57 protein-coding genes and 2 pseudogenes (1 of these 59 running past the window's edge) are annotated in these 57,671 nt (G+C 38.9%); 39 read left to right on the top strand and 20 right to left on the bottom strand.

Annotated elements, in window-relative coordinates; translation table 11 throughout:
- A pseudogene (locus ACFX4I_RS15190) lies at positions 1 to 339 on the top strand (FAD-binding oxidoreductase) (it extends 1,033 nt beyond the left edge of the window).
- 198 nt (positions 340 to 537) lie between these two features.
- On the opposite strand, the gene ald reads toward ACFX4I_RS15190, so the two are convergent.
- The 6 genes from ald to ACFX4I_RS15160 form a co-directional block, all read right to left on the bottom strand.
- On the bottom strand, positions 538 to 1,671 hold the full coding sequence (gene ald / locus ACFX4I_RS15185; protein ID WP_076367639.1) for an alanine dehydrogenase: 1,134 nt from the start codon (positions 1,669 to 1,671) through the stop codon (positions 538 to 540).
- A 172-nt stretch (positions 1,672 to 1,843) separates the two neighbouring features.
- The gene (locus ACFX4I_RS15180) at positions 1,844 to 2,665 is read right to left on the bottom strand and encodes an EcsC family protein (protein WP_377421579.1); all 822 of its coding nucleotides are present in this window, start codon (positions 2,663 to 2,665) and stop codon (positions 1,844 to 1,846) included.
- A 49-nt stretch (positions 2,666 to 2,714) separates the two neighbouring features.
- Positions 2,715 to 3,971: a PucR family transcriptional regulator gene (locus ACFX4I_RS15175; protein ID WP_230301667.1), complete on the bottom strand. Its 1,257-nt coding sequence runs from the start codon at positions 3,969 to 3,971 to the stop codon at positions 2,715 to 2,717.
- Positions 3,972 to 4,101: 130 nt separating this feature from the next.
- Positions 4,102 to 5,100 carry an inorganic phosphate transporter gene (locus ACFX4I_RS15170; RefSeq protein WP_230301666.1) on the bottom strand — a complete coding sequence of 333 codons (999 nt, stop codon included), beginning with the start codon at positions 5,098 to 5,100 and terminating at the stop codon, positions 4,102 to 4,104.
- A 15-nt stretch (positions 5,101 to 5,115) separates the two neighbouring features.
- Positions 5,116 to 5,736, bottom strand: a complete 621-nt coding sequence (locus ACFX4I_RS15165; RefSeq protein ID WP_063235631.1) for a DUF47 domain-containing protein — start codon at positions 5,734 to 5,736, stop codon at positions 5,116 to 5,118.
- 237 nt (positions 5,737 to 5,973) lie between these two features.
- The gene (locus tag ACFX4I_RS15160) at positions 5,974 to 6,972 is read right to left on the bottom strand and encodes an inorganic phosphate transporter (protein ID WP_230301665.1); all 999 of its coding nucleotides are present in this window, start codon (positions 6,970 to 6,972) and stop codon (positions 5,974 to 5,976) included.
- A 394-nt stretch (positions 6,973 to 7,366) separates the two neighbouring features.
- Between ACFX4I_RS15160 and ACFX4I_RS15155 the strand changes: the two genes are divergently transcribed.
- Positions 7,367 to 8,197, top strand: coding sequence for an aldo/keto reductase (locus ACFX4I_RS15155; protein WP_377421576.1), 831 nt, complete (start codon positions 7,367 to 7,369; stop codon positions 8,195 to 8,197).
- Positions 8,198 to 8,666: 469 nt separating this feature from the next.
- The gene (locus tag ACFX4I_RS15150) at positions 8,667 to 8,921 is read left to right on the top strand and encodes a GlsB/YeaQ/YmgE family stress response membrane protein (protein ID WP_214788646.1); all 255 of its coding nucleotides are present in this window, start codon (positions 8,667 to 8,669) and stop codon (positions 8,919 to 8,921) included.
- Between the two features lie 188 nt (positions 8,922 to 9,109).
- On the opposite strand, the gene ACFX4I_RS15145 is transcribed toward ACFX4I_RS15150, so the two are convergent.
- The gene (locus tag ACFX4I_RS15145; protein ID WP_377421574.1) at positions 9,110 to 10,021 is read right to left on the bottom strand and encodes an RluA family pseudouridine synthase; all 912 of its coding nucleotides are present in this window, start codon (positions 10,019 to 10,021) and stop codon (positions 9,110 to 9,112) included.
- A 232-nt stretch (positions 10,022 to 10,253) separates the two neighbouring features.
- Between ACFX4I_RS15145 and ACFX4I_RS15140 the strand changes: the two genes are divergently transcribed.
- A complete protein-coding gene (locus ACFX4I_RS15140; RefSeq protein WP_377421572.1) occupies positions 10,254 to 10,673 on the top strand; it encodes a DUF5365 family protein in 420 nt (139 codons plus the stop codon).
- Between the two features lie 68 nt (positions 10,674 to 10,741).
- Here the strand turns inward: ACFX4I_RS15140 and ACFX4I_RS15135 are convergent, their stop codons facing one another.
- Together ACFX4I_RS15135 and ACFX4I_RS15130 are read right to left on the bottom strand one after the other, a co-directional pair.
- Complete coding sequence (locus ACFX4I_RS15135) at positions 10,742 to 11,212, bottom strand: thioredoxin family protein (RefSeq protein WP_230301661.1); 471 nt, start codon at positions 11,210 to 11,212, stop codon at positions 10,742 to 10,744.
- A gap of 96 nt (positions 11,213 to 11,308) precedes the next feature.
- Positions 11,309 to 11,539 carry a disulfide oxidoreductase gene (locus ACFX4I_RS15130; protein WP_230301660.1) on the bottom strand — a complete coding sequence of 77 codons (231 nt, stop codon included), beginning with the start codon at positions 11,537 to 11,539 and terminating at the stop codon, positions 11,309 to 11,311.
- A 295-nt stretch (positions 11,540 to 11,834) separates the two neighbouring features.
- Here ACFX4I_RS15130 and ACFX4I_RS15125 point away from each other — a divergent pair, with 295 nt between their 5' ends.
- From ACFX4I_RS15125 to ACFX4I_RS15115, 3 genes are all read left to right on the top strand, one after another.
- A complete protein-coding gene (locus ACFX4I_RS15125; protein ID WP_230301659.1) occupies positions 11,835 to 13,382 on the top strand; it encodes a carbon-nitrogen hydrolase family protein in 1,548 nt (515 codons plus the stop codon).
- A gap of 154 nt (positions 13,383 to 13,536) precedes the next feature.
- Positions 13,537 to 15,267, top strand: coding sequence for a phospho-sugar mutase (locus ACFX4I_RS15120; protein WP_377421570.1), 1,731 nt, complete (start codon positions 13,537 to 13,539; stop codon positions 15,265 to 15,267).
- Between the two features lie 168 nt (positions 15,268 to 15,435).
- A complete protein-coding gene (locus ACFX4I_RS15115; RefSeq protein ID WP_076367619.1) occupies positions 15,436 to 15,963 on the top strand; it encodes an NADPH-dependent FMN reductase in 528 nt (175 codons plus the stop codon).
- 131 nt (positions 15,964 to 16,094) lie between these two features.
- Here the strand turns inward: ACFX4I_RS15115 and ACFX4I_RS15110 are convergent, their stop codons facing one another.
- Positions 16,095 to 16,337, bottom strand: a complete 243-nt coding sequence (locus ACFX4I_RS15110) for a YhdB family protein (protein WP_048689737.1) — start codon at positions 16,335 to 16,337, stop codon at positions 16,095 to 16,097.
- A gap of 132 nt (positions 16,338 to 16,469) precedes the next feature.
- Between ACFX4I_RS15110 and ACFX4I_RS15105 the strand changes: the two genes are divergently transcribed.
- The 3 genes from ACFX4I_RS15105 to ACFX4I_RS15095 all read left to right on the top strand — a co-directional run bounded on the left by ACFX4I_RS15105 (position 16,470) and on the right by ACFX4I_RS15095 (position 18,930).
- On the top strand, positions 16,470 to 17,438 hold the full coding sequence (locus tag ACFX4I_RS15105; protein WP_377421568.1) for a M14 family zinc carboxypeptidase: 969 nt from the start codon (positions 16,470 to 16,472) through the stop codon (positions 17,436 to 17,438).
- A 49-nt stretch (positions 17,439 to 17,487) separates the two neighbouring features.
- Positions 17,488 to 17,808, top strand: coding sequence for a DUF3889 domain-containing protein (locus tag ACFX4I_RS15100; protein ID WP_377421566.1), 321 nt, complete (start codon positions 17,488 to 17,490; stop codon positions 17,806 to 17,808).
- Between the two features lie 240 nt (positions 17,809 to 18,048).
- Entirely contained in the window at positions 18,049 to 18,930 is an 882-nt protein-coding gene (locus ACFX4I_RS15095) for a radical SAM/SPASM domain-containing protein (protein ID WP_076367611.1), read from the top strand.
- 96 nt (positions 18,931 to 19,026) lie between these two features.
- Here the strand turns inward: ACFX4I_RS15095 and ACFX4I_RS15090 are convergent, their stop codons facing one another.
- A complete protein-coding gene (locus ACFX4I_RS15090; protein ID WP_230301655.1) occupies positions 19,027 to 19,233 on the bottom strand; it encodes a hypothetical protein in 207 nt (68 codons plus the stop codon).
- A gap of 254 nt (positions 19,234 to 19,487) precedes the next feature.
- Here ACFX4I_RS15090 and ACFX4I_RS15085 point away from each other — a divergent pair, with 254 nt between their 5' ends.
- The 9 genes from ACFX4I_RS15085 (at position 19,488) to arsC (ending at position 28,772) form a co-directional block, all read left to right on the top strand.
- Entirely contained in the window at positions 19,488 to 20,330 is an 843-nt protein-coding gene (locus ACFX4I_RS15085; protein WP_230301654.1) for a MurR/RpiR family transcriptional regulator, read from the top strand.
- A gap of 63 nt (positions 20,331 to 20,393) precedes the next feature.
- Entirely contained in the window at positions 20,394 to 21,548 is a 1,155-nt protein-coding gene (locus ACFX4I_RS15080) for a M20 peptidase aminoacylase family protein (protein WP_377421563.1), read from the top strand.
- Positions 21,541 to 22,335, top strand: coding sequence for a GNAT family N-acetyltransferase (locus ACFX4I_RS15075; RefSeq protein ID WP_309519502.1), 795 nt, complete (start codon positions 21,541 to 21,543; stop codon positions 22,333 to 22,335). The genes ACFX4I_RS15080 and ACFX4I_RS15075 overlap by 8 nt, the downstream gene beginning before the upstream one ends.
- A gap of 13 nt (positions 22,336 to 22,348) precedes the next feature.
- Complete coding sequence (gene menC / locus ACFX4I_RS15070; protein ID WP_098373340.1) at positions 22,349 to 23,458, top strand: o-succinylbenzoate synthase; 1,110 nt, start codon at positions 22,349 to 22,351, stop codon at positions 23,456 to 23,458.
- Positions 23,459 to 23,622: 164 nt separating this feature from the next.
- Positions 23,623 to 24,702 (top strand): YkvI family membrane protein, encoded by a 1,080-nt coding sequence (locus ACFX4I_RS15065; protein ID WP_230301650.1) that lies wholly within the window; start codon positions 23,623 to 23,625, stop codon positions 24,700 to 24,702.
- Positions 24,703 to 24,864: 162 nt separating this feature from the next.
- Positions 24,865 to 26,280 (top strand): SpoVR family protein, encoded by a 1,416-nt coding sequence (locus tag ACFX4I_RS15060; protein ID WP_377421561.1) that lies wholly within the window; start codon positions 24,865 to 24,867, stop codon positions 26,278 to 26,280.
- A gap of 374 nt (positions 26,281 to 26,654) precedes the next feature.
- Complete coding sequence (locus ACFX4I_RS15055; protein ID WP_230303084.1) at positions 26,655 to 27,002, top strand: ArsR/SmtB family transcription factor; 348 nt, start codon at positions 26,655 to 26,657, stop codon at positions 27,000 to 27,002.
- A gap of 18 nt (positions 27,003 to 27,020) precedes the next feature.
- Positions 27,021 to 28,319, top strand: coding sequence for an arsenic transporter (locus tag ACFX4I_RS15050; protein ID WP_230303085.1), 1,299 nt, complete (start codon positions 27,021 to 27,023; stop codon positions 28,317 to 28,319).
- A gap of 33 nt (positions 28,320 to 28,352) precedes the next feature.
- Positions 28,353 to 28,772: an arsenate reductase (thioredoxin) gene (gene arsC, locus ACFX4I_RS15045; protein WP_230303086.1), complete on the top strand. Its 420-nt coding sequence runs from the start codon at positions 28,353 to 28,355 to the stop codon at positions 28,770 to 28,772.
- A 188-nt stretch (positions 28,773 to 28,960) separates the two neighbouring features.
- Here the strand turns inward: arsC and ACFX4I_RS15040 are convergent, their stop codons facing one another.
- A complete protein-coding gene (locus ACFX4I_RS15040) occupies positions 28,961 to 29,737 on the bottom strand; it encodes a SurA N-terminal domain-containing protein (protein ID WP_377421558.1) in 777 nt (258 codons plus the stop codon).
- Between the two features lie 557 nt (positions 29,738 to 30,294).
- Between ACFX4I_RS15040 and ACFX4I_RS15035 the strand changes: the two genes are divergently transcribed.
- The gene (locus tag ACFX4I_RS15035; protein WP_230303088.1) at positions 30,295 to 30,645 is read left to right on the top strand and encodes an HD-GYP domain-containing protein; all 351 of its coding nucleotides are present in this window, start codon (positions 30,295 to 30,297) and stop codon (positions 30,643 to 30,645) included.
- A gap of 346 nt (positions 30,646 to 30,991) precedes the next feature.
- Here ACFX4I_RS15035 and ACFX4I_RS15025 read toward each other — a convergent pair whose 3' ends face one another.
- The 3 genes from ACFX4I_RS15025 to ACFX4I_RS15015 are packed head-to-tail and all read right to left on the bottom strand — an operon-like array spanning position 30,992 to position 33,525.
- Positions 30,992 to 31,543, bottom strand: a complete 552-nt coding sequence (locus ACFX4I_RS15025; protein WP_377421555.1) for a TVP38/TMEM64 family protein — start codon at positions 31,541 to 31,543, stop codon at positions 30,992 to 30,994.
- A 1-nt stretch (position 31,544) separates the two neighbouring features.
- Positions 31,545 to 32,222 (bottom strand): response regulator transcription factor, encoded by a 678-nt coding sequence (locus ACFX4I_RS15020; RefSeq protein ID WP_230303090.1) that lies wholly within the window; start codon positions 32,220 to 32,222, stop codon positions 31,545 to 31,547.
- Positions 32,200 to 33,525, bottom strand: a complete 1,326-nt coding sequence (locus ACFX4I_RS15015; RefSeq protein WP_377421553.1) for a HAMP domain-containing sensor histidine kinase — start codon at positions 33,523 to 33,525, stop codon at positions 32,200 to 32,202. The genes ACFX4I_RS15020 and ACFX4I_RS15015 overlap by 23 nt, the downstream gene beginning before the upstream one ends.
- Positions 33,526 to 34,607: 1,082 nt before the next feature.
- Between ACFX4I_RS15015 and chrS the strand changes: the two genes are divergently transcribed.
- Positions 34,608 to 35,084 (top strand): chromate efflux transcriptional regulator ChrS, encoded by a 477-nt coding sequence (gene chrS / locus ACFX4I_RS15010; RefSeq protein WP_034315019.1) that lies wholly within the window; start codon positions 34,608 to 34,610, stop codon positions 35,082 to 35,084.
- Positions 35,085 to 35,121: 37 nt separating this feature from the next.
- Here chrS and chrA read toward each other — a convergent pair whose 3' ends face one another.
- Together chrA and chrB are read right to left on the bottom strand one after the other, a co-directional pair.
- Positions 35,122 to 35,673: a chromate efflux transporter ChrA gene (gene chrA, locus ACFX4I_RS15005; protein WP_377421551.1), complete on the bottom strand. Its 552-nt coding sequence runs from the start codon at positions 35,671 to 35,673 to the stop codon at positions 35,122 to 35,124.
- Positions 35,673 to 36,260, bottom strand: coding sequence for a chromate efflux transporter ChrB (gene chrB, locus ACFX4I_RS15000; RefSeq protein ID WP_230303093.1), 588 nt, complete (start codon positions 36,258 to 36,260; stop codon positions 35,673 to 35,675). The genes chrA and chrB overlap by 1 nt, the downstream gene beginning before the upstream one ends.
- 274 nt (positions 36,261 to 36,534) lie before the next feature.
- Between chrB and ggt the strand changes: the two genes are divergently transcribed.
- Positions 36,535 to 38,112 (top strand): gamma-glutamyltransferase, encoded by a 1,578-nt coding sequence (ggt, locus tag ACFX4I_RS14995; RefSeq protein WP_230303094.1) that lies wholly within the window; start codon positions 36,535 to 36,537, stop codon positions 38,110 to 38,112.
- A 180-nt stretch (positions 38,113 to 38,292) separates the two neighbouring features.
- Here ggt and ACFX4I_RS14990 read toward each other — a convergent pair whose 3' ends face one another.
- Both ACFX4I_RS14990 and ACFX4I_RS14985 read right to left on the bottom strand, forming a co-directional pair.
- Complete coding sequence (locus ACFX4I_RS14990) at positions 38,293 to 39,165, bottom strand: DMT family transporter (protein ID WP_230303095.1); 873 nt, start codon at positions 39,163 to 39,165, stop codon at positions 38,293 to 38,295.
- Between the two features lie 742 nt (positions 39,166 to 39,907).
- Positions 39,908 to 40,120 (bottom strand): hypothetical protein, encoded by a 213-nt coding sequence (locus ACFX4I_RS14985; protein ID WP_061461893.1) that lies wholly within the window; start codon positions 40,118 to 40,120, stop codon positions 39,908 to 39,910.
- 816 nt (positions 40,121 to 40,936) lie between these two features.
- Here ACFX4I_RS14985 and ACFX4I_RS14980 point away from each other — a divergent pair.
- The 13 genes and pseudogenes from ACFX4I_RS14980 to ACFX4I_RS14920 all read left to right on the top strand — a co-directional run bounded on the left by ACFX4I_RS14980 (position 40,937) and on the right by ACFX4I_RS14920 (position 51,432).
- A complete protein-coding gene (locus tag ACFX4I_RS14980) occupies positions 40,937 to 41,299 on the top strand; it encodes a group I truncated hemoglobin (RefSeq protein WP_377421548.1) in 363 nt (120 codons plus the stop codon).
- 1,205 nt (positions 41,300 to 42,504) lie between these two features.
- Positions 42,505 to 43,101 (top strand): TetR/AcrR family transcriptional regulator, encoded by a 597-nt coding sequence (locus ACFX4I_RS14975; RefSeq protein ID WP_377421546.1) that lies wholly within the window; start codon positions 42,505 to 42,507, stop codon positions 43,099 to 43,101.
- 437 nt (positions 43,102 to 43,538) lie between these two features.
- Positions 43,539 to 44,882, top strand: coding sequence for an SCP2 sterol-binding domain-containing protein (locus tag ACFX4I_RS14970; RefSeq protein ID WP_230303097.1), 1,344 nt, complete (start codon positions 43,539 to 43,541; stop codon positions 44,880 to 44,882).
- Between the two features lie 84 nt (positions 44,883 to 44,966).
- Positions 44,967 to 45,206, top strand: a complete 240-nt coding sequence (locus ACFX4I_RS14965; protein ID WP_230303098.1) for a hypothetical protein — start codon at positions 44,967 to 44,969, stop codon at positions 45,204 to 45,206.
- Between the two features lie 257 nt (positions 45,207 to 45,463).
- A complete protein-coding gene (locus ACFX4I_RS14960; protein WP_283932649.1) occupies positions 45,464 to 45,697 on the top strand; it encodes a hypothetical protein in 234 nt (77 codons plus the stop codon).
- Positions 45,698 to 45,702: 5 nt separating this feature from the next.
- The gene (locus ACFX4I_RS14955) at positions 45,703 to 45,885 is read left to right on the top strand and encodes a TetR family transcriptional regulator C-terminal domain-containing protein (RefSeq protein WP_230303100.1); all 183 of its coding nucleotides are present in this window, start codon (positions 45,703 to 45,705) and stop codon (positions 45,883 to 45,885) included.
- 41 nt (positions 45,886 to 45,926) lie between these two features.
- On the top strand, positions 45,927 to 47,150 hold the full coding sequence (locus tag ACFX4I_RS14950) for an MFS transporter (RefSeq protein WP_377421543.1): 1,224 nt from the start codon (positions 45,927 to 45,929) through the stop codon (positions 47,148 to 47,150).
- Positions 47,151 to 47,529: 379 nt separating this feature from the next.
- Positions 47,530 to 47,796: pseudogene (locus ACFX4I_RS14945) on the top strand (2-oxo acid dehydrogenase subunit E2); the annotation flags it as partial.
- A gap of 4 nt (positions 47,797 to 47,800) precedes the next feature.
- Entirely contained in the window at positions 47,801 to 49,216 is a 1,416-nt protein-coding gene (gene lpdA / locus ACFX4I_RS14940) for a dihydrolipoyl dehydrogenase (protein ID WP_377421541.1), read from the top strand.
- 423 nt (positions 49,217 to 49,639) lie between these two features.
- On the top strand, positions 49,640 to 49,747 hold the full coding sequence (locus tag ACFX4I_RS14935) for an excalibur calcium-binding domain-containing protein (RefSeq protein WP_377421539.1): 108 nt from the start codon (positions 49,640 to 49,642) through the stop codon (positions 49,745 to 49,747).
- Positions 49,748 to 50,172: 425 nt separating this feature from the next.
- Positions 50,173 to 50,385 (top strand): helix-turn-helix transcriptional regulator, encoded by a 213-nt coding sequence (locus ACFX4I_RS14930; protein WP_063575037.1) that lies wholly within the window; start codon positions 50,173 to 50,175, stop codon positions 50,383 to 50,385.
- A gap of 1 nt (position 50,386) precedes the next feature.
- Positions 50,387 to 50,785, top strand: coding sequence for a hypothetical protein (locus ACFX4I_RS14925; protein WP_307273662.1), 399 nt, complete (start codon positions 50,387 to 50,389; stop codon positions 50,783 to 50,785).
- 2 nt (positions 50,786 to 50,787) lie between these two features.
- Positions 50,788 to 51,432: a stage II sporulation protein M gene (locus ACFX4I_RS14920; protein ID WP_328167705.1), complete on the top strand. Its 645-nt coding sequence runs from the start codon at positions 50,788 to 50,790 to the stop codon at positions 51,430 to 51,432.
- 242 nt (positions 51,433 to 51,674) lie between these two features.
- Here ACFX4I_RS14920 and ACFX4I_RS14915 read toward each other — a convergent pair whose 3' ends face one another.
- Positions 51,675 to 51,878 carry an alpha/beta-type small acid-soluble spore protein gene (locus ACFX4I_RS14915; RefSeq protein ID WP_214750194.1) on the bottom strand — a complete coding sequence of 68 codons (204 nt, stop codon included), beginning with the start codon at positions 51,876 to 51,878 and terminating at the stop codon, positions 51,675 to 51,677.
- A gap of 477 nt (positions 51,879 to 52,355) precedes the next feature.
- Between ACFX4I_RS14915 and ACFX4I_RS14910 the strand changes: the two genes are divergently transcribed.
- The 4 genes from ACFX4I_RS14910 (at position 52,356) to ACFX4I_RS14895 (ending at position 56,724) form a co-directional block, all read left to right on the top strand.
- On the top strand, positions 52,356 to 53,165 hold the full coding sequence (locus ACFX4I_RS14910; protein WP_377421536.1) for a methyltransferase domain-containing protein: 810 nt from the start codon (positions 52,356 to 52,358) through the stop codon (positions 53,163 to 53,165).
- A gap of 776 nt (positions 53,166 to 53,941) precedes the next feature.
- On the top strand, positions 53,942 to 54,397 hold the full coding sequence (locus ACFX4I_RS14905) for a hypothetical protein (RefSeq protein ID WP_377421534.1): 456 nt from the start codon (positions 53,942 to 53,944) through the stop codon (positions 54,395 to 54,397).
- Positions 54,398 to 54,967: 570 nt separating this feature from the next.
- Positions 54,968 to 55,477: a MepB family protein gene (locus ACFX4I_RS14900; RefSeq protein ID WP_063595400.1), complete on the top strand. Its 510-nt coding sequence runs from the start codon at positions 54,968 to 54,970 to the stop codon at positions 55,475 to 55,477.
- Between the two features lie 308 nt (positions 55,478 to 55,785).
- A complete protein-coding gene (locus ACFX4I_RS14895) occupies positions 55,786 to 56,724 on the top strand; it encodes a DNA/RNA non-specific endonuclease (RefSeq protein ID WP_377421532.1) in 939 nt (312 codons plus the stop codon).
- Positions 56,725 to 57,671: the final 947 nt, after the last annotated feature.

Raw genomic sequence — 57,671 nt, 5'->3', positions numbered from 1 at the left:
TATCGAATGCCATACTGGATACAAGGAAGAAAGTCGAACAATCCAAAGTGGAGGGTGCGATTGTAGGACATGTAGGTGACGGAAATTATCACGTATTTATTGTTCATGATCGATCTGAAAAATCCTGAAGAAGTAAAAGAAGCGAAGAGGTTAAATGAAGAAATCGTCGAATATGCATTAACAAAAGGCGGTACATGTACGGGTGAACATGGGGTAGGACTTGGAAAATCGAAGTATCAGCGAAGGGAGCATGGAGGAGCTTACGAAGTGATGAAAACGATCAAACAGGCATTGGATCCGAAAGGAATAATGAATCCTGGGAAGATCTTCATAGATTAAGAGGCATATTCTATTTTGTAGATTAGTAATAACATCAAACAAACTTGATCCCTATAATATGTGGTGGAAATCTTGCGTATTATAGGGGCCAAGTCGAAAATGCCAGTTACATATCATGGAATTTAAACATATATTCGGAGATTCTCGTCCAAAAAAATAAGACTCCAGACAAGATTGTGTCTGGAATCTTATTTTTTATTAAGCGTTAATGTTATTTGAGTTTAAGGCATTTTCAACACTTACATAGTTGTAACCAAGGTCTGTGGCAACTGCTTCGAACGTGATTTCACCGTTCGCAACATTGACGCCTTTTGCAAGTGCATCATTTTCAAGGATTGCTTTGATGGCACCTTTGTTTGCAATTTGAAGTGCAAATGGTACTGTTACGTTAGTTAATGCAACTGTAGAAGTTTGAGGCACTGCTCCTGGCATATTCGCCACTGCATAATGCACTACTCCATGTTTAACATAAGTAGGGTTATCATGTGTTGTTATGTGGTCGACCGTTTCAAAGATACCGCCTTGGTCGATTGCAACATCGACAATGACTGAACCAGGAGACATCGATTTAACCATTTCTTCAGTAACGAGCTTAGGAGCTTTAGCACCTGGAATCAATACAGCACCGATCACTAAATCGGCATCTTTAACTGCTTCCGCAATATTGTAAGGGTTGGAGATAAGTGTTGTCAGTTCATTTCCGAAAATATCATCAAGTTGACGAAGGCGGTCAGGGCTTAAGTCAAGAATGGTAACATCTGCGCCTAATCCAATAGCGATTTTAGCAGCATTCGTTCCAACCATACCTCCGCCGACAACAGCGACTTTACCACGTTTAACTCCAGGAACTCCGCTTAAGAGTATTCCTTTGCCGCCGTTATTTTTTTCAAGGAACTGAGCACCGATTTGTGCAGCCATGCGTCCTGCAACTTCACTCATTGGTGTCAATAAAGGAAGTGTGCGGTTTACTGCAACCGTTTCATAAGCAATGGCCAAGACACCGCTTTCTTTTAGGGCCTGAGCTAGTGCCGGTTCAGCCGCAAGGTGTAAATATGTGAAAAGGATTAAATCTTTTCGGAAATATTTATATTCAGATGAGATAGGTTCTTTTACTTTCATGATCATTTCTGTGCTTGACCAAACGCTAGCAGCGTCCTCGACTATAACAGCACCAGCCTCTTGATATGATTCATTTGTAAAACTGCTTCCTAGACCTGCGTTCATTTCGATTAATACTTCGTGACCTGCATTGACTAATGCCACAACCCCAGCTGGAGTGATAGCTACACGGTTTTCATTGTTTTTAATCTCTTTTGGAATTCCTATTCTCATCTTAATCCCTCCAATAATATGTTTTTACTATTTGTATCACAAGTATAGTTGGAAAAAGAAATAGTTAGTATGTGGAAATCAGAAAATTGAAAATGGTGTATTTGTGGAATTCCACAAACGCAGTGTCAAAAAATATGGGCTCGCCAGGAACAAGACCTTATTAAAGCTGAATTCAATTCTTTGCAATAGGTTCTTGAATGCGCTCTAAAATCCTTCTTTTCTTATATAACAGGATTCCCGTATCGGCTATATCCGCAATCATGGAACGATTTGTAAGGGCGCCAAAGATTATTCCGGCAACAGGAACCATTTGCAAAAGCTTTTTCCAGCCAAACTGATCACGGTATGTATAAACGACTTCCCGCCAACCTTGCAGTTCGGATGCTATTTCCCTTTTTGATTGGGAATCGGTCTGGTTCATTTTCGACAATTCATTTAATAGAGCCTTTTTGCCGACAACATCCGATGTTGTGAATTGCAGACATTTGACGATGAAAATTCGTTCTTGGCGGTCTCTAGGATTGAAGCCATATGTGATGGCGATATCCTGAAGCGTTTTGATCGACATGCCGAGAAGAAGGGGGATGTCGATGGCCAAGGTAAAGATTCCGCCAATCCCTGTAGTGGCACCTTGAACCGTTGCCAATTTGCTGCCTGAATTTTTAATATCCTGACTCACGCTATCCATGATATGGAGGGGTATGCTTGAAACATCTTCCAGGGCTTTAATTTCCAACTCGGGAACCTTGGCTTGCAGCTGACTAAGAATATGAGCTTCTTTCGTTAAATATTTTCCGCCATTCTGAATGTAGCTGCCGATTTCATCAAGCATGACACCCAATTTTTTCTGAATGAAATCCGGTGTCAACTTATCCAATAGCTTGAAGGGAATACGCCCGATCCGTTCCCAAAACCATAGTCCTTTCTGATCTTTCTCCCATTTTTCAATGATTGTTAATTCTATTTCAAGCTCTTCTTTTGTTTCAAGTTTCATATGATCAACCTTTCCACACTTCTAGTATTCCATATCAGGGAATATATCATTAATTTTTCTTGTGAAATTCATCATATTGATTAAGTTTAATGTTAAGAAAGAGGGACATTTTTTGAATCGGGTCTTTTAGCCGAATATTTCCCACTTCAGAGATTCTTTTTAATCGGTAATTCAATGTATTCACATGGATATGAAGATTACTTGAAGCTTCATTAGGGTTGCAGTCTTTCTCTAGATAGACAGTGAGTGTTTGCAGCAATTCCGTCTGGTTCTTCATGTCATATGCTTTGAGCTTAAGGATGGAAGGATGAACACGACGCTGTTTGTTGCTTGCGAGTGTTTCAATCATTTGAAACATGCCAAGTTCTTCATAATGTAAAATGAGTTTCATGTCATCCGGGAAAATATTCTTCATTTTAAGGGTGTATTGAGCTTCTTCGTAACTTGATTTAACATCCATTAAGTTTTTATACATATTGCCAGCCGTTCCAAGAATATGCTCGACACCGAAACGCCGTTTCATCTCCAGAATGAAAAAAGGAATGAACTCATCAATCGATGAAGTGAAAGAAGAGCTGTTTTCCTGGTTGCCTCCCGCGAAAAGAATGAGCTTGTTATGGTCAATGGCAAATAAGGAACTGTTTATCTTTTGAGTGGTCGTTAACATGTATGAAATGTAGCGCTCCACTTCGCGATTGATCTCTTTAGGAAATTCGAATACCAATATGGAAAAAACCACTGGAACGTGGATGGAAAATTTCTTGTAATTTTCAATTATTTCCGATTCTTCTTGGTAGTGCCCGGTCAATATGCGCCAAAGGAACTCTTGATGACCTGCTTCTTTCCTTTTCTTTTTCAATTGCAATTGCTGTAACTGGTTCTTCGCCTCCTTGGCAGCGAATTGCAGAAATTTCATATCTTCTTCGGAGAAAGGTTCATTTACTTCCAAAGCCCAAATGAAACCAAGTACTTCATTATTTTTCCGGATGGAAACCGCAACCCTGTTACCGAGACCGACATCATTGATGGCCCCGATTTTAATGGGGGCATCGTCTTTCAATAACGCGGGGATGAAGCCATCTTTCCATAAACTGTTGATGACCTTTTCAGGGACACGTCTTCCGATTATGGTCATGATACGAGCCTGATCCGTAGTATCATCGTGTGTGCTATAAGCAAGTAAGCGATGGTTACCGTCCTCGATTGTAATGGGGCAACCCAAAACAGAACTGATTCTATCGGCAAACTCCATCATATCTCCATAAAGGTCTTTAAAAATATCTCTATTTTTTTCGAATTCCTTCATTTTTATCTTGCCCCTCGCTGAAAAAAATTCCTTCTCCTTGAATTTTAAACGATTTCCTATTAATAAGCATAGATAAATCCTTTGTTAAAACAGAAAATCCCTACCGATGGAAACCGGTAGGGATTTTATTTTAGAATAAGAAGTTAATTAAAAGATAAAGCAAACCAGCTAATGTTGCCGAGATGGGAATGGTAATGAACCAAGTGATGATCATTCTTTTTGCCGTTCCCCATTTTACGCCCTTGACACGATGCGCAGTTCCAACACCAAGGATTGAAGAAGAAATAACATGGGTTGTACTGACTGGCATGTGTATTATTGTCGCGCCGAAAATGATGAAAGCCCCGGTTAAATCCGCTGCAACACCATTGACCGGACGGATTTTCATGATTTTACCGCCAACGGTTTTAATGATTTTCCATCCGCCGACGGAAGTTCCAAGTCCCATTGCTAGCGCACAGGAGAATTGAACCCAGAAGGGGATATCGGTACTTGATGCATAACCATTTGCAATAAGGGCCATCGTGATGATACCCATCGCTTTTTGTGCGTCGTTCGTTCCGTGGGTATACGATTGAAGTGCCGCAGTAGCAATCTGTATAGTACGGAATTTTTGGTTTGTTTTTGTCAGGTTATTGTTTTTAAAGACTACTTTAAAGATGCTGTATACGATAAACCCGATTGCAAAAGCAATTAGCGGGGAGAAAATCAAAGCTTGAAGAATTTTCATGAACCCTTCCCATTTAATGCCGGCGAAGCCTGCTGCAGCAATGGCGGCACCTGCAATCGAACCAATCAATGCGTGGGAGGAACTGCTTGGTATCCCGTAATACCAGGTAAGAAGATTCCATATGATAGCGGCAAGCAGAGCGGCCAAGATTACATATGAACCATTAGGAAGCGTGAACGGATCCACGATATCCTTCGTTATGGTCTTCGCTACTCCAGTAAATGTCATAGCTCCGACGAAGTTCATGATGGCTGCCATGATGATGGCATGCCTAGGCTTCATGGCCTTTGTTGAAACAGCAGTCGCTATTGCATTGGCTGTATCATGAAAACCATTGATGAAGTCAAATGCTAAAGCGAAGAAAACGATTAATATTGTTAAAATTAATAAAGTATCCATTTATTGGGGTACTCCTTAGGCGTTTTTCATTATGATTGTTTCAAGTGTATTGGCCACTGCTTGACAGTGATCGGCAATCTCTTCAAGGCTTTCGTAAATTTCTTTATATTGAATGATCCTGATTGGATCTTTTTCAACTGTAAACAAGTTTTTGATTGATTGACGTTGAATCCCGTCACAAACTGATTCAAGATCTTTAATTTTGATTGCATTTTCACGAATCATTGGCAATTTCTTAGTGGATAGTGTATCGACAGCATTTTCAATCTCATACGTACACTGTTTGATTGCATCCACAAACTTAAGCATATACTCATCTGCATTGACAATGGAGTACATCTCGAATAATGCTGCACAGTGTTCCAAACCGTCTATGACATCATCCATTCTCATGGTCAATTCAAGTATATCTTCCCGTTCGATAGGAGTGATGAAGGCATTGTTCAGCTCTTTAATCACATTATGAACCATTGAATCGCCTTTATGCTCATAGTCTTTCATCGTATCTGAAAATACTTTGAGATCGGAGATGTTTTTGAGTTTATAATCCGCGAAATAGTCAGCACCTTCTTTAAGGTTTTGAGCGATGTTAAAAAGCATTACTGCGAATTTGTCTTTTTTTGATTTAAAAGCCATGTTAAAGCCTCCCAATTAGTCATGCAAATTTACGCACTTTAGTCGTACGCTTAGTATTAACAAATTGATTGTAACGAATTCATGTAGTATCCGGGAAGGTTTTTCGACGAAAATTTACAAAATCTTAATAAAACTTTATATAAAAACACAAGAAAAATTAAAAAATGGGAAAAACCCTACAATTATAAGGGGAAATCTGTAGAAAAAAGCCTTTCCAATATGGAAAGGCAAAAGGTTCTATAAAAATAAAGCAATTAAATAGTAAATGATTCCAGCTAAGGAAGCGGAAATTGGCAATGTAATGAACCAAGTGATCAACATGCTTTTTGCGGTTCCCCATTTTACCCCTTTGATGCGGTGTGCTGAACCGACCCCAAGTATTGAAGAAGAAATGACATGTGTCGTGCTGACCGGCATATGCAGGAAGGTTGCACCGAAAATGATGGCTGCTCCAGTCATATCGGCAGCCACACCGTTAACCGGGCGGATTTTCATGATTTTACCGCCAACGGTTTTGATGATCTTCCAACCTCCGATTGATGTACCAAGCGCCATGGCTATTGCGCAGGATAGTTGTACCCAGAAAGGAACATCAGAGGTAGAGGCATACCCGTTAGCGATCAAAGCCATCGTGATGATACCCATGGATTTTTGAGCATCATTCGTTCCATGTGTATAAGACTGGATGGCCGCCGTGAGAATTTGTATTCTCCTGAATCGCTTATTGGTTTTTCCTAAATTATTATTTTTGAATACTACCTTGAAGATACTGTATACAATGAATCCAAGCGTGAAGGCAAGGATAGGGGATAGAATCAATGCTTGTACAATTTTAGTGAATCCACTCCATTTAATCGCATCGAAACCACTAGCCACGATGGCAGCTCCCGCTATTGAACCAATGATCGCATGGGAGGAACTGCTTGGAATGCCAAAATACCAAGTGATTAAATTCCATATTATTGCCGAAAGCAGGGCAGCAAGGATTACATAAGAACCATTATTCAATGTGAAAGGATCAACGATATCCTTCGTAATGGTATGCGCTACACCGGTAAAGGTCAGTGCTCCTAATAAATTCATGACCGCAGCCATTATGATTGCATGACGTGGTTTAAGCGCCTTGGTTGATACTGCTGTAGCGATGGCGTTAGCCGTATCATGGAAACCATTGATAAAGTCAAAGACCAAAGCAAAAATAATAATTAGCGCGGTTAAGATGAGTATGCTATTCATACATGGAGGACTCCCTTAATTTCAAGTATGTAAAAGTGTATATGGATTGTCGCCAATGAATGGGCAGGACAGTTTGCAACTCCTCAATATTAGAATGGGAATTTTACATTAGATTATTCTTAAAATTTGGCACCTTCTTTTTTACTTGGTTTTAAGTTGAACTATTCAATTGTAACGAATTTCATACCTATAAGGATAGATGTTTCGTCATTTTTTCACAAAATATTTAACTTAGTGAATGATTAAAAAGATAAAATAATCCCTTTAATATATATAAATGGTATTTAAGGGTGCGTTTTTTGCTTAAGTGCTCTATAAATCCCGAGGCTTATGGTTAGAAATAGAAGATGGAGGGATGTATAATTGGTAAATAAAAGTAAGGGGGAATGATGGAATGATTTCAAATATTGGGGAAACGATCACCTTACATAATGGAGTTAAAATGCCACAGTTGGGTTTCGGTGTATTTAAAGTGAAAAACGGCAATGAAACGGTTGAGTCCGTCAAGAAAGCGATCGAAGTTGGTTATCGTGCGATTGATACGGCGGCCATTTATGAAAATGAAGAAGGTGTTGGTCAGGCGATTCGGGAATGCGGAGTGCCTCGTGAAGAATTGTTCATTACATCTAAAGTGTGGAATACAGAGCAAGGATACGAAACGACGCTCCAGGCCTTTGATGATAGTTTAAATCGCCTTGGTTTGGAATACTTGGATTTATACCTGATCCACTGGCCGGGAAAAGATAAATATCTGGAAACCTGGAGGGCATTGGAAAAACTTCATAAGGATGGAAAGGTGAAATCAATCGGTGTAAGTAATTTCCATGTTCATCATTTGGAGAATTTACTTGCAAACAGTGAAGTGAAACCGGTCGTCAATCAAATTGAATTGCATCCACTTTTGACTCAAGTCGAAATTCGTGATTACTGTTCAAAACATGAAATAAAGGTTGAGTCTTGGAGCCCGCTAGGCAGAGGGAACCTATTGGAAGAGCCGACAGTTAATCATATAGCGAAGAAGCACGGGAAAAGTTCAGCACAAGTGTTGATTAGATGGCATCTACAACATGATCTAGTTGTAATACCTAAATCGATTACGCCTTCCCGTATCAAGGAAAATGCAGAGGTATTTGACTTTTCTTTAAGCCTGAATGAAATGAATCAAATAGATGCCTTGAACAAAAATGAACGGTTCGGTAGCAATCCCGATGAACTTTTGTTCTAAAAAGAATACTGCACATGATAGGAGGATGTCCCGAAGGGGGCATCTTTTTTCTTTTTCCTCATGAACATAATTGAGACAGTTATTGCTTATACTAACTATGTGACAAAGTTAAGCCTATACCCGTTTAATATGTCTGATAATCCTGTTTTCGTTGCCAAATATTTTTTAAAAAAATTAGGTTTTAGATTAATTAAACGGGGAAAATAATGAGTACAGCGGCAAACAAAAAGAAAAAATTCACTAACATGAGGATTGTCCAATCAGTTACTCAAGGGCTATAGCTAGCTAACTCTACCCAATAACTAAAACATTCACATTCATTAGATATTGTGCGTAATCGGCATCATACCATTTGAATGTAAAAGTTAAAAATAACTGAAAAAAGGCATGACAATATTGAAGTGATTTGATTTCTTGGAGTCTGCTGCAGAAATTGAAAAATTAACTAATTTGAAGGAGGAAATATATTATGGGATTTTTATGGTCATTAATTATCGGAGGTATCATTGGTTGGTTAGCAGGTATGATCGTTGGACGTGACGTACCATTTGGAATTATTGGTAACATTATCGCTGGTTTCATTGGTGCATGGTTAGGTTCATTAATTCTTGGGAACTGGGGACCATCAGTAGCAGATTTCGCTATAATTCCAGCATTGATTGGTGCTATCGTATTTGTCTTCGTCTTAAGCCTTATCTTAAAAGGCATGAGAAAAGCTTCATAAATGCAAAAATTAAGCTGGCCCAAGTGGCCAGCTATTTTTTATGCCAAAATGGACGGATTTCGTCCCGACATGCCTTTAATCCATTAATTCGATACTGCCGGTGGTTCAAAAAAAAATAATCGGCAACAATTTCATATTAAAGGAAAAAATAAGAACACCGTTCCGATATGGAACGGTGTTTATTCAGTTTAAATGGTGACATCGAATATTTCAGGACTATCAATGAAAGGAGCTTCAATGCTCATTTTTTTTTCTGAAATGGGGTGGATGAATTCGATTTTTCTTGCATGCAGGGCTTGACGTGGAAATGTCTTTTTTCCGCCATACAAGGTATCTCCGGCCAAGGGGTGATTCAAATGACTGAAATGCACCCTGATTTGGTGGGTTCGGCCGCTTTCCAGTGTGCAGCTGACAAGCGTCAAGTTTTTCTTGGGATCGCGATTGAGTACCTGATAATGGGTGACTGCCGTCTGGCCTGTAGGGGAAACCCTTCGTCTCGTGGCATGGTGTCGGTCGCGGCCAATCTTTTCTTTGATTTCGCCTTCGTTCTTTTTAATGTTTCCTTCGACTAAAGCTAGATATGTCCGTTTGATTTCCCTTTCCTCCAACATTCTATCCAGCATGGACCCAATGAGGCGGTTTTTGGCAAAAAGGACCGCACCGGTGGTATCTTTATCAAGCCTATGAATATGCTTGATCATACAGGACTGACCGGTTTTTTGAAGATGGTGCGCCACTCCATTGATGAGGGAGTGTGCTTCACCCGGTTGAGAAGGGTGAGTATCCATTCCAGCCGGCTTATTGGTTATCAACAACACATCATCTTCATATATGATGGAAATTCCTAAGTCTGCCGCTTGAACTGTTTCATTTTCAGCGTGATCCAATAAGGGGATGATGATCGTATCTCCTTCATTAAGAATAGTTGACCATGTGACGGAATTCCCGTTCACTGCCACTTCTTTACTCATCCTCCATTCATGGACTAATTTCTTTGGGGCCATCCACCGCTCCCTAAAAAGCTGTTCCAATGTTAATCCATTCCAACTTTGGAGAACATCTATTATTAAATGTTGGTTAGTTATTTTAAAATTTTCCAATTAAACTCCTACTTTCGACTACTTTGGTTTTAATTAAATGAAAAAAATATATAATTATTAAAGATGAGTCATGAAAAAAGTAACCTTGGACCTATTGCTGAGATTTTCGTGGTGGAAATTACCACATATTTTTTACAAAATTTATGTTATTCTATTGGGAAAGAAATCGCTTGTCCTAGAATATACATATAATAGATAGGTCTAACGGATCTGAAAAAAGGTGGTTTTTTTAGTGAAGACGGTCTTTTCTTCAACTGAAGAACAAGAGCAAGAAATAGCGAGTCTCGTTTCTCGTTTCTACGAATCTGTATTTCCACAATACTTTACGGAAAGTGAAATCCTTCATTTTCGCGAGATTGGCGTTTTAGAGCCCAATCAAAGTTCTGTTACTTACATGGCAACATTAAGAGACGCATTTCAAGTAATGACATGCCTTCAAGTCCTTATGTCAATATTAGACAAACAGAAGAGAGAAGATTATTTAGTGATGGAATCTAAATCTGAAGAATTGTTCCAACATAACATCACACTATTGAATGACTGCGGAATATTCTTCCCCTTTTATTATGACCATTTTTCAAGTATAAACCATGAAGCGAATAATGATATGCAGATGATGGACATCCAGGTGGCGAATCAATATTTAGTATAAGGCAAAAAAAATGAGCCGGCTATAACGGGAGAAGCATTTCCGTTAGGGCCGGCTCATTTTTTACATCCTTAATTAATATCGTGGTCCTCGAACCATTTCTCGAACGTTACTTCATCATTAAAGCCGACGATTCGTTCTTGTTCTTCACCATTTTTATAGTGAACGATGGTCGGGGTTTTTTTGATGCCATAGTCGCTCCATCCTTGTTGAAACTCCAAAAGATTGAATTGAACAAGATCAATACCCAATTTCTCTGCCAAAGGTGCCACAACTGGTGTGGTTTTTTGACTGATTGAATTCGTAGGACTATAGAAATAAACGGTCACGTCTTTACTATCTTGGAGGTCCTGCTCCAACTCTACAGGAAGGATCAAGTTTTGATAATTGGGGTCATCCAGTTGATCGACAGTAGCAGGTTTAAGCTTATCTTTGCCGTATGGATTTCCTTTTGATTTTTCTTCTTTTTTCATGTTTGTAAAAACGCCCAGCAGGACAAATAGGGCGACGATTATCACTAAAAATATAGCCATTTTCTTCATTAAGCTGCAACCTCCTTGGATCTTGTCCATACGATGTAAAAAAATAATGACGAATGCAGTCAAGGCTAGAACGTGATGGTGATGAAACCAATACGTTTATATATTGTCCTGTACATGGAACCTTTCCTCATGCAAGGGTGTGGTCGGGAAAGACTGAAACCTTTGCAAAATAATGATCGTGGAAATGTATGCACCGATGGCTGTTACTATCATGGTATAAAAGCAAATCCAATGATCTTTTCGAATAATTGCAATTCCTAAAATGATTGTAAAAGGATACGTGATGATCCGCTGATACCAACAGAGCACAAACGGTTCATTTTGCATAATTCCAGAGAAATAAAAGCTCCCAAACATAGCAATGATGGAGCAGCCAAGGCCACAGTTAATAAGTTTTAAAATTGCAAATAGTCTTGTTCATGGTTCCTCTTCCCCATCTCTTTTTACTCTCATGAAAAGTATAGTATGTATGGACGGGGTCTGTAAAATATATATTCTTTTTACAGGACATTAAGAATTGTTTTTATCAATGCAATTTTGAGTCCATGGGTAGCTTCAGTTGTTTTAATTTTTGAATAAGGGGTATAATTCTTATGGAAGAGATTAAAGGAGTCTGAGGAAAATGCCTAATTTGGACCTGCATAAATATGAAAAAATAATGGAAATACGTAATATGAGGCTAGGAGACATAGATGAAATAATTGCTTTGCAGTCGAGTTGCTTTCCTGGAATGGTTCCTTGGAAGCGTGATCAGCTTGAGAGTCATCTGGCAATTTTTCCAGAAGGACAGTTTGTGGCTGAATATGATGGAAAAGTGATTGGCTCATGTTCCAGCCTCATTATTAATTTTGACGAATATGATGACCGGCATACATGGGATGATGTAACAGATAATGGATACATCACGAATCATAATCCGGACGGTTATAATTTATATGGGATCGAGGTCATGGTCCATCCTAAATTCCGCAGGATGAAAATTGGTCAAAGACTATATGATTCAAGGAAAGAACTTGTTGCCCAATTGAATTTAAAAAGCATCATTATCGGCGGCAGGATCCCCAATTATCATAAACATGCGGATGAACTGTTACCAAGGGAATATGTAAAAGAAGTGCAATTGCATAAAATATATGATCCGGTTCTTTCGTTCCAGCTTTTAAATGGGTTCACGCTTATGAGGATAAATCCGAATTATTTGCCTGATGATCTGCAATCGAATAAGTATGCTACGCTCATGGAGTGGAATAACGTCGATTATCAACCGAAAACAAAACGTTATTATAAAACATCAGAACCGGTAAGGATCTGTGTCGTGCAATACATGCTGCGTAAAATCGATTCATTCGAAGACTTCGCAAACCAAGTCGAGTATTTCACCGACGTTGCTTCGGATGCTAATGCGGATTTCGCCGTGTTCCCGGAACTATTCACCACCCAGCTGATGTCTTTCTTGAATGAAAGATCACCAAGCTTGGCTGTACGGAAACTGTCGGATTTCACAGAGCAGTACATTGAATTGTTTACCACTTTAGCTGTAAGGTATAACATCAATATCATCGGCGGTTCCCATTTCGTAAAAGAAGATGATGACAATATCTATAATATCGCTTATTTATTCCGTCGCGATGGGACGATTGAAAAGCAATATAAAATTCATATCACACCAAATGAAAGAAAATGGTGGGGGATTAACGCAGGTGACCGCGTTCGAGTCTTTGATACGGACTGTGGAAAAATCGCCATACAAATTTGTTATGATATTGAGTTTCCGGAACTCGCCCGGATTGCTACCGACATGGGGGCCAAAATCATATTCACTCCATTTTGTACAGAAGACAGGCAAGGCTACCTGCGAGTTCGTTATTGTGCCCAGGCCCGTGCTGTGGAAAACCAAATTTATACCGTCATTTCCGGAACGGTCGGGAATCTTCCGCAAACGGAAAATATGGATATTCAGTATGCCCAATCGGGAATCTTCGCTCCATCGGATTTCGAATTTGCGCGTGACGGCATAGTCGGGGAAACCAGCCCGAACCTTGAGATGGTCCTGATTGGCGATGTTGATTTGGAGATCTTACGGCGAGAACGGCAGTCAGGTACAGTAAGGCAATTAAAAGACCGCCGCCATGATATTTATAAACTGCATTATCAAAAAGGCGGAAAATAAAGAGGTATATGGGCTCGTGATGTGAAGAACGCTTGATGCGGTTCTATGCATTTTGAGCCTTTACTTCATTTATTGGAATAAATATGATAATTTTGTATATGTAAGGCAGATACATAATAATTACAAATAAGGCGTTTGGGAGGAGATGTTGGAGATGGACTGGAAATCTTTATACACCACTTGGGCAGGGTACCAGAATTTAAATGAGGAATTACGTGTCCTCCTTGAGGAAATACAGCGGGATGAAGCAAAACTCGAAGATGCCTTTTATAAAAATTTAGAATTTGGAACAGGCGGAATGCGTGGGGAAATCGGAGCGGGAACGAACCGGATGAATCTTTACACTGTAAGGAAGGCTACGGTTGGGTTGGCTCAATATATCTCTTCGTTTGGGGAAGAAGCAAAAGGAAGAGGGGCTGTGATCGCTTATGATTCGAGACATAAGTCCCCGGAATTTGCACTCGAAGCAGCTAAGACCTTGGCTACATTTGGGGTGAAGGCTTATTTATTCGATGAATTGCGTCCGACTCCGGAATTGTCATTTGCGGTTCGCGAGCTGAATGCCTTTGCTGGAATCGTCATCACGGCAAGCCATAATCCGCCTGAATATAATGGTTACAAGGTTTATGGACCGGATGGAGCACAATTGCCACCGGAAGCGGCCGATCAAGTGATTAGCTACGTGAATGCCATTGAAAATGAGCTTGAAATTCAGATTGAAGAAGCTGAAGTCCTGAAAGGGAAGGGCCTCATCGAAATGGTCGGGGAGGAATTGGATGCGGCATATAATCGTGAGTTGCTCACAGTTCCCGAGAATCCGCAGCTTGCCGAGGAAATAGATGTGTCTATCGTCTTTACACCTCTTCATGGAACGGCCAATAAATCCGTCAGGCGGGCACTGCAAAGCTTAGGGTATCAAAATTTGCATATCGTTAAGGAGCAGGAATTGCCAGATCCGGATTTTTCGACAGTTAAGTCACCAAATCCGGAGGAACCAGCTGCATTTGAAATGGCCATCGAACTTGGAAACAAAGTGGAAGCGGACTTATTGATAGCAACGGACCCAGATGCCGATCGGCTTGGAATTGCCGTGAAAAACGAGGTAGGTCAATATGTTGTCCTGACTGGAAATCAAACAGGTGCACTTTTCCTGGACTATTTACTGTCCCAGAAAAAAGAAAAAGGGAAAATTCCTCAAAATGGAGTCGTCTTAAAAACCATCGTCACTTCAGAAATAGGGCGGGCGATTGCCGAGTCATATGGCTTGAAGACGGTTGATGTACTTACCGGGTTTAAGTTCATCGCAGAGAAAATAAATCAGTATCATGTAAGCGGGGAAAATAGCTTTTTGTTCGGATATGAAGAAAGCTATGGTTACCTGATTAAAGACTTTGCACGTGATAAGGATGCCATTCAAGCCGCAGTGCTGGCTGTTGAAGTCTGTGCTCATTATAAAAAGCAGGGATTGACGCTATATGAAGGGTTACTGAATGTGTTTGAAAAATACGGCTTTTACTTGGAAGGATTGCGTTCATTGACTTTAAAGGGCATTGAGGGAGCTAAACAGATTTCTGGAATATTGAATCAATTCCGTCAAAATCCTCCTTCCCGAATCGCTGGCATTCCGGTAGTTGCTGAAGAAGATTATCAACGCAGCAAAAAGCGTACATTACTTTCAAATAATGAAGAATTGATCGAGCTTCCGAAATCAAATGTATTGAAGTATTTCCTTGAAGATGGTACATGGGTTTGCCTCCGTCCTTCTGGCACTGAACCGAAAATTAAATTCTATTTCGGTGTCCAAGGTAAATCAATGCCAGAAGCTGAGTCCAAGTTATCCGGAGTCATGGAAGATTTCATGAGCAAGATTGAGGCGTTAGTTTAAATGTATGAAAGCTAAACGAAAGACCTTCATCGGTCTTTCGTTTTTTTTGTGATGGCAAATTTGTAGCAGCATGAATGATCAAAATTCTAGGAAATTCCGTTTCCGTTTTGGTATACTGTATTGGCGACTGATCTCGGAAAACATCGGGAATAATGGAGGTATAAATTTATGAAATTAGTAATCATTAATGGTTCACCACGTAAACAAGGGCGTACGGGGATAGCCTCACGCTACATATCCAAGAAATACGGAGCGGAACTTATTGATTTAAGCAATAGTGAAATCCCTTTATATTCAGGTGAAGGTGAGCAATATCAATTGGATGTGATTCAAGGTCTACGGAAAAGCATCGAGGAAGCTGATGGCGTAATTCTGACCACTCCGGAATATCATGGTTCCATGAGCGGAGCCTTGAAAAATGCCTTGGATTTTCTAAGCAGTGAGCAATTCACGCATAAACCAGTTGCACTATTGGCTGTCTCCGGCGGAGGTAAAGGCGGAATCAACGCCTTGAATTCCATGAGGACAGTGGGTCGAAGCCTTTATGCAAATGTGATCGCTAAACAATTGGTACTGGATCCACATTGCTTCGATTACGAAAATGATGGTTTATTTGAAGAGTCTGCCGTACTTGTAGAAGGTATGATTGAAGAGCTTAAAATGTATGCAACTGCATATACTGCAATGAAAAAATAAATAAATGGGGGTCAGGTATTTAAATACCTGACCCTTCCTTGTTTTTATAGGGTTTCACCAGCCAAAGTTATATCCCCGATAATTAATCCTCTTGTATAAATTTTCCCTTTTCGCAAAAACTATAGGTGATTTTAGCTTGGAAGTTCACTTAAATAATCACTTGTTTTTTCTGCCGCATGATCCAGATAGCGAAGCAGTGCATACAGCTGGGATTGAACGATTTGATAATCATGCTCAAACCTGTAAGCGTGCAAAAAATGTTCAATTTTTTTCGAAAGAAAGTGATCTTTCGTTCGAACCATCAATACTAACAAGCTGTCCCAATCAGAACGGTGTGTGTGAAACAATGCCTGATCATAATCCGCAATCCTCATGTTCTTCTCCCCCTTAATAAGGAGCTATTTGTATTTTGTTCAGATATGACAGAACATTTCCTTACAATAAGTGGCGATGTAATGGGACCGCGGTTGTTGCTTTTTTCCTGAATAAAAATAAAAGGTGAGTACATGAGAAAAATAATGGTAATTGGAATATTCGTGCTGCTTTTTTTCCCTGAACAATCGCTGGCGGCAGAAGTGTATTCCCCTGAACAGATGGAAATGGATCTGCAAGGAATCCAAAAGCAGTATGAATTGGACGTTAAAATAATCGGACAAACTGAAAAAGGAAAAAATATAAAGGCAGTCAAATTAGGAAAAGGAAAAAGATCAATTTTGCTGGTGGGATCACATCATGGACGGGAATGGCTCAGTTCCATACTTTTAATGCGCATGCTTGAAGAGTATGCAGCCGCCTATCGAGCGGGCAAACCTGTTGAAGAATACCGGACGGAATCATTGGATGAAGTGAGCATCTGGTTCATTCCGATGCTGAATCCAGATGGAGTAAGCATCCAGCAAGGAGATCTCTCCAACTTAAATGTTTTTGAAAAGGCTGCAGTATGGAAAATGAACCAATTTAGCAGGAATTGGTCCCGTTGGAAAGCCAACGCCAAAGGCATTGATTTAAACAGGCAGTATCCGGCTGGATGGAAAGAGGTCATGAGTGATGAAACAAAACCAACGTATCAATTTTATAAAGGCGGAAAACCATTAGAAGCAGCTGAAGTAAAAGCGCTTACGGATTTCACGAAGGAGATCGATCCCCTTATTGCTGTTTCCTACCATACCTCAGGAAGGGAAATCTTTTGGCATTACAATAATAAACGGAAAAATATGGCGAGGGATTATGGGATTGCCAAAAAGACTGCCGAATTGACTGGGTATGAACTGACCTTTCCGGAAAAAGAAGCGGTAGGAAGCGGATTTACGGATTGGTTCATAACTGAATTCCGCCGCCCGGGAATGACGATCGAACTTAGTTATTTAGTGGATGAAACCAATCCGCCGTTGACTGTGTTTCCTGAGGAATGGAAGAGGAATCGATTAGTTGGAATCATGCTTGTAAAAGAAGCGAAGCAGCTGCATAACAACTGAACAATTTTACATAATAATACTAAGCGGAAAGTATGAGGAGGAAAAGATTTTGAAAAAAGTCATCGTGATGCTAATGGGGATTTTCTTGATCATACAAGCAGGGGCCATTTCAGCACAGGCCCAAAAACCCGATTACGAAAAATACGGAAAGATTGCAATTACAGTTTTGCAGGCAGATTATCCTGAAGTTGAGATTAACGATTACAAATATAAAGGAAGAAAAACTGTATCGAAAAATCTCGTCGAAGACGATTTCAGATTTTTGGTCGATGATAAAGGTCAGCAGTTCAATGTCATCGTGACCGTACAACATGATTTGAAAAATGAAAAATTACTTAGTTTGAAGGTCACGGAGCAAAAAGGAAAGTGAGCTCAGAACAAACCGAAAATTCAAGGTATGCATCTTACCGGACATCTTCACCTCGAGAAGATGTTTTTTTCTGATTTCTTTTATAGTGTCCGGAAAATGGTGGATACCGGATTAGTTGCCAATGGAAAGTGATTCACATCCGTTCAGCTGCCACGAAGTTTTCATTGCATTTATGAGTAGCTAACCAGTATAGTTAGTATCAGATTGAAACAATAAGCTTGATTGTAGGGGTATTAGAAAATGAGAAAGTTTAAGAAAGTTTATGTGGAAATTACGAATATATGTAATTTGAAGTGTAATTTTTGTCCAAGTTCCAGCTTGCAAAGGACCCTGAAATTCATGGATCCTGAAGGGTTTACCGATGTAATCAAGAAAATCAAACCACACACCGATCATATTTATTTTCATCTGATGGGTGAACCATTTTTAAATAAAAATTTGGGTACATTCCTGGATATCAGTGCTGAAAATGACCTGAAGGTTAATATTACAACAAACGGTACTTTGATTCAAAAGGTCAAAGACAAGCTGCTCTCCAAAAAAGCCCTTCGGCAGGTGAATATTTCACTTCATAGCTTTGAGGCAAACGATACGAGCAATAGTCTTGATTCTTATGTCAGTAATATTGCCGATTTCATAAATGAAGCAAATGAAAAAAGTGAAGTGATTTGTGCCATCCGTTTATGGAATATGGATACGGCTGAATTAAAAGCGAGTAATGGCCTGAACGACGATATTCTTAGCATGCTGGAGGAGAAGCTTTCATTGGACATTCGCTTAAGTGAAGCTCTTCAGCAAAAGAATAATATTAAGTTGAAGGACCGGGTTTATATAAACATGGCTGAAAAATTCGAGTGGCCGGAATTGGACCGTGACATTATCGATGAAAATATTTTCTGCTATGCCCTTAGAGATCAGTTAGGCATCTTGGTGGATGGTACAGTGGTACCTTGTTGCTTGGATAGTGAAGGGAAAATACCACTCGGAAATATATTCGAAACATCACTTGAAGACATTTTAAATGGTGAACGGGCGAAAAATATGTACGATGGTTTTTCAAGAAGATGTGCAGTTGAAGAATTATGTAAACGCTGTGGCTATGCTAAGCGTCATAAAAAATAAGATTAAGAAAAACCACGGAGTCCATCTTCGTGGTTTCGGACTGTAGGCAAACTCTATGAAAACTCAAGTTTGCCTGCAGTTTTTTATTTGAAAAGTTCAGTTGATTTCGGAAATCCGCTCCCTTTTCGCCGACTGTCTGCCAAGCCGCATCAAAGCAAGCGCCTGTGGTGTCTCGGCTAGCCAGTAATTCGGCAGGAGTGTCGCAAATTTCTTCAATCCAATGAGGATTACAGTAAAAAACCATAAAGATCGGAGTCCGCTGCACTGTCTTGGGCCGTTGAGGCACTGTATTCGACTGTTCACGAATTTTTTTGACCTTCACTCACTATTCGGACTCCGAACATCATTTTGTCGCCTAACTGAAATCACGGAGTCCATCTTCGTGGTTTTTTTGTGTGATTGAATGATATTGCCCCTCATTTTTATTAAAAATTCAGAATATTATTGTTTTATTGAAAGTACCGTGATAAAATACTCTCTATTATTGATGAAGTGAAAACTTCATATTGGCATATAAAAAGTATTGGATTCATATCTTGCTTCAGAGGGGATGTTTTATGGATTTACAGCAAAAAGTTAAAGAAGTATTCCCTAGTTTATCCACTGGTCAAAAAAAGGTAGCAAAATACTTGTTAGTGCATTCACATACATTTGCAGTCACTTCAGCTCAAAAGCTCGGAAAAGATATAGGGGTGAGTGAAACGACCATCATCCGCTTTTGCTATTCATTGGGGTTAAGTGGATATGCGGAACTTCAAAAACTTATTCGCAATCAGTTGATATACGAGAGCAGCAGTTTGAATGAATATCATTCTTCAAAACTTGAAGCCGCGAATCAGCCAAACTTCATGGCCCAGGTGATGGGGCAAGATATCATCAGCATCGAAAAGACAATGAAAAATTTATCAAATGAAGATTTCTCCAAAACAGTTGATAAATTGGCGGCAGCTGACAATGTTTTGATTTCCGGACACCGGTTATCATTTTCGGCAGCACATTGGTTAACCTTTACGCTGAGGCTTGTTAGGGAAGAGGTTCATTTATATCGGCCTGATACTGATGATATATTTTTACTGTTGGATAAAATGACTGAAAATTCCGTTTTTGTAGCCATTTCATTTCACCGCTATGTTAAAGAGACTGTGAAAATAACGGAAATGGCCAAAAAAGCGGGTGCGTTTGTAATTGGTGTTACGGATTCTGAACTGGCTCCAATTGCTGAATACGCTGACATATTATTGCCCATTTCAACACCAAGGACTTCCACTATCGATACGGCACCGGTGTTATTCTCATTATTGAATAGTTTAGTAGCTGGTGTATCGATTAAGGAAGAACAGGGTTTCAAAGAAAGAAAAGCTATATATGATGCATTCAATCAAGATGAATTTTTCTTTTGAGATTAAATTTCCATCAGTTCGGTGAACAAGCCGATTAAACCGGGATACAAGGGGGAGACAGAAATGGATATCACACAATCTATCGAAAAATTAAGGCCTCGTATACTCGATATCTTTGACCATTTACACGCACATCCTGAAACGAGTTGGAATGAAGTGAATACGACAGCTTTCATTTCAAATATTTTAAAGGAAAATCAGTGTACGGTGAAAACATTCGAGGACTGTACAGGTGTGGTTGGCGAAATCGGGGATGGGGATTTCACGGTCGGATTACGATCGGATATCGATGCACTTTGGCAGGAGGTGCAAGGGACGTTTCAAGCCAATCATTCCTGTGGACACGATGGTCATATGACCTTGGCACTTGGAGTATTCCTTGTATTGAAGGAAATGGGCTTTCGCCCAAGAGGCAAGCTGAAATTCATTTTCCAACCTGCTGAAGAAAAAGGTACGGGCGCCTTGAAGATGATTGAAGAAAAAGTATTGGATAATGTCGATTTCCTTTATGGTGTGCACTTAAGACCGGTTGAGGAAGTGAAGGGTGGGCAAGCGGCGCCAGCCATTGTCCATGGTGCCGCTCAGTTCATTAAAGGTGAAATAGCGGGAACTGATGCGCATGGTGCCAGACCGCATCAAGGGCAGAATGCCATCGAGATAGGAGCGGCATTCATCACTTTGTTAAATGGAATCCATCTCAATCCGTCCATCCCTTATTCCGTAAAAATGACGCAGTTTTTTGCTGGCGGCGAAAGTTCCAATATCATCCCTGGGAGAGCCACTTTTTCATTGGATTTACGGGCACAGGATAATGCAGTGATGAAAGAGCTCACCAAAAAGGTGGAAAAGGTTGCAGAATCCTTGGCCATTGTCCATGGAGTCGAAGTGAAACTCGAACCGGGAACCTGTGTTGCTGCAGCAACCGTGAACGATCAAGCCCAGGAAATAATGTCTGAAGCGATAGCCGATACACTCGGGGAAGAAAATCTGGTAGCGCCTGTCATTACGACAGGAGGAGAGGATTTTCATTTTTATACGTTGAAAAGACCTGAACTCAAAGCGACGATGCTTGGATTGGGCTGTGATTTGGCGCCAGGGCTCCATCATCCGAACATGACGTTCAACAAAGATGCTTTGTTTTCGGGGATTGAAATCCTGACCAAAGCCATCATACTGACTTTCGAGAAATATGGGGAGGGGGGACACTTGCATGACTGATGAATTAATCATTAAATCCCTATCAACACTAGAGGATTTACAAGAAGTGCAGCGATTGGAAGTTCTTGTATGGGGCATGGATTGCGTTCCCATTCATCAGACGATTACGGCAGTCAAAAACGGCGGGCTTGTTTTAGGCGGCTACATCAATGGTCAGTTAGTCGGGTTTCAATACAGTTTCCCGGGATTCAAGGACGGAAAGGTATATCTTTGTTCACATATGTTAGCAATCCATCCTGCCCATCAAAAGAAGGGCTACGGCAGATTACTTAAACTTGCACAAAAAGAAGAAGCACTCAAAAAAGGTTACGACTTGATCACATGGACGTATGATCCATTGGAAAGTGTGAATGCAAACTTGAACATCGGTAAGCTAAACGCTGTTTGTTCTACATATATGGATGATTGTTATGGAAATATGAAGGATACCCTCAATGAAGGATTGTCCACTGATCGATTCATGGTGGAATGGAATATACGGCAGGAAGCAAAGGAAGAGACACTGCTTCCAGATAAAGCCATATCCATCGTAACGACAGGAATGAATGACCAAGGCTTTCCTTACATCAAGGATTATCATTTTGAAACCAATGCAGAGGTGATCGCCATACCCATTCCGACAGATATTCAACAAATCAAAAAAGCTGATCTCAGCCTTGCGATTGATTGGCGGTTAAAAACCGGTGAATTATTCAAAACGCTTTTTGCCAAAGGATATGTTGCAGCCGGGATTGAACGGGAACAAGGTGAAAATATTCAAAACTATTTATTAAAAAAACAAGAATAAGAGGGGAATCGGGATGAAAATAACAGAAGTGCGTTTACGTCATCTAAATATGGATTTGGTAGCTCCCTTTACAACAAGCTTTGGAACGTTTGTGGATAAGGAGTTCATTCTTGTGGAAGTGAAAAATGGAGAGGGGCTTTCAGGTTGGGCTGAATCCGTGGCGTTTTCAGCACCTTGGTATAACGAAGAAACCATAAAAACCAATTGGACCATGCTGGAGGATTTCCTGATACCGCTTGTATTGGATAAAGAAATAGAGCATCCCCGTGATGTATCGGATATGTTCTCGCATATTCGTAAGAATAATATGGCAAAATCGGCAATCGAGGGAGCCATCTGGGATTTATACGCAAAAGAAAATAATATCCCATTAAGTATGGCTTTAGGCGGGGAATTGGAAAAAATCGATGTTGGGATCAGTATCGGCATCCAAAAAACGGTACCTGAATTACTGGCGAAGATAGAAGCAGGATTGAAGGATGGGTATAAAAGAATAAAAATGAAAATCCAACCAGGTTGGGATGTAGATGTAATCAGGGAAGTGCGCAATCGATATCCCGATGTCCCGATCATGGCAGATGCAAACTCCGCTTACCGCCTGAAAGACATCGAATTATTGAAACAACTTGATCAATTTGATTTAATGATGATCGAGCAGCCTTTGTCATCAGATGATATTGTCGATCATGCCACATTACAAGCGGAAATCAAAACACCGATTTGCTTGGATGAAAGTATACATTCCGTGGAAGATGCAAGAAAAGCCCTTGAATTGGGAAGCTGTAAAATCATTAATATTAAGATCGGCAGGGTTGGCGGTTTAACGGAAGCAATGAAAATACACGAATTATGTAAAGAAAGGAATGTACCGGTTTGGTGCGGAGGCATGTTGGAATCTGGTGTGGGTCGTGCCCATAATATCGCATTGACAACACTTGATAACTTCACGATGCCTGGTGATACGGCAGCATCCGCGAATTATTGGCATAAAGACATCATCCAACCGGAGGTTACAGTGGAAGATGGAGTCATAACCGTTCCAAAGGCGGCAGGCATTGGCTATGAAGTCGATTACGCTGCGGTCGATGAATTCACTTCCTATAGTAAAAGATATACCAAATGATAAATGTACAAGAGTTGTAAATAAAAGAGCCTCCCAGCTTCATGGGCTTCGGTCCGTTAACTTGAAGCAGGGAGGGGATTGAAGAACAGGGTGATGATGAAAGGGAAGACATTTCTTTTAACTTTAATTGTCAGAATAATCATATAATTAAGGTGGTTTGTGATATGAAAAACAGTGTAAATCTTGCAGGTGCATATATTGGAATCATCATTGGAGCAGGTTTCGCTTCAGGACAAGAAGTATTACAGTTCTTCACAAGTTTTGGAATCTACAGTGTATTGGGAATTTTGGTGGCAACAGCTTTATTCGCGTTTTTAGGCATGCAAGTTACTCAATTGGGGAGCACTCTCCAAACACGCTCCCATAAAAGCATCATCGATCATATTTGTGGCCGCTATATAGGCAGGGTGGTCGATATTATTATCACATTTTTCTTGTTTGGCGTTACAGTCATCATGATTGCCGGTTCCGGAACGATTTTTGAAGAACAATTCGGGATTCCAAGTATAGTTGGTGCAATCGTCATGACGGTGCTTACGATTGGTACTCTTTTACTTAATGTTAACAAAATAATGTCCATCATAAGTGCCGTAACACCGTTTTTATTTGTTATCATGATCATTATTTCAGGCTATTCATTTTTTACATCCGATCTAAGTTTCAACCAAATCATTTCATCTTCAAGTAAAGGAACGGCTGCAACCGGAAATTGGATGATGGGTTCATTACTTTATGTTTCATATAATATGACTGCCGGAATTGCCATGCTAGCCGTAATGGGAGGTACCTTCAAGAGTAAGAAAGAGGCTGGTATGGGAGGGATTCTAGGAGGTATCGGATTGGGGATCTTGCTATTCTTGATCAATATGGGGATGATGTCCGACTTGAAGGGCATAGAAGGCTCAGGTATGCCTACCCTTCATTTAGCGAATCAGATTTCTCCATGGTTGGGATATCTCCTATCAATCATCCTTTTAGGAATGATTTATAATACCGCTGTCGGGATGCTGTATGCATTCACCGCCAGGTTGGTGCCTGCCGAAACGAAACGCTTTAAAATATCCGTGATCATGGTCGGGATCCTCGCTTTCCTTGCAAGTCTCGTTGGATTTATTGAATTGGTTGGGACGGTATACCCAATCACAGGATATTTAGGTTTTGTAATCATAGCAGCGCTCATCATTTCCTGGATCCGTTCAAAAACGAAAAAAGAGGCTGTGAATACGGAATTAGCGGAATTTTAATATCAATAGGATTGAGTGCATAACTGCATGAAACATTTGGCCTGACATCTTCTTCATGGAGGTGTTTTTTTCTGTTATCGAGGACCTTTACTCATGATCACGGCATTTTTCCTTCTTTTTTTCATACATTAGTTTAAAGGCGGAAGACAAGGGGGATATCGGATGAATGAAGCGGAGCAAAAGGCTCTGGAATATGCCATTAGTGAAATTACAGAAATAGCAACTGGGTTCGGGTTGGATTTTTACCCGATGCGTTATGAAATTTGCCCTTCAGAAATCATTTATACATTTGGTGCCTATGGGATGCCGACCCGTTTTTCTCATTGGAGCTTTGGTAAGCAATTTCATAAAATGAAGCTGCAGTACGACTTTGGATTAAGTAAGATCTATGAACTGGTCATTAACTCTGATCCTTGTTACGCTTTTCTGCTGGACTCCAATTCACTTGTACAAAATAAATTGATTGTTGCCCACGTTTTGGCGCATTGTGATTTCTTTAAGAATAATATACGTTTCAATAATACTAAGAGAGATATGGTGGAAAGTATGTCGGCAACGGCAGAAAGAATCCGTGAATATGAAATCCTGCATGGCAAAAAGGAAGTGGAAACCTTTCTCGATGCACTTTTAGCCATTGAAGAACATATCGATCCGTCGCTGATGAGACCGAGACTTGCCTGGACGATGGAAGATGAGGAAGAAGAAGAGGAAATAAAACCGTCAGCCACACAATACGATGATTTATGGAACCTTGATAATAAGGATAAACCGAAGCAATCGAATATTAAAAAGAGAAAAAAATTCCCGCCAAGGCCTGAAAAGGATATTATGCTTTTCATAGAACAGTACAGCAGGGATTTAACCGATTGGCAACGGGATATCATGACGATGATCAGGGAAGAGATGCTGTATTTCTGGCCGCAGCTGGAAACGAAAATCATGAACGAAGGCTGGGCATCCTACTGGCATCAGCGCATAATACGTGAATTGGATCTATCCTCAGGGGAAGCCATTGAATTCGCAAAACTGAACGCAGGCGTCGTTCAGCCATCACGGACCAGCATCAATCCTTATTATCTTGGATTGAAAGTGCTTGAAGATATTGAAGAACGCTATGATAATCCAACTGAAGAAATGATCAAGCTGGGCGTCAAGCCTGGATCTGGCCGGGAAAAGATGTTCGAAGTCAGGGAAATCGAATCGGATATTTCCTTTCTCCGCAATTATTTAACGAAAGATCTGGTCATGAGGGAGGATATGTACTTATTCCAAAAGCAGGGCAAGGATTATAAAGTCGTCGATAAGGCATGGGAACATGTTCGTGATCAACTCGTGAGTATGAGGGTTAACGGCGGTTTCCCCTATATCACAGTAAATGATGGGGACTTCATGCGCAATGGGGAACTTTATCTAAAACATTGGTATGAAGATATTGAACTGGATCTGAAGTACCTCGAAAAAGTCATGCCATATATCCATCAGCTCTGGGGCCGCTCCGTTCATATGGAATCAGTCATAGAAGGAAAAGAAGTCCTGTTTTCCTATGATGGAAAAGGTATTCACCGAAAATATTTATAAAGCAGAAAAAACTGCCGATCACTCGGCAGTTTTTTCTGCTTTATATTGATGCGTTTGGGGGATGCAGTATTAAAGTACTTTTGGATAGGCGTTGTTAAACATTTTAGACTAACCTGCCCGCTTAGTTCATAAAGAAAATCAATAACACCCCTAAACAGAGCCTATGGATAAGATTTCAACACACTAGTCGAGGGGGCGTGCAGGCTAGGTTCTCCGTAGTCGGAGTTATTTAAAACCATCTTTTAGCAGACTAAAATTGAAAATTATTTAGTTGAATATTTAAACCTTGATTATATAAGAATATGCTTATACAATGATATTGAATTATCGTATAAGCATATTCTTATTTATTTGATTGTGCCAGGAGGGATGAAATGCAAACGAATGAAGCGTTGGATTTAGAAACCAGGGCAAACATTCTTAAATTACTAGGTGATAAAACTCGTTTGACCATGGTTAAGATCATGGCTGAGCACGAATGCTGTGTCTGTGAATTTGTGGACCTATTCGAGATGAGCCAGCCGGCTATCAGCCAACATTTACGAAAGTTGAAAGATAGCGGAATCGTGAATGAAGCAAGGAGGGGACAATGGATTTTTTACTCGTTAAACCCGTCTTCTTCCCATTACTCATTCATTCAGACGGTCATCAAGGACTTACCAAGTCAAAACTTTAAATTAGAAGAATTAACAGCACAAGGAAAACGGATTTGTTGTGACTAACTAGGAGGTACAACTTCAGTGGGATCGGTTATTTTGGCAGTTATCATCTTTTTATTAACACTCATTCTCGTCATCTGGCAGCCAAAGGGATTGTCGATTGGATGGTCAGCTTGTGGCGGTGGGGTTTTGGCCTTACTTGTTGGCGTCGTGGATTTTTCTGATGTCATAGACGTGACATCGATAGTATGGAACGCAACACTCACCTTCATCGCCATCATCATCATCTCGCTTATTTTGGATGAGATAGGATTTTTTGAATGGGCAGCACTGCATATGGCTAGGGCGGCCAAGGGAAATGGAGTAAGGATGTTTGTCTATGTAAGTATCCTCGGTGCTCTTGTGGCTGCTTTTTTTGCAAACGACGGAGCTGCTCTCATCCTTACACCAATAGTATTGGCAATGGTACGTGCCTTGAAATTTAGTGATAAAATGATTTTCCCGTTTATCATCGCCAGTGGGTTCATTGCTGATACAACCTCACTTCCTTTGGTGGTGAGTAACCTTGTAAACATTGTATCTGCAGACTTTTTCAATATCGGTTTTGCCGAGTTTGCTTTAAGAATGATTGTACCGGACATCTTTGCATTTGTAGCTAGCGTCTTGGTTTTATATTTATTTTTCCGTAAAAGCATACCGAAAAATTACGATGTATCACAGCTTAAAAGACCAGCGGAAGCCATTCAAGACCTAAGAATGTTTAGGCTGTCCGGGATCGTATTAGGAATATTGCTGGTTGGTTATTTTACAAGTGAGTTTATTGAGGTTCCTGTATCCATCATTGCAGGCATTGTCTCTATTTTCTTCCTCTTGATGGCTAGAAGGAGTCCAGCGGTCAATACGAAAAACGTTATTAAAGGCGCACCATGGGCAATCGTCTTTTTCTCTATTGGTATGTATGTAGTGGTTTACAGCCTGAGAAATGTTGGATTGACGACTGTATTAACGGATTTGATTCAAGTTACCGCTGATCAAGGATTGTTTGCCGCAACGATGGGAATGGGCTTCATCGCCGCCATTCTGTCATCACTTATGAATAACCTGCCAACCGTTATGATTGATGCCCTTGCCATATCTGACACCCATACAACAGGGGCAATCAGGGAGGCCCTTATTTATGCAAATGTCATCGGTTCGGACTTGGGACCGAAAATTACACCGATCGGTTCTTTGGCGACATTATTGTGGCTGCATGTCCTTTCTTTAAAAGGCGTGAAAATCTCATGGGGAACCTACTTCAAAACGGGAATCATCTTAACGATCCCAACATTGTTCATCACATTAATCGGCCTATATATATGGTTACAAATCATGCATTAAACACTTACTTTACTAACTAAGGAGAGAAACAGCATGGCTAAAAAAACACTATACTTCTTATGTACTGGTAACTCTTGCAGAAGTCAAATGGCAGAGGCGTGGGGGAAGAAATATTTAGGTAACGAATGGCAAGTGCTTAGTGCAGGAATCGAGGCCCATGGGTTAAATCCAAAAGCTGTAAAAGCAATGAATGAAGTTGGATTGGACATCTCCAATCAAACATCGGATATCATCGACCCTGACATATTGAATAATGCTGATTTTGTCGTTACGTTATGTGGTGATGCGGCAGACAAATGTCCAATGACGCCACCGCATGTTGAGCGTGGACATTGGGGCTTTGATGACCCGGCAAAAGCGGAAGGAACAGATGAAGAAAGGTGGGCTGCCTTCCAACGTGTTCGTGATGAAATTGGTGAAAGAATTGCACGTTTTTCTAAAACGGGAGAATAAATAAAATTGAAAAGCCGTGAGCGGAGTGCGGTAGCAGTTGTTGTTAAGAGATCGCACGTCTGGTTATGATCCTGCAATACCGGAGCGACCTTAAACATGATTTTAGGATGTAAAACGGTTAATGCGTTTAGTAGGCGGACCAAAGGCCATAAAGATAGAGCTGCCAATTTTGGCAGCTCTTTTCTTCGTTAAATCTTAATATCGACCTTAGCATTTTTCTGAAGTTCTTCTACATGCTTCACAAGCTTTTCTTGTTTCTTTTGCTGCTCTAGTTGTTTCTTGATTTGCGGCTTCATTTCTTCGAGTTTCTGTACCTTCTGCCCGCTTGTTTTAGCTTGCTCTGCAACCTGGTCGTAATACTTTTGGATTTCTTCATCAGTTGCTTCTTCCACTTTAATCTCTTTTTCAACGTACTTCGTATACGGGATGTTCTCTGCAATCTGAGCATTCAGCGTTTCCGAATTCAGACCTGCTTGCTTCAGCGCTTCCTTGAATTTCTCTTCACTCTCATATGGCTTTTTGATTTCGGCAAGTTGCTTTTCAATTTCGGCCTTGGAAGCTGTGTAGCCCTTTTTATCAGCTGCTTGAAGCAGCAATTTTTGCCCCACTAAAGAGTTGAGCGTTTGCTCTTTAATTTGTTTGGCGCCCTCCTTGGTTGTTGGGTCTTGTCCTAATTGCTGCATTTGCGTTTGTGTGGTAGACAACACGGTATTATATTCCGCACCTGAAATTTTTTCGTCATTGACGATGGCCACCGTTTTCTTTTCATCCACCTTTTGCTTGTCTAGTTTCTTCTGCATTTCTTCCATCTGTTTTTGCTGTTCCTCAGTTGCTTTAGCCGTTTCTTTCTCAGTTGTTTTATTCTCTTTTTCGTCATTCTTCTTATCAGCTTCATCGTTCGAACCACAAGCCGTTAGAACAACTGCCAATAATCCAATGATGATTGGGTACAATAGTTTCTTCATATTTCAGTCTCCTCTCGTATTCAATGCTAAAAAATCATCTAATGCGCATTATAAAGGAATTACTCATTAAAACACAATTTTTTCATTCTTTTTTCCAGAAAACAGGAAGATAGTATAGGCATTATCTCATTATATAAGTGTAACATTCGCAGAAATGAACCGATTTACCCTTCGTCATGAAATAATTAAGCTTAAAAGGAATGCGGAGGCTGATACGTGGTGCAGACAGAAACTGTAGTCTATCAATTACACACAAAACATTGCTTAGCAACTATTGTATCTAAAACTTGTATGGTATTATATACCTTATCATCCGGATGTAGTTCATTTAGCCTATATGTTGAGAATTTTGATCATGAACGGAGTGAGCCGTGAGAATGAGAAAAGTGAAACAAAGAGACAGAAGGGATTTACCTTTCGGAAAAGAAAAGGGCAGAGACTCGGGAATTGTTGAAGGTCCTCGCCATTTCATGCGAAATCCGTGATCCAGGCATTGAAGAGCATTTATTGAGAGTTCAAAACCTAACCGAGCAGCTAGTTATGGTTCATAATCGAAGATGCCAGCTGGAACTATCTATAAAAGCTATATGAATCATATCGTTCATTCAAGTATTCTACATGATATCGGGAAAGCGGAGATTCCTGAGGGGATATTATACAAACCTGGCCCGTTATCTCCATATGAACGAAAAATCATCGAGATGCATCCGTTAATGGGATCCGATATTTTGAATAAGATTTCAAGGGAAATAAACAATGATGTGATCAGCAGCCTGGAAGTGGCTGAAAACATCCTCCTCCATCATCATGGAAAATGGGATGGAACTGGATATCCACATCGTTTGAAAGGTGAGGACATCCCATTGGAAGCTAGAATAGTTGCCATTGTGGATGTGTTGATGCATTGACCAGCAGAAGGCCGTATAAAGATTCCTGGTCAGTGGAGCGGGCATTATCTTTCATAAACGAACAAAAAGGAAAGCATTTCGACCCATCCATCGCGGTGTCTTCCTTTTGTTATTTTAATGAAAAGGCGGAGCAGAAAAAAGGTTTCGAAACCGTTCGCAGCACAGGGATATATTAAACAACGAACTCGTCGAATATCTTATCACGATATAATGGGGTAATGCTTCGTGGAAAGAAAAGGTCGCATCCGCCTAACCCTTGGAGACCAAGGGGGAACGGCTCCTTATCAATTGTAGGGTTAAAAAGAAAATCCCTACCAATTTACCTGAAAGTAGAGAAGCCTTTTTACTACCTTCCTTTTTTCTTATTTCTATTAAAGTAATAAACGACTGCGATTACCAAAATCAACAGTGCCAAAACAATCCTTACATCGTCCGATGCCTTCAATACTTGTGTTACCGAATACGCTTCGACAAGGAGGGCAGGCAGTTTTCCAATGGATGTCGCGAGAAAGAAAATCATCATTCCCGTCTTGCTTAATGCTGCTGTAAGGTTGATTACGCCCGATGGAATAAAAGGAAGGAGCCTAAGCATCAGGATCATCCAAAATGCATGAAATCCTTGTGTCTTTTGCAGCTTCATGACCCACCGGTTCTTCATGAACTTGGGTTTGAATGTTTGAAAGCCCTTTCGATATAACCAAAAGCTGACCACTGCTCCGGCAATTTCCCCCGTGTAAGAAAGGATCAATCCCTTTTCAAACCCAAATACGGTAATATTGGCAGCCGTGATGAATACGCTTGGAATAAAACCAAGCACGCTAATCAATATATTGAATGCTAAACTTACAGCAATGGAAAAAGGGCCGCTGGATAGTAATGCCTCAGAAATGAAATTCATATCAATCCACGGAACTCCATTTATATCCGATGCCCCAGACCGTTTTCAAATGTTGATCTGCTGGAAAACCGGCATGACGCAATTTCTCCCTAATATTTCGAATATGGGAATCGATTGTCCGATCTTCCGTATCCGTTTTAAATCCCCATATGGTCGAAAGGAGGTGGTCTCTGGAATACACTTGATCTGGGGATTTTAAAAACAAGCACAACAGTGAGAACTCTTTTGGTGTTAATGGGATTGTTTTGGTATCATAATGTGCTTCATAAGCGGATTCATTTAATTTTAGCCCCCTAAAGATCACATGATCATTCTGTTTATGCACTCGCCGCGTGACCGCTTCGATTCTGGCAAGTAAAACATCTTCATTAAAGGGTTTCGTAATATAATCGTCTGCGCCCTTTTTCAACCCTTTCACCATTTCTTGTGCAGCATCCCGGGCTGTGAGCATGATTATGGGAATATTGGAAAACGCACGGATCCTTTCGCACGTTTCCCACCCATCCATCTCAGGCATCATTACATCAAGAAGTACTATGTCCGCATGTTTATTCCTTAAGAACTGTATGGCTTCATATCCAGATTTAATCTTCATGCATGTATATCCGTGAGGTGTAATGTATAGCTCTAATAGATCAAGCATTCTCTGTTCATCATCAACCAGAACTACTGTCTTCATTTGTTATCTCCTTAAATGTGATAGTGAAGCACGTTCCTTGTCTCAAGTTGCTTTTAACCGAAATGGTTCCTCCTTGTATCTCCACTAATTGCTTGACGATGGAGAGCCCCAATCCGAATCCACCGGTATCTCTGGCGCGTGATTTCTCGACACGATATAAACGATCAAAGATATGGGGGATATCTTCAGGGGGAATGCCAACCCCTTGATCGATTATGGAGATGGAAATCTTGCCAAGGCATTCTGTGGCTTTGATGGTGGTGACTGTATATTCGTTCGAGTACTTCAGCGCATTATCCAGCAGGTTAAGAATGACTTGCTCAAACCGTGAGGGATCTATATCTATAAATAAATCATCCTTACATTCCAGATTCAATTGAATTCTTTCATTTGTAAAAGCCGGTAAAACTTTTTCGTGAATGTTTCGCAGGAATGAAGAGAGCTGGACGGTTTCTTTTGATATGGTGAATGTATTTAGATCCATTCTAGCCATATTGAATAGTTCGTCCAATAATCTGTTTAATCGGTCGGATTCATCATGGATGATCTCTAAGTATCGTGATCGTTCGGAATCTTCCAAATCTTTCCGTCGGGCAACATCAGCATATCCCTTTATATAAGTTAGCGGCGTGCGCAGTTCATGAGAAATACTTGCCAAAAATTCATTGCGTTCCTTTTTTAAATAGTTCAATTCATCAGCCAAGCTTTGAATGGATTGGGCAAGCTCCCCAAGTTCATCATGAGATCGTACTGGCACAGCCACTGAAAAATTCCCTTTGCTGAGCTTGGTTGTCGCTTCCTTCATCGCTATCAGTGGTCTAGTCAAAGCCTTTGATAGAAAATAAATGGTGACAAGCATGAAGAAAAGGAGCAACGCAGTCGCAAGAAGGAAATGCCTATTCAATTGTGCAATTAAATCCTCCACATCTCTTGTATCTTTGAACATATAAACAAAGCCTTTGTTTTCTTTATGGCTGATAAAAGGCGAAACGGTGGCTATATATCTTTCATCCTTCCAACTCGATTGGATGATCAGACCTTTTCGGGGTACCTGCGGGAGGTTTTTAGCTAAGATTTTTTTCATTCCCCCATTTACCATTTCGGAAGATATCAGAATATCTCCTCTTGTATCCGTAATCACGACATCTGTATCGGTATGTGATTCCATCAGGCCGATATGCTGAAGGGTTGAGCCGGAATACGTAATTTCCAACACATCACGATGACTATTGCCACGGGCCTTCAGTGAATCCAATTCCTGATTGACACGGGAATGTATCACTTTATTATGCAAGTAAACCATGGAAACGGTTTCCATCAAAAAAATGCAAACAAATATAGATAGTCCGAGCTTAAATGAGATTTTCAGGAGCATTCACCTTCTTATAGAATAAAGTCAGTTTAGCGAAAAAATATGAAGAAAGTATGCAGTTTTTTCAATTTCTTCGCATCTTCTTAAACCATAATACGGTTTTCAAACGGAACAAGCCAATAAATTGGCGAGGTCATCAGTTTAATGCTGGAGGGAGCGGTTACGCGTTCATTAACGTATAAAAACTGCCAACCACTTCAAGATGTTTCGGATTGCATTTCGTTGTTATTAAAAAAATAGATGATTATTCATTACTTGAATTTATATATACTGGTCTTATTTTAATCACCTATAACAATATGAAACTGCAGGGAAATTGAGCAATTTTTTGATTTAGTTCATTCGAAATATTTTGTATTAAGGAAACATTTTGTCGTAAGTGAATACTATGTAAAAAAGGAGCTGAACCATATGAATTGTACAAACCGTACGCAGAAAAAAATAATCGCATATTCCGCATTATTCAAAAAAATGGGCATTCTCAATGATGAGGAATACAAAAACATCGCAAAGACTTTTCAAACAAAGGATTGAGGAAGTGTCCATTGGATCTATTCATAAACTTTCATCCTGCATTAAACGGTCTGTAAAACCCCCCGCCTTTCAATTTTTCGAATGAGGAGGGGGGACTGCAGTCTGACAGGAACTCATTTGCTCCCATTAATTACGGAGGAGGATGATGGTTTCCCTTACTGTCTCTTAAGGGGGTGTCGCCGATGAAGTCAATTTGTCCCGCTCTGATTCCTATCGGATTTCATCTGTTTGACGGCTTCGCTTTTAGCCATACAGCTGGACGAAATGATGTATCCTAAGTTTGAAAAACTACATATATGATGGACGTTCATGTGCAATTTGGAGGGGGGATTATTGAAAATGGACAGGCCATATATTTTGGCTATCGCTTAATTTCTGCCGTTTTTAATGGAGGTTAAAAAGTGAAAAGGAAGATTGTTGTGATCCGATGGTGTTCTCTGCGATAATGGAATAAAGAAATCGAAAAGGAGTTACGTAGGATGGCAGAGGACTTTAAGATTCCCAGCTTGAAAGTTGATGAGATCGATAAGAAAATCATATCGGTTTTACATGAAGATGCGCGAATTTCGTATACCGACTTAGCGAAGAAAGTGGAGCTCTCCAGGGTTGCGGTTCAGATGAGAATCAATCATCTTGTTGAAAACGGTGTGATCGAGAGGTTCACTGCGGTCATAAATCCAGCTAAGGTCGGCATCCATGTTTCGGCATTTTTTAACGTTGAGGTTGAGCCTAAATATCTGGAATCGGTCGCACAGCAATTAGAAAGTGAACCGGCTGTAACGAGTTTATATCATATGACCGGTCCGAGTAAACTCCATATGCACGGAATCTTTACTGATAACCAGGAGATGGAACGTTTTCTCAATGAGAAGCTGTATGCGGTCGTCGGTGTTGTCAGCGTTGATTGCCAAATTCTCATTAAACGTTATAAAAGCCGGATGGGCATGAAGCTTTAAATGAAAAAATCCCCCTATATAGGTGGATTTTTTATTATTATGTGAGCGGGATGATAAAGCCGCCGTACGCAAAGGCAAGAATGATTACGAAGGCGGGGTGGATCTTGAATTTACCTAGGGCCAAAAAGGCCAATCCAGCGATGACGATTGAATGGATGTAGCCGATGGAACCGATGGCATCCTCAGCCATATTCCAGGTGAGCGATAACATCATGATCGCAATCACGGGCTGTACAAGCAGGGACATGCCTTTTACGATAGGCGATTGCTTGTATTTGCGCAGGATTTTTAATAAATATATCAAAGCCACGGCTGAAGGGATGATCGTGCCTGCCAATGCGGCTAGAAATCCTGGCCAGCCATATACATCATATCCGACATATGCGGCTATTTTCGTGGCGATCGGTCCTGGGAGTGAATTTCCTAACGCAAGCATTTGTGAGAACTCGGCATTATCAAGCCAGCCATAACGGGCGACGATTTGATCATACATAAGCGGAATCGAGGCTGGACCTCCGCCGTAACCAAGAATATTGGCAATGAAAAACGCTAGAAAAACAGCAACTCCTATTGGGATAATAAGACCCATTAAGCGGATTCCTCCTTCCTACTAACCTTTTTATTTTTCAATCTTTCCTTTAATTTAAAATGGAACGCCCCATATAAAAGGAAAATCATAATGACGATACCCGGATGCAGGGAAATGACCTGCAGAAGCAAAAAGGAAATCGCAAAAAAGGTGATTCCGAGCACCTTTCCTAACCCTTTTACCGCCTTTTCGCCGAACTCATAAGCCATTTGACCAAGCATGACTGCAACAACCGGCATGACAGCAGCGATCATATTACTGATCATTGCTGAATTACTTAAAACATTAATGAATGCAATCAAGAAAACCATCGCAAAGCATGAAGGTAAAACGTGAGCGGCCACACTTACCAAGGCTCCCGGCCAGCCTTTTAATTTATAACCAAGATATGCTGCCATCTTAGTGGCAATAGGTCCTGGGAGTGTATTGGCAATGGCCAAAGTGTCCCCGAATTCATCATCGTCGAGCCAGTGATAACGGGAAACTGCTTCGTGGCGAATGAGCGGGATGACAGATGGCCCGCCGCCGAAACCTAAAATCCCCGTTCTCATCATCCCAACCGTCAATTCCGTATATGGATTTTTCAAGAACGATTCCTCCTTGTTTTAAAATTTAGGATTCATTTCCATGATTATGAATTAATGATAACAAAAATGATTTCGAATTGTATATTAAATAATGAAAATAATTACGTAATGAATTTATTAAAGGTATATTCCAATATAATAGTCTGCTGAAAATAAAAAAAAACATCTTTTTGTCTTAAAGAGGAATTTGGATTTCCTAAAAAAAACAAACAAGTTATAATACAATTATCATTATTTTTTTTAAAATTCAAACAATTATAAAAGGAGTGAATTTATGACCCAGTCGATAATAGGAACAAAAAGTATGGTCGTAAGCCCTCACTATTTAGCATCGATGGCAGGAAATAAAATTCTTGAAAAAGGGGGGAATGCTTTTGATGCGGCAGTGGCAGTCAGTGCCTGTTTGGGTGTAGTTTATCCACATATGACAGGACTTGGTGGAGATGCTTTCTGGCTTACGTATGAAAGGGAGGACGGGGAAATTCGTGCTTTCAATGGAAGCGGACGCTCAGGAAGCAATGTCAATCGTGATGCATATATAGGGGAAAAGCAGATTCCTTTTCGAGGGGTGAGAAGCGCAATTACAGTTCCTGGGATGGTAGACAGCTGGGATGAGATATTGGGAGAATGCGGGACACTTACTTTAGCTGAAGTTCTTGAGTCGGCGATCGAGTATGCTGAAAAGGGTTTTCCGATTACGAAAAATCAAGTGATGTATACGGAGAAAAATTGGGATTGGCTCTCGACGGCACCGATAACAGCTAAAATATATGCACCGGGTGGACATGTTCCGCAGGTAGGTGAACGGTTTGTTCAAAAAGATCTTGCTCGAAGCTTAGCGTTGATTGCTGATCAAGGCCGTGACGTGTTTTATAAGGGAGAACTTGCAAAAGCTATCGTATCCTTTTTAAAAGAGCAAGGGGGTCTGTTATCCGCAGTTGATTTCGCTGATCACCATGGCAATTGGGTAGAACCCATTTCAACTCAGTATCGAAATTATACGATTTATCAGGTTCCGCCAAATTCTCAGGGGTTCGTGGGGCTGATGGCGCTCAATATTCTTGAGAATTTCAACTTTGACAACATTGATCATGGTTCTGCTGAATACTATCATTTATTGGCAGAGGCTTTAAAAGCAGGTTTCCGCGATCGTAATGAAGTGCTTACAGACCCTGAATTCTTTAATATTCCGCTAGATAAGCTGCTAGATAAGCAATATGCAGCGAAGCTAGCATCAGCCATTCAGACAAATGCCGCGAAAGTTACGAGTCCCTCAATGGGAAATGACACGGCATATGCTGCAGTGGTCGATAAAGATGGAAACTCGGTTTCCTTTATTCAAAGTCTTTATTTTGAGTTTGGATCGGGTGTCACTGCCGGTCAAACAGGGGTCATGTTACAAAATCGAGGATCGTTTTTTTCGCTTGATTCCAATCATGTCAACTCACTCGAACCTAACAAGCGCTCATTCCATACATTGATGCCGGCAATAGCCTGCAAAGATGGACAACCCAGCATTTTATATGGTACTCAGGGCGGGGAAGGACAGCCGCAAACACAGACTGCTATCATTACCAGGATGATAGATTACGGAATGGACCCACAAGCTGCAATCAATGAACCGAGATTCGTCTGGGGAAGAACCTGGGGTGAAGATAGCGAGTCGTTGAAAATAGAAAGCCGTGTTAAAAAGGATGCGGTAGATGAACTGAAAGAAAGGGGACATCATGTCGAAGTAGTGGAAGAATTCGATGGGGTGATGGGCCATGCACAAGCAATTCGGATTGATGAGCATAACTTCCTCAAAGGCGGGGTCGATCCGCGTGGGGACGGTGCGGCGGTTGGTTCTTGAAGATTTGTCATTCTTATTAAAGCAAAGGGGAATAATGCAAAGTAATTACAAATAAAAAAACAACTTTTCCCCAGTCCCCCTTTTTTAACACAAAAAGTACCCTATAGGCAGACTTTTTTAAAGTGACTGCTCTATAGGGTACATTTTAATATATAACTCTAATAAACTTTTTAATGTGTGTTATTCTTCCCGAATGACTAATAACACACCAATAAAAATTAATATTGTACCTATCCAAAAAGACAAGCCGATTTGTTCACCTAGTATTAACCAACCTAAAAAAGTACCCACTATAGGTTGTAAAAAGAAAAATAATCCACCACTTGATGCGGTAAGCATTTGCAGTCCGCGATTCCACAGTAAAAAGGCACATGCTGTGGAAATAACGCCCAAGTATAAAAGGCCGCCCCATATGGATGGATGCATGATTGCTTGAAAATCAAGCTCATCTAATCGACTAATCGTAATAGGTGTTAAAAAGACAATTGCCACAAGAACTGCATAGGTCGTTATAACAATTTGTGAATATTGCCCAGGTATACGTTTAATTAGAACAGACATAAGTGCCCAAGTTAATGCAGCAATAAGCAGTGATACGCCCCCAAGTTGGTGAGATGAGCCGATATGGGCATTTCCGACAATGATCCCGACACCGATCGTCGCTAAAATAACAGAAATTGATTTTCTAAAAGTGATCTTTTCTTTTAAAACGATACGTGCAAATATCACCATAAAGGCAGGTGTTGTTGAAGTAATGATGGCTCCCATTTGTGCAGTGGATAGTAGCGTACCGACTTCCTGGGTTACGATAGAAATTGTGTTTCCAACAAGTCCTATAATGAAAACCAAAAGCCAGTCTCGTTTTTCAATCCGCCAAGATTGTTTTGTTATAAAACCAATTGTCAGCAATGCTAAAATCGCAATTACATATCGCAATAATACTAATTCAAGTGGTGGAACAACGTCTACCACAACTTTTACCACAACGTACATCCCGCCCCAAATGCTAGCGGCGAGTGATAAATATAAAGAACCTAATATAGTGTTTTTCATTTAGTACCCTCCGTTTTAACTAAATATTCCCAGTCCCTAACGGAGATGCAATTTTCTACCGTTAAGGAAGAATAACTGCAGGTACATCATTTTCGAATAGCGGTGACCACAACATCAGCTTTCAGCTCTCTTTCAAAAATATTTACATTCAATGATTTTAGTTAATTATAAAGCTATTCCGAGCTGTTACTGATCATTCGATTCAATAATCAGTAAGTTATATTAAATATACAAGATTTTAGTTATTTATAAAACAACAAATAGTTTTAGGCACAGCGTACCGTTGGAAAAACAACTCCCTTGAAAATAAGGAGGGTTCCATTAAAAAAACCACTTTACATATTGAAGCCAATTTATCCGGCGGGATTGCAAAAGAGGGACCTCCCGGTTGACGTAGATGTAGAAACCACAACTAGAAACCCCACCAGTCGCTAATAGGAAAAGGTGGGGTTTTGTCAGGTATTTTAAGCTTTAGTATACTGTCTTGATTGACGAATAATCTTTGCTTTTATTTTAATGTAAGATTGAAAAATGGATTCTAGTTGGAATGAAAAGAGGGATTTATAGGGAAGGGTAACAAATGGTACAGTAATGATGTTAGTCAAATTGTCGGCAGCGGTAATGATGTAAGTAATAAAGCTGGAAAGAAAAAACGTGGATTAGGATTAAAGCCTCCCTTAAAGAGTTTAATTCTAATCCACCATTAAGTTGAATTTTTTAGTGCATGACCTTACCAGAAGCATCACAATCTGTTATATTTTCGTTCGATTTTCCTGAACTCATCTGAGAGTTCAAATAAGGTGTGTAATACTGCTGTTTGAATATATAGATTCATATAATTATCATTGCTCTTCTTTTGAAAAGATAAATCATGTTTTTCATTGATTTTCCGAGTTATACATTCATTAATTTCACTCCACATTTCTTTTGTACCTTCTTTAATTTTAGTCTCCATAATCTCCCACTCCTTTTTTATTAGTTTATCCAATCTATTACATTCTTATACTTATTTTTTGGCCCAGCTGGTAACTTTTTCATCTTAAAATTAATTTCTACTGTTCAAGTTATGATTCTTTGCGTAGAAAAGGAGAGAGAAGCGACTTAGGGTTAGTCCACAATTATTTTTTTGTAGATATTAATAACCTCTAATGGATGATGACTTCTCCTTATTTTTCGAGTTTGTTTTCAAACAGCAGGATACGGGGGAGTCACTATCGCATCTCTTCTCTAAAGTTTCTTTAATTGGGCCATATTCTGGAGTGATGTATTGTACAAATGACAGGAGTTTGGAATAATTAGCATAATGATATTAAAGAACATTTGAACCTTTATCGATTCAGCCCATGAATAGGAGATTGTTATGTTTAAAATTATGATTTAGGATTTAGATAAGTTTTTAGTTTGTAATACTTTTTTCAACGTAAATCTCCTCCTCATGTTACATACTATAAAATTCATCCCTTTCCCCACCATAGATGTAACAGGAAGTAAGATTACAATTTTGTCATATTACAATTTAAATAGGTAAAAAAAGTGAACAGTGAAAGTAATAAATGGAATTCACTAAATCAATTATGATTTTCAACAACTTAGTGGCAAAAAGCTGAATATAACCGAGTTCTTCTTCAGTAAGGGTCAGGATGGTTGCATAAGATCATAAGGTGCCGAGTGGTTTATTTTTTCAATTAAAGGGATTTGATGAAAGATAAGGAATAAAAACGAAATAATCTACAGAAAATACTTCTATTAACTACAAAATAGGAGTGTATATATGGAACAAACACTTTATGAAAAAGTTGGCGGAGAAGAAGCGATAGCAAAAGTTGTGGACTATTTTTACTCCGAGTTGGTTCTTAAGGATGATACAGTTAATCATTTTTTTGAAAAGACGGATATGGAAAAACAACGCCGTCATCAGACGAAATTTATTAGTTTTGCATTAGGTGGTCCAAAACAATACTCTGGACAATCCATGGCAAAAGCTCACCAAGGATTGAATCTGCAACCCGCCCATTTTGATGCCATTGTAAAACATCTTAACGATGCACTTGCTCACTTTGGAGTGAATGAAGGCGACATAGATACAGCTTTAACTAAAGTTGCTTCATTAAGAGATGATATCTTGTATAAATAATTGATATTTAGCTAAAAGGTATTTTGCTTCAGGAGCTGACTAGCAGCTCCTTTTTGTATGGAAACACAATAGTGATAAGGAAAAAGAAGATAATCCTTGGACAAGAAACCCAGCTAATTCTAATAGGAAGGTAGTTGGGTTTTAAAGTTAAATGTGTGCAAAGTATTTAATTACACGTTATTTCTTATTGTTGAATTAAAACAGCCGATAGTTTGTGAAGAATAATTAAACTCCCATGAAAATTAAAAAAGCTCAAAATCCAGAAAAAACCACAACAAAATAGACCCAGTAAAAACGCTTTTTAAAAAAAGGCTGAGCCTTATGAGTGATCTGATTGAGTTTTGTAAATCGTTAAACAAAAACTTCCAATCATTGCAAATTAAGTGAAGGCTAGCGCGACGACCAAAAAAGGATTAATCTCCCATGAGTGCTACCCATAAAGGGCGCGACAGTCGGTGGTACACCGTGGTCGTCGGAGTCAGACTAACGGATGGGCTCAAAGGCACCATAGTTCAACGACCTTCTTCGCCAGCCATTAAAACATTATCGACATAGAGACCAATTTTCATTCTCTGTGGTGAAGCGCTGATTTTTGCGCTTCATGGATGGCTAACGGGTGCGTTAGTTATTTAAGGATCACTAAAAATAATCAAGCTATTTACAAAAAATGTAAACTAAATCAATAGAAAAGAATCCATTTTGATCAATCTTTATTTCAAAGCTTTTTTTAACAGGTACTTTAGCACAATAAAGAAAAAAAGTCGATTCCTAACGGCAGGAAACGGCTTTTTTTGCTGGGATTTGCTTAGCGTACAAAATTCCGAAATGTTGGCAGTACCTCTTCTATACGTCTTTTTAGATGACAAAAAAACGACAAAACAAATGGAAAGTAACAGATCATTTTTATAAAAATCTATTTTTGTACCACAGCCGTCCGTTTTTGGTACACTTATTGTTTAGGGTGTAACTTTGACTGATAATTTGCGTTGGTTTTAAGCAAGTGATTTTGTGGAATCATTGTGGGCCTAGCATGTTTTCTTTGTACTTGTTCCTTTAAGGTTACCGCGTTCAGACAAACTTGCTGCCTTTTTATATGCCTATTATTTTTTGTACTTTACAAAGATACTACCTAATTGTACAATAAAAAAAGACCGAATGGTCTTATAAATTTCGTAAACTTTTTTCAAACGGAGGCAAATAGATTCATGGTTAATCGCAAGGGAGAACAGACTAAAGCCCTGATCTTAGAAAAAGCATCGAAACTTTTTAATAGCCAAGGATATAGGGCATCTTCTATATCCGACATCATGCACGAGACTGGTCTTCGAAAAGGAGGGATTTATAACCATTTCGAAAATAAAGAGGAAATAATGTTGAGCGCTTTTTCCTTTTCCATTGATGCGATGAGTCATTTTTTCTCTGAAGCAATGGCAGGCAAGCAAGGATGCATGGAACGTCTTCTTTCCATTATTTCCGTATTCGAGGGGATAGCTGAAAGAGAATTGTTTCCGGGAGGTTGCCCGATTATGAATGCTGCCATTGAGGCAGATGACGCAGACCTATTGCTTCAAGAAAAAGTCCGTGAAGCAATGGATGGTTTGCTCGGAATGGTTCGTAATCTTGTTCAAGAAGGCATAAAGAAGGGTGAGGTTAAACAAGGAGTGGATCCCGAGTTTGTGGCGACCGTGTTTATCTCCACGCTGGAGGGGGCGCTAGCACTTAGCAAACTTTACAAGAACCAAGAGTACATGAAAAGAGCTGTGCATCATCTTAGATCGTTTCTTGCTCAGAACTGTGCCTAACAGTCTAAAAAGAAGCCGGAGATGGCTTTTTTTTCACTCTAAAAAAGACCGAACGGTCTCATTAACTATCTATAATACTTAGAAGGCGATACTACGAAATCTGACAAGGATGCTGTCATAGTGGATGTCGTCTGATCATCGATGGGCAAGAAGAAAGAAACTATAAGTCTTGATCGGTTCCGATAGGCTTTCCGTACAAGTTCTGTGAGCCTTGGTAGAAAGCTTCACGACGGCGTACTTTGAGATGCTACTGATACAGCGATGAGAATAGCCTACACATCTACCCTCAGCGAAGGGGAGACATTCACAACGCTAGAACTAAAATCAATTTTACGAAGTCTGTATGGAATGCACGACTTCGAATGATTGGACAGGCCATCAAACAGGTTAGTACTGACGGATGGGCGTTAAATTGAACGACTAAGGAGTTGAGTGCTATGAAAAAGGTGACAATAAATGATCATCCTACCGTAAAACAATATTACAAGAAAAAGGAAATTATGCAGGGAACCGAAGGCAGGCGCATAGATACACAATGGTTGCGAAAATTATGTCTACATGCAGGAGCTGACGATGTTGGATTCGTCTCTATTGACCGAAACGAACTTGAGGACCAACGAAAAGAAATTTTTAATCTGTTTCCTGAAGCCAGGACGCTTATTAGTTTCGTCTGTAAAATGAACCGCGAGCCCTTGCGTTCGACAGCTCGATCCATTGCAAATACGGAATTTCATCATGTTGTCGATAACGTAACGCATATCGGACATGAAATCGTGAAAGAGCTTGAAGAGCAAGGGATCAAAGCATTGAATCCGCCAGCAGGATTCCCGATGGAGCAGGAAAGTACCGGAAAAGCATGGGTCATCTCACATAAACCAATTGCGGTTGCGGCTGGACTCGGACAAATCGGCATCCATAGAAATGTCATTCATCCCAAGTTCGGCAACTTTATTTTGTTAGGTACGATCCTTACAAATGCAGATATGACTTCGGAAAGTCAGCCCATTGATTATAATCCGTGTTTGGAGTGCAAATTGTGCGTAGCTGCCTGCCCGGTAGGAGCCATTGGCGCTGATGGTCATTTTAATTTCTCCGCCTGTTATACCCACAACTATAGAGAATTTTCCGGTGGCTTCACCGATTGGGTGAAGAATATTACCGACAGCAAAAATTCTAAAGCATACAGGGACAAAGTAAATGATGCAGAAACAGCATCTATGTGGCAGAGTCTTTCTTTTGGAGCTAACTATAAAGCGGCCTACTGTTTGTCCGTTTGTCCTGCTGGAGAAGATGTAATTGGTGAATTTCTTGACGATCGTAAGAAATTTTTGAAGGACGTTGTCAAACCACTGCAAGATAAAAGCGAAATGGTGTATGTAGTGCCGAATTCCGACGCTGAGGATCATGTCAAAAAGCGTTTTCCCCATAAACAAGTTCGGCCGGTGAGCAACGGCTTACAATCGAAATCAATCCGGGCGTTTTTGCAAGTGCTTCCTCATATGTTTCAAAGAAATCAAGCAAAAGATTTAGCTGCTACCTATCATTTTACATTTACTGGAGAAGAAGATGCTCAAGCAACGGTTATCATTAAGAACAAGACCCTTACTGTGGAAAAGGGACATATCGGGGATGCAGATTTCCAACTTATTGCAGACAGTCAAACATGGATTCGGCTGATGGCCAAAGAAACAGGGATATTATCAGCCGTCATGTCAGGTAAAATTCGCACAAAAGGCCAGTTAAAGCTGTTCAAGGCTTTCAGCAAGTGCTTTCCGTCATAAAAAATGAGAAGATTTTAAAGAAATATGCTTTTTAATTTTCTTCATCATTAGTAAATTAACTTAAATGTTTAGGAGGTAAAATCAATGAGTACAGCTATTGAGAATGAAGTCATTTATAAAGCAAAGCTTGCAAAAGAAGCAAGTTTAGAAATGCAAAATAAAACAACTGAAGAAAAAAATACAGCACTATTAGCAATTGCAGAGCAATTACTAATAGATCAAGCGTTTATACTAAAAGAAAATGCAAAAGACATTGAATATGGTCATAAATTAGGGTTATCTGAGTCGCCGGTAAGATGGTTAGGTACGCAATCAAGGGTTTGAAAAAGGATCGCTTTGAGATCCTGCCGGGCCAGAGCACTGCGCTGAAGTTCATGAGTCGTGTTGCACCTCAGTTTATATTAAATCAGATAAGCAAAACTGTTGACAATATGCTGACTCAAACCAAGAGTTAACTATACGGAACAGTGGTACATTAAACACTTTGCGTTTAAAAAATATCCAATTCTATCTCTAAAATAATGGAGGTAACAGGATTAAAAAAAGGAAGAATATATAGACATTTAGATAGTAAGGACGAATTGGCCAAAGCTTCGTTTTCATACTTTTTAATCACTCTAAAAGAAAATTATTTACAAGCTATCAAATCCAAGGAAACAGCAAACGAACAATTTCAGGCTTTTGCTTCTATTTTTATGACTTTGAACAACAATGATATCTTAGTGGGTGGCTGTCCCTTAATGAATGCAGCTATTGAAGTAGATGATTCAGAAATTTTGATTGAAGATGCATTTAAGGAAGGTTTGATGGCTTAATAAAGATGATCAAGAATTTGATTGAATTTGGTCAGGGTCAAAATGAAATTAACATGAATGTTGATTCTGAACAGATGACTGTATTCATTCTCTCTTCCATGGAGGGTGCATTGGCCCTCAGCAGATTTTATAAGGATAAGCGATATTTAGACATGGTCATCATGCAGATAAATGCTATTCTTTTCTAATTCTATTTTTTATTCTTTTTTTTGAACAAAAAAGAGACCGATTGGTTTTTTATTCAGGGGGGATTTATATTCTAGCACATAAAAAATGGTCTATGTGGTCACAACTTATTGCGGGTTTCTTGTTGGTTATTTCGACTACTGGCTTTGCAAGATTGGCTTATGGTGTGTTAATGCCTTTTATGCAAGCCGACTTAAATATAAACTACACACAGGCAGGATTATTAGCAACAACGATCTCGCTTGGCTTTCTTGCAATATCCCCCTTAGCTGGGTTATTAGCACTCAAGTTTGGAATGAAACAAGTCATTATGGCAGGTGGCTTTCTCGTCACAGTTAGCTTCCTTTTTCTTTCATTCTCGAACTCCTTTTATCTATACATGCTTATTATGTTTTTTTGCGGGGCAGGAAGTGCTTTAGCCTTTTCCCCCATAATGTCTTTACTAGTCATCCAATTCCAAAAGAAAAAGGGATTAGTACTCGGTGTCTTATTAAGTGGGGTGGGTTCAGGAATGCTTCTTAGTGGTCTCATGACCACCTATTTGATTAGGTATTTTCCTGTATGGGAATGGAGAGCTATTTGGATAATTTTTTCCATCACCTCTATTTTATTCACACTACTCTCATGGATCGTATTGAAAGAACCAGGAAAGAGTGTGACTAACAAAGATGATAGTAATCAAGGAGTCGCTCACGCTTACAAAAACCGAAAAATCCTTAGGGTAGGTATTATTTACTTTTTAATTGGATTGGCTTATCTTATCCCAATCCTTTTCCAAACATCATTTATGATACACTCTGGGATCAGCGAAAGAGTGGCCGGTAGTTTATTTTCAATTTCTGGATTATTTACAATTATTGGAGGTCCGATTTGGGGAATCGTTTCAGATAAAGTAGGGAGAAAAAAATCTTTACTCGTTGCTTTGGCTTTTTGTGTTATGGGAGGTATTATTCCAGTCGTCGATGATCACATAATAAGTTTTATGGCTTCGGCAATTTTATTTGGTTTTTCCATTGGAGGTCTCATGGTTCTTGTCCAAGCGATGGCAGTAGAACGCTCTCTTCCTTATCTAGTACCAGCCGTTTTGGGCTTCATAACCATTTTCTTTGCAACTGGTCAATTATTAGGACCCTTTCTTGCAGGATCAATTATTGAGCATTTAGGGGGAGTTCGAGAGGCATATATCTTTGCCATATTCATATTTTTTACTGCCCTTATACTCACTTGTTTTGTAAGTGAAAAGGAGAAAGTTGTATTGGAAACATAAAACACAAACAACGTAAAGGGGAATGGATGATGGAGAATACGATTAAACTAAATGCGCACAAGGAAATTTCAGTCCCACCTATTAAACTTTCTAAGTGATCCATTATCCACACCTTCTAAAATATAAAATTTACTTTTAAAAGTATTTTTCAACGATGCAGGTAAAGATATCTTATTTTAACTTTGCCACTGAAAATGATGACGGGTGAAATACCTGAATCTCCAGCTGCACAAGTACTTGGTTTTAAGGTGGTAGATGTTGAAGAAGGTAAGTTGTTATTGAAATGGAAGCTTCTGAAAGATTGCATAATCTAATGGGCACGCTACATGATGGGTTACTTTGTGATATGGCTGATGAGTGTGATGGGATATGCTTTTGCAAACTTGCACCAAATGAAATGAAGGATGCATCAAGTACGATTTCAAACATTGGTTCAGCTGGCGGACAATGGTTTACACCTGTTATTAACCATCCTGAAGTAGCTATTCTTGGGGTTGGCCGTATTGCTGAAAAACCAATTGTTCGAGAGGGTGAAAAAATTGTAAGCTTCGACCCCAGAATGATCGACGGAGCTACAGCGCAGAATGCAATGAATTATATTAAGCGATTATTAAACGACCCAAAACAATTGTTAATGGAGGCGTAAGTAAATGGTTGTCGGAGATTTCCCAATTGAAACAGATACTATAGTCATCGGTGCAGGTCCTGGGGGTTATGTAGCAGCAATTCGTGCTGCCCAGCTGGGACAAAAAGTAACAATTGTTGAAAAGGAATATTTGGGCGGTGTATGTTGTAATGTCGGCTGTATTCCTTCAAAGGCATTAATTGCCACTGGTCACCGCTATGAAACAGCTAAGCATTCGGATGCATATGGGATTACAGCAGAGAATGTAAAGGTTGATTTTTCAAAGGTACAAGAGTGGAAAGATAGTGTAGTGAAAAAGTTAACTGGCGGTGTCGAAGGACTATTAAAAGGAAATAAAGTTGAGATTGTACGTGGTGAAGCATTCTTTGTAGACAGTAATTCATTACGCGTAATAGGCGAAAAAAATGCTCAAACATACACCTTTAAAAATGCAATTATTGCAACAGGATCGCGTTCAATTGAGTTGCCTACATTTAAATATTCAAAACGCGTTCTAAATTCGACTGGTGCCCTCAGCTTAAATGAAATTCCTGAAAAAATCGTTGTTATTGGCGGCGGTGTTATCGGAATCGAACTTGGCGGTGCCTATGCAAACTTTGGTACCCAAGTAACGATTTTAGAGGGTGCAGATGAAATTTTAGGTGTAGGTTTTGAAAAACAAATGTCAGCCGTTGTTAAGAAGAGTATGAAGAAAAAAGGTGTAGAATTTTATACCAAAGCAATGGCAAAAGGTGTAGAAGAAACAGAAAATGGCGTCACTGTAACCTTTGAGGTAAAAGGCGAAGAAAAGAAAATAGACGCTGATTATGTGTTTGTAATGGTCGGACGCCGCCCGAATACGGATGAAATAGGTCTTGAAAAAGCCGGCGTAAAAATGACAGACCGTGGACTTATTGAAATCGATAAGCAATGCCGCACGAATGTTCCTAATATTTATGCAATCGGTGATGTTGTTCCAGGTCCACAATTAGCACATAAGGCATTCTATGAAGCAAAAATTGCTGCTGAAGCGATTGCCGGACATCCATCTGAAATTGATTATATAGGCATTCCAGCAGTCGTATTTTCAGACCCTGAGCTTGCAACTGTAGGTTATACTGAACAACAAGCAAAAGATGAAGGTATTGAAGTAGTAGCTGCGAAATTCCCATATGCGGGAAATGGACGTGCCTTGTCACTTGACAGCACAGAGGGGTTCGTTAAGCTTGTAACTCGTAAAGAAGATGGACTTGTTATCGGGGCGCAAGTTGCCGGAGCAAATGCATCAGATCTCATTTCGGAGTTAGGTTTAGCTGTTGAAACAGGATTGACTGCAGAAGACATCGCTATGACAATCCATGCCCATCCAACACTTGGAGAAATGACAATGGAAGCTGCCGAAGTGGCACTTGGAACCCCAATTCATATCATTAATAATTGATTGGATTCTGTACCGAACCAATCAATTCAAGCGAAGTAAACTATGCAATCTTTACTCCAGAATTGCGCCGTTTCTTGAATAACTAAAATATGGTCTCAGTCGTAAAATCACTTTATTCTTATTAAGTTAACGGGAGTTCAATAAGAACTCCCAACCATTACTTGTTATACGCATTTTGAGTAATAAGTTGCTTATTGCTTTCATCAGCATGAATAAGTTCTAAAAAGTTAGAAATTAATGTTTTGATCGAGCTTAAAGCAAGTTAGATCTAACAGTTTGGTTTCCCTATCCAAATGAGAATATTCATTCTTTAATTGTCTAAAGAATTTATTGTGGGAGGGATGAATGATATAAAATTGTTGTGCTCCAAGTGCGCCAAATGATTCTCAATCCTTCTCAGAATAAGAGATAATACGTTCTAAGGTGGGAGTAGCCGTACGATCCGCCGGTGCAGCGCCTGTATATGAAGGAAGTCCTGGTTACGGCAAGCATCTAGACCGTGATGGCGATGGAATTGGTTGTGATAAGTAAGGTAAGTCTGAGAGGACTAGTAGATAGTCCTCTTTCTTTTATTAAAAGGCTCTGTTAAAGATTAGTGTTGATTTTCTTATTAAACTAACGGGGCAGTTTAGTTCAAGAGTGCTGTTTGATCTTTGTTCAACAATTGGGCCATATAATTGAACAACAACTTTAAAGGAATCTGGATATTCTGTATAAGAATATTTGAGATTCTGAAAAATTGAACTTAAATTATGGGGTCAGTTGAATATACAAAAAAGTCGGTCCCTTTCATATAGGAGCTGACTTTTTTTAGTCTCAAATAGATGGGTTATTTCGAACTAGTAAAAAATAATTAAAACTGGTAAAAAATAGAATGTAATGTTGACATTACATTTTAAACTGTATATTATTTGATTATGTAATGTATACGTTACATTTTAGGAAGGATGTAATTCATGAAGCATGGGGTACGAAATTCAGTCAAAGAATTTAGAAAAGAAAAGGGCATAACACAGGACCAATTAGCTGAAAGTATCTCTGTTACAAGACAAACGATTATAGCGATTGAAAAACAACGATATGAACCATCTATTGGTACTGCTCTTAAATTAGCAACTGTTTTAGAATGTTCGCTTGAAAAATTATTTTGGATAGAAGGAGAAGAATAAATTGAATGTATCGTATCGAACAAATTTTATTTTGCGTATGGGGATTCCATTGTTTTTGTTTATTAGTTATTTCTTCATTTCACATTCTAAATTAACATTAATCATTGCTGTTTTAGCAACAATTCAAGTGATTGCATTTGGTTTAGATATTCATAGAAAAGGTAATTGGAATAAAATCAATCTTCAGCATGACCAACGTACACGGTATAATACCTTATTTGCAGGAAATCTCAACTATTGGTTTACCATTCTCGTTTTATCTATTGGCACATTATTAATTCAAAACTCCATAATCTCGATCACATATCCGAAGTTGATTGGGTACCTGATCTTAATTAGTTTAATTTTAAGATGGATGATACCAGATTACTTAAATAATCAAGCAGAATCCGAGGATTAAAAATGAAAAAAGTCTATTTAAAAGAATTTGAGATTTACAAGAAGAGTTATCAAAAAAGTTTTTGGTGGACATTTATTTTTTCAATTATTATTTTGATCGTGTGTTTCACATTGTCTTTTTTTATGGCTGATTTCTTCATAAAACAAACAGAAGCAATTGCTGAAAGTATGGCTAACGATATAGCTGAAATACGCGGTAAAGAAATAAGTGAACTATCGGATATACAAACCTTCCTAGTGATTTTTTGGAACAATATCAAAGTAGGTGCAATTACAGTCTTATTAGGAATAATCCCTTTATATCGATTGCCATCCTTTTTTATGGTTTTACAATTTATTGTGATTGGTGTGGTATTTGGTGGATTATCTGCAATGGGACACAGTGTGTTAAACGCATTTGTTTTTAGTTTTTTACCCCATGCCATCATTGAACTTACTGCATTTGTTTACAGCGTAGCAATAGGCAGCTTTATTAATCGAAATATCTTAACGAAAATATTCTTTCGTAAAAAGAAAGATTCTGAACCAATAGGGAAACTATTAAAGCAATCTTTAAGAAGTTACATATTCGTTGTCATTCCATTATTGTTCATAGCAGCTTTTATAGAAGCGTTTATTACTTCTCGATTATCAGAAACTTTTTTATGATAAATAGTCAAATATATTTTAAATGGTAACTATCGAAAGCGTGGATCTAAGAAGAATTAACGCTTTATTTTTTTTACTTATTTTACTAACGGTACAGGTTAGTTTATTAAGCTTAGTGTATTCGTACTGTGACATAGTAAAATAACAGTAACTGATGTTTCTGTTTCTTTTTTTTTTGAAATTTGTAAAATTATAAATAGGGATAGTCTAATCACTATCCCTAACATTACATATGATTTCGATTAACGAGTTCTTCCGCCTAATTGTTGTTCAGCCATTTGCACTAAACGTTTTGTAATTTCTCCACCAACAGATCCGTTTGCACGAGATGTTGTATCAGCGCCAAGTGTAACACCGAATTCACTAGAGATTTCGTATTTCATTTGTTCTAGAGCTTGCTCTGCACCATTAACTACTAATTGATTACTGTTGTTATTTCTAGCCATGTTGTCAGCTCCTATGAATGTAATGTGTTGCTAGTCATAGGTTTTGATATTGTTAAGAGTTATATACATAGAATTTTAAAATAAATTAAGACAGTGATTAAGTGAAATTAAAACTCATCTGTAGCTCTAGAAAGGAAGAGCACAGGAAAACATTGATGCCACCGGGTCGCAAGGTAAGGGTTTCAGAAGTTCCGAAAAGCAAATAATCTGAGGCAGAGGCTTTCTCCTCCTATTGCACAGTTTGTGTCAACTATACAATAAGGCAGGTTGCTGAGGTTGCCATTTTCTTATGGCACTAACGGGGCAGGTTAGTTCAACAACAAAGGGAAGTTTCCTTGAATGGAACCGTTATTCTATTTACTTAGATTTTAATGATGAACCTTATTAATTCCTTTTTGGAATAAAGAACAATAAAATTTTAAATGGTAAAATGAATTTATTGAAAATTGCAATAAACACAGGGGAGGGGAATCACGTTTGGATACAAAAATGGCTCGAAATCGTGCTGAATTATCTGGAAAGTTAACAAATGTATTAGACTCCAGAACGTTAACAAACTCACACAAAAGGCTTGCAGAAATTATTACGGAAGGCATGGCAATTCTTGATATTGGATGTGGTACAGGGGCAATTACTAGAGGCATAGCAGAAGCTGTGGGTCCAAATGGACGTGTAGTAGGAATTGACAGTAATCCAACCTTAATTCAAAAAGCACGTCAATCATATGGCGAAATACCAGGATTATCATTTGAAACAGGTGACATTTATAATCTTCCTTATGAACAAAAATTTGACATTGTTACCTGTTCACGGGTATTAATATGGTTATCCGACCCATTAAAAGGATTGAAAATGATGACATCTGCTGCAAAAATTGGAGGTCGCATTTTAATTGCGGATTATAACCATGAAAAGATATCATGGAATCCCCTGCCACCTTCAAGTATGCTCAACTTTTATGCTGCCTATTTGAAATGGCGTACGGACGCAGGTATGGATAATACAATTGCCGATAACCTTCCTGGGCTTTTTCGAAAAGTTGGTATAGAAGATATTACTATAACCCCCCTTCATGAGGTAACAAATAGAAGGGACCCTGATTTTCAAACTCGCATTGGGATATGGGCTGATACTGCATCAAGCAGAGGAGTTCAAATGGCGAGAGACGGTTTTATTTGTGAACAGGATTATGTGAGTGCTGAAAACGATTATCGTGAATGGATGATGCGTGAGGCTGAATCTTTAACGATGTATATGGTAGCAGTTGAAGGTGTAAGGGTCTGTTAAAGCCCCACTCAAAATTTAGCCACTAATAATGCTTATACTATGTTGTTAATGAACTAACGGGTGCTTTAGCTTAGGATCGGAGCTGTCTTTAAAAGGCAGCTTTTTCTTTATGCAACTATCGGGGCAGGATAGTTCAATAAGACGACTGGGAAATGAAGTATAATTTAAATAGTCAAATTAAGAAATGAGTGATAATGAAGTGGATTTTAATGAATTGATACAAGAGAAAGGATATATTTGAAAAAAATAATAGAAACCAAAGAAAATTCATTACGATTGCTTATTAATAGAAGCACGTTCAACATCGATTTACCTATGGTGCAATTAGAATTTGAATCATATATTTCATATTCTGTTATTGATGAATGTTTTTCATATTCTATAGATAACTCTGAAATATCAAAGGTAGAGCTATTTCGGATATATACCAAGTCAAGGTATTTGGATTTTATAAAAATAGCCACGTGTAGATTACAAATAAAGTTATACCGTTCACAAAAAAGATGTACCGTTTGCAATAAAGTTATACCGTTTCCCCTTTGGTTATGATTAGCCAAAGGGGTGTTTTTATGATTAATATGGGAAAATAATATTTGACGCTGAAAAGTTGGGTTCAGGAACTGTTAAGTGAAAATAGAGTTGTTCCGTTAAAGGGCCAGATTGTGGAGGAGTTCTTCTAAGGAAATTGAATAAAGTTTATGTAACTATTACTTGGTAAGTTAAACTATTAATAGTTGATTACTTTCGTAGTTTTAGAAATTAAAGGAGCTGAAGAGATGAAAAATATTAATGAATTAAATTACTCAACAGTTAGAATTACTTCGAGACTTAAAAACGGTGTTAGTACGGGAACTGGATTCATCGTTAGATATGCTGAACAGTTTAGAGATGGACAATATCTAAACGTCCCATCAATTGTAACAAATAAACATGTAATTGATGGAGCTGTCGATATTACTGTAAGATTCCATACAGCTAATATAATTAATGGCAAGAAAACAAATTCACAATGTGAATTTGTAGTTTCTACTGATGAATTTTTTATGCATCCTGATGAAGATGTAGATTTGTGTGCAATGCCAATAGCTAGTTTATATAAAATGACAGAAAAGGACAATATAAAACCTTATTATTATGGTATCAGTCTTAAACAGATACCACATGATGACAAGCTAAATAGTTTTCTTCCAACTGAAGATATAATAGTTGTTGGTTATCCTGGGATGAACTAAATAATTATCCCATTTTTAGAAAAGGCACATTAGCTACAGCTCCTGGTATTAATTATAAAGGAAAGAAAGAATTTCTAATTGATTGTGCTATTTACCCTGGGTCAAGTGGTTCACCTGTACTTTCTGTTAAAAAACTAATACATAAGGAAACATTTGAACCATTTCATACTGTGGAACTGCTAGGTGTAGTGTATGCTACATATCAACATGCAGCACAAGGCGGTTTAACTATTAAAAATATACCTACAAATGTTAATACTCCAGTTCCTAACCATTTAGGGCTAGTCCTAAATAGTACGAGGGTTCATGAACTAAATAAGATAATTAGTGATTATTTTGCAGATACTCCTGTTGAGGAAATACATGATGCTATTGGAAAAGGCAAGGGGAATAGATAATTAGAAATGAATTATTAAAATTGTATTAGTGCAAGGCCTAGTAATTATAGAAAATGAATTAGGTCGTAAGCAAATTATATTTTTGTTCAACAATCGGGCGCATTTCTGGAATAAGAATTGCGCTCTTTCTTAATGCATAGGGCCATTTTGTTTGAAATTTAGGAGTGAAGAAATGAATAATTTTTTTACAGCATTAACTTATGTAAATAAAATGATTTATGAGTCGAATCACTTAACTGTAAAGTCAGTTCAAGAAGAGAAGCAAAATTCTAAGTATGGTGCTGGTACATTTCAATTATCTTCTAAAACAGTTCGATTCAGAGTTGCGAATATAACCCCTACCAAAGTAGGGCAGTTTGTTGCATTTTGGGAAAAAGACGAAAATAATAAAAATCAACCCTACTTATATGAGGAAGCCCCTGATTTATTAGTTATAACTACCTTTAAAAATGAAAATGAGTTTGGTCAATTTATTTTCCCAAAAGAAATTCTTTTAAAACAGAACATTCTTAGGTCTACTTCAACAAAGGGCAAAATGGCACTAAGAGTTTATCCTAGCTGGGATAGTCCGAGTAGTAATCAATCGATGAAAACTCAAAAATGGCAGTTACCCTATTTTGTTGACATGTGTAATCCGAATAAATTACCCTTAGAAAAAATATTAGAACTCTATTCTTTTTAATCCTCTGCAATCGGGCGCGATTGTTGTATAAAATAGGTGGGAAAATGATCAAACTTTTTTATAAAGCTACAGTATTAAATATAGGGTTTTTCTTTTCCCCCTAAATCCCAGCTGCATTATTCGAGTTGCAATTTGAAACTGTACAAGCCTTTATTGAAATTTAATACTGCACACTTCGAACAAATTATCTACTGTAATAAAGTTAATCTTGGAATATACTATTATCAATAGGTTAACAATGTTAATCTATGTTAAATTCCGAGATTTTTAGAATGAACAGTATGAAACTACTATAGGAGAGTCCTAAAATGAAAAAGAAAATGAACTATTTTATCTTACTTTTAACGACCATCTTTATGGTTGGTTGTACCAACGTAGAAGATGCATCCGTTACAGATGGAGAAACAGATCCACAAGAAGTAACCACAGTGGAAACAAATAAAAATAGCGAAAAAGAAGAAACTATCACTACGGTTGTTGATGAACCAGTAGTAGAGGAAACACCAACCCAACCAAAAAATGAACTCTTCTCAGGATACAAACTTACTGAAGTTGATGGTGGTGATTTGTCTGGATATCGTGAACCTAACGTCGTCGTTGACATTGGTTATGGGGACCGTGAATATTGGGCATTTACTAATGAATACGGGCAACTAGTACGTGTCATTGCTGACGAAATCATTATACAAGATGACAGTAATGAACCTGTATTATCGTCTGGCAGATACTATTCTGATGAGGCAAAGGTTCCTGGTGTCGAAAGTGACGTTTTAGATGAAGGACATATCATTGCTGATTCTCTCGGAGGGGTATCGAATGCTTATAATATTGCCCCACAAGATAGTACGCTTAACCGACATGGTGATCAAGCTTATATGGAAGACGTGATCCGTAACGCAGGTGGAGCTACTAATTTTGAAGCAATTATCACATATCCGAATACGGAAACGCAGATTCCTTCAAGTTATCAGTATACCTATACTTTAATGGGTAGAGAAATCGTTGATACATTTGACAATGTGAACCCTGATGAAGTAAACTCATCACTCGGTTTAACAGGCAGTGAGCCTTCTGATTCAACTAGTTCAAACACAAACGGTGATATTTCTAGTGTTGATACTAACGGTAATGGACAGGTGACGATTAAAGAAGCAAAAGCAGCAGGTTTTAGTATGCCAATAACGAGTGATCATTGGTTATACCCATATATGCAAGATAATGATAAGGACGGTATGGTAGGTGAGTAAGCCCCTAGAACTTTGAGGCAAAATAAATGAACGAAAGAACTGTTTCCTCGTTGGACGATTTATAACAAGTTGCAAACGGATGACTTTAGTTTAATAACAATCTTCAACTATCGGGCGCTTTAATGGAGGAAAGACCATAGTAATATAATCAAACTTTTTTATAAAAGGGTGATTCAATTGAATATAGAAAAAGCGTGTTTTGATCAATCTTTTTTTCAAAACACGCTTTTTCTCTTGCTCTTTTATCAAGGTTTATAGGGTTAATTTAATCAAACTTTATTTTAAAGCTACACCACGAATGAACGAGAAGATGTATATCCCTCTGAAAATTACATCCATTATCAGTTTCCCTGCTTAAATCACACGATTGATGTTATTTCTTGTGAAGAACCAAAAGTAACCGTGGTAACAGGTTAAACTAACAACCTATTTGAATCCTTTTCTTGTTGAACTAACGGGTGCTTTAATTGAAGAAGACGGGAAACCTCAATAAATGAAGATTCCCCTAATTACTATATAAAAATCAACATTTAATTTAACAGAGCCTATTTGAAATAAAGAAGGGGGAATTTATATGACAATTAAGGATTCGTACAACTTGTTTTTTGAATATATTAATTAAAAGCAAATAAGTACAATTGAAAACCTAATTAAGGAAATGGTCAAAAAATATATAAATCGAAGTTTTGGAAATAATAATTCTTGTGTTATGAGCTATGTTTTCGCATTCCTTTGGTAAAATGTAAGTGAAGATTTCTTATCTATTAAGTCAAAAAGGGGCTGATAAAATGGGGTTGTTAAGCAAATTTTTTGGAAGTAAAAAGCAAGAAAAACAGAATGATAATCAGAAAGATTGGATTTGAGTCAATATTTTGGACACTAAAAAGTTAAATCTTAAGCTGTATTCCTAATTCGATCTTCAATGGCCTGTGGTGTTTGATAGCCTA

The sequence above is a fragment of the Peribacillus sp. YIM B13472 genome, from assembly GCF_042788005.1.
GTDB classification, from domain to species: domain Bacteria; phylum Bacillota; class Bacilli; order Bacillales; family DSM-1321; genus Peribacillus; species Peribacillus simplex_E.
The sequence above is the reverse complement of the archived record's forward strand: the minus strand, read 5'-3'. Positions and strand labels throughout refer to the sequence as shown.

Coding starts and splice junctions, on each gene's coding strand:
- ACFX4I_RS15035 (WP_230303088.1), top strand. CDS start 30,295: ATGCCAGCTGGAACTATCTATAAAAGCTATATGAATCATATCGTTCAT.
- ACFX4I_RS15165 (WP_063235631.1), bottom strand. CDS start 5,736: ATGGCTTTTAAATCAAAAAAAGACAAATTCGCAGTAATGCTTTTTAAC.
- ACFX4I_RS15150 (WP_214788646.1), top strand. CDS start 8,667: ATGGGATTTTTATGGTCATTAATTATCGGAGGTATCATTGGTTGGTTA.
- ACFX4I_RS14975 (WP_377421546.1), top strand. CDS start 42,505: ATGGTTAATCGCAAGGGAGAACAGACTAAAGCCCTGATCTTAGAAAAA.
- ald (WP_076367639.1), bottom strand. CDS start 1,671: ATGAGAATAGGAATTCCAAAAGAGATTAAAAACAATGAAAACCGTGTA.
- ACFX4I_RS15175 (WP_230301667.1), bottom strand. CDS start 3,971: ATGAAGGAATTCGAAAAAAATAGAGATATTTTTAAAGACCTTTATGGA.
- ggt (WP_230303094.1), top strand. CDS start 36,535: ATGACCCAGTCGATAATAGGAACAAAAAGTATGGTCGTAAGCCCTCAC.
- ACFX4I_RS15015 (WP_377421553.1), bottom strand. CDS start 33,525: ATGGTTTACTTGCATAATAAAGTGATACATTCCCGTGTCAATCAGGAA.
- ACFX4I_RS15180 (WP_377421579.1), bottom strand. CDS start 2,665: ATGAAACTTGAAACAAAAGAAGAGCTTGAAATAGAATTAACAATCATT.
- ACFX4I_RS15130 (WP_230301660.1), bottom strand. CDS start 11,539: ATGCAAAATGAACCGTTTGTGCTCTGTTGGTATCAGCGGATCATCACG.
- ACFX4I_RS14985 (WP_061461893.1), bottom strand. CDS start 40,120: ATGGAGACTAAAATTAAAGAAGGTACAAAAGAAATGTGGAGTGAAATT.
- ACFX4I_RS15060 (WP_377421561.1), top strand. CDS start 24,865: ATGAATGAAGCGGAGCAAAAGGCTCTGGAATATGCCATTAGTGAAATT.
- ACFX4I_RS14955 (WP_230303100.1), top strand. CDS start 45,703: ATGATCAAGAATTTGATTGAATTTGGTCAGGGTCAAAATGAAATTAAC.
- ACFX4I_RS15135 (WP_230301661.1), bottom strand. CDS start 11,212: ATGAAGAAAATGGCTATATTTTTAGTGATAATCGTCGCCCTATTTGTC.
- ACFX4I_RS15025 (WP_377421555.1), bottom strand. CDS start 31,543: ATGAATTTCATTTCTGAGGCATTACTATCCAGCGGCCCTTTTTCCATT.
- ACFX4I_RS14915 (WP_214750194.1), bottom strand. CDS start 51,878: ATGGCTAGAAATAACAACAGTAATCAATTAGTAGTTAATGGTGCAGAG.
- ACFX4I_RS14930 (WP_063575037.1), top strand. CDS start 50,173: ATGAAGCATGGGGTACGAAATTCAGTCAAAGAATTTAGAAAAGAAAAG.
- ACFX4I_RS14990 (WP_230303095.1), bottom strand. CDS start 39,165: ATGAAAAACACTATATTAGGTTCTTTATATTTATCACTCGCCGCTAGC.
- lpdA (WP_377421541.1), top strand. CDS start 47,801: ATGGTTGTCGGAGATTTCCCAATTGAAACAGATACTATAGTCATCGGT.
- ACFX4I_RS14970 (WP_230303097.1), top strand. CDS start 43,539: ATGAAAAAGGTGACAATAAATGATCATCCTACCGTAAAACAATATTAC.
- ACFX4I_RS14920 (WP_328167705.1), top strand. CDS start 50,788: ATGAAAAAAGTCTATTTAAAAGAATTTGAGATTTACAAGAAGAGTTAT.
- ACFX4I_RS14905 (WP_377421534.1), top strand. CDS start 53,942: ATGAAAAATATTAATGAATTAAATTACTCAACAGTTAGAATTACTTCG.
- ACFX4I_RS14980 (WP_377421548.1), top strand. CDS start 40,937: ATGGAACAAACACTTTATGAAAAAGTTGGCGGAGAAGAAGCGATAGCA.
- ACFX4I_RS15075 (WP_309519502.1), top strand. CDS start 21,541: ATGACTGATGAATTAATCATTAAATCCCTATCAACACTAGAGGATTTA.
- ACFX4I_RS15170 (WP_230301666.1), bottom strand. CDS start 5,100: ATGGATACTTTATTAATTTTAACAATATTAATCGTTTTCTTCGCTTTA.
- arsC (WP_230303086.1), top strand. CDS start 28,353: ATGGCTAAAAAAACACTATACTTCTTATGTACTGGTAACTCTTGCAGA.
- ACFX4I_RS15120 (WP_377421570.1), top strand. CDS start 13,537: ATGGACTGGAAATCTTTATACACCACTTGGGCAGGGTACCAGAATTTA.
- ACFX4I_RS15095 (WP_076367611.1), top strand. CDS start 18,049: ATGAGAAAGTTTAAGAAAGTTTATGTGGAAATTACGAATATATGTAAT.
- ACFX4I_RS15125 (WP_230301659.1), top strand. CDS start 11,835: ATGCCTAATTTGGACCTGCATAAATATGAAAAAATAATGGAAATACGT.
- ACFX4I_RS15160 (WP_230301665.1), bottom strand. CDS start 6,972: ATGAATAGCATACTCATCTTAACCGCGCTAATTATTATTTTTGCTTTG.
- ACFX4I_RS14895 (WP_377421532.1), top strand. CDS start 55,786: ATGAAAAAGAAAATGAACTATTTTATCTTACTTTTAACGACCATCTTT.
- chrA (WP_377421551.1), bottom strand. CDS start 35,673: ATGGGTCTTATTATCCCAATAGGAGTTGCTGTTTTTCTAGCGTTTTTC.
- ACFX4I_RS15085 (WP_230301654.1), top strand. CDS start 19,488: ATGGATTTACAGCAAAAAGTTAAAGAAGTATTCCCTAGTTTATCCACT.
- ACFX4I_RS15055 (WP_230303084.1), top strand. CDS start 26,655: ATGCAAACGAATGAAGCGTTGGATTTAGAAACCAGGGCAAACATTCTT.
- ACFX4I_RS15020 (WP_230303090.1), bottom strand. CDS start 32,222: ATGAAGACAGTAGTTCTGGTTGATGATGAACAGAGAATGCTTGATCTA.
- ACFX4I_RS15155 (WP_377421576.1), top strand. CDS start 7,367: ATGATTTCAAATATTGGGGAAACGATCACCTTACATAATGGAGTTAAA.
- ACFX4I_RS15065 (WP_230301650.1), top strand. CDS start 23,623: ATGAAAAACAGTGTAAATCTTGCAGGTGCATATATTGGAATCATCATT.
- ACFX4I_RS15080 (WP_377421563.1), top strand. CDS start 20,394: ATGGATATCACACAATCTATCGAAAAATTAAGGCCTCGTATACTCGAT.
- ACFX4I_RS15105 (WP_377421568.1), top strand. CDS start 16,470: ATGAGAAAAATAATGGTAATTGGAATATTCGTGCTGCTTTTTTTCCCT.
- chrS (WP_034315019.1), top strand. CDS start 34,608: ATGGCAGAGGACTTTAAGATTCCCAGCTTGAAAGTTGATGAGATCGAT.
- ACFX4I_RS14900 (WP_063595400.1), top strand. CDS start 54,968: ATGAATAATTTTTTTACAGCATTAACTTATGTAAATAAAATGATTTAT.
- ACFX4I_RS14965 (WP_230303098.1), top strand. CDS start 44,967: ATGAGTACAGCTATTGAGAATGAAGTCATTTATAAAGCAAAGCTTGCA.
- ACFX4I_RS15115 (WP_076367619.1), top strand. CDS start 15,436: ATGAAATTAGTAATCATTAATGGTTCACCACGTAAACAAGGGCGTACG.
- ACFX4I_RS15110 (WP_048689737.1), bottom strand. CDS start 16,337: ATGAGGATTGCGGATTATGATCAGGCATTGTTTCACACACACCGTTCT.
- menC (WP_098373340.1), top strand. CDS start 22,349: ATGAAAATAACAGAAGTGCGTTTACGTCATCTAAATATGGATTTGGTA.
- ACFX4I_RS15040 (WP_377421558.1), bottom strand. CDS start 29,737: ATGAAGAAACTATTGTACCCAATCATCATTGGATTATTGGCAGTTGTT.